We start from the raw sequence: 57,671 nt of genomic DNA, 5'->3' as shown, positions 1-57,671 counted from the left end.
CATAGAAAGCATTCTAATGTACCGCCAACTAGGCAAGCTCCAATCGACGTACATCGAAGGCTTGCTGAAAGTAACACACCAAGATACAGAAAAAGTTTACACGCGTTTCAACCAAACGTTGGCACAAACCGGTAGACTAAGCTCGGTTGATCCAAACCTGCAAAACATACCGATTCGCCTAGAAGAAGGTCGTAAAATCCGACAAGTATTTATTCCATCTGAACCAGGCTGGAAAATGTTTTCCGCGGATTATTCGCAAGTAGAGCTCCGCGTCTTAGCACATATTTCCGAAGATGAGAATTTGCAATATGCTTTTAAACACGACTATGATATTCATACAAAAACGGCAATGGATGTTTTCCATGTGGAGCAAGAAGCGGTAGATTCGCTGATGCGCCGCCAAGCAAAGGCCGTTAATTTTGGTATTGTGTACGGTATTAGTGATTACGGTTTGTCTCAAAACTTAGGAATTACTCGAAAAGACGCGCGCGATTTTATTGATCGTTATTTTGCAAGTTACCCTGGGGTGAAAGATTACATGGAGAATATCGTGCGTTCGGCGAAGGAAAAGGGCTATGTAGAGACGATTTTGCATCGCCGTCGTTATATTCCAGAAATTACAAGCCGGAACTTTAATGTTCGTGGATTTGCTGAGAGGACTGCGATGAATACGCCAATCCAAGGAAGTGCCGCCGACATTATTAAAAAAGCGATGATCCTCATGAACGACCGTCTTATCTCGGAGAAACTAGAAGCACGGTTGTTACTCCAAGTACACGATGAGCTGATTTTTGAGGCGCCTGAGAGCGAGATCGCGAAACTAGAAGAAATTGTTCCAGACGTCATGGAAAACGCCGTAGAGCTCTCTGTTCCGCTTAAAGTAGACAGTTCTTTCGGAGATACATGGTATGACGCTAAATAACATAAGTAAGGGGTTAAAAACATGCCAGAATTACCAGAAGTAGAAAATGTTCGGGCTACTCTCGCCGAACTTGTGGTAGGTAAGGAAATGGATCAAGTAACGGTTGGTGTTCCAAAGATGATTGTGGGGATGCCAGCCGAGCAGTTTATCGGCAACATGATCGGTCAAAAAATCGAAGGCGTTCGCCGTCGTGGCAAATTTCTACTCATCGATACAACGGACGGTACTTTACTGTCACACTTACGGATGGAAGGGAAGTATCGCCTTCATGATGCTACTGATCCAATCGATAAACACACACACGTCACCTTCCATTTTACGGATAACACCGAGCTACGCTATCTCGATGTCCGCAAATTTGGCACGATGGAACTCGTTCTCAAACATCAAGAAGGTCTCACAAAATCCATCCAAAAATTAGGACCAGAACCGCTCTCCGCAAGTTTTAAGAAAGGCGTTTTTGGAGAGAAACTAACAAAATCAGGGCGCGCTGTCAAAACCGTTTTGCTCGACCAAAGTCTTGTAGCGGGAATCGGCAATATTTACGCAGATGAAATTTGTTTCCAAGCAAAAGTGCTACCAGAGAGGCCGGCTAACACGCTTAAACCTGCGGAAATTAAACGATTATACGAGAGCACGAAAGCGATCATGACAGAAGCAGTTGCCCTCGGCGGTTCGACGATTCGGACGTATGTCAATTCACAAGGCAAGATTGGCGGTTATCAAGATAAGTTGCAAGTTTACGGCGAAAAAGGCAACCCGTGTCCTGTCTGTGGTACGCCGATTGTGAAAATCAAGCTAAACGGTCGTGGCACCCATTTTTGCCCGAAATGCCAGAAATAGGGGATGAATATGGCTTATATTATCGGTTTAACAGGAGGCATCGCCAGCGGGAAAACGACGGTTAGCAATATGTTAGCTGATGCCGGATTCCCGATCGTTGACGCGGACATCGCTGCCAGAAAAGTCGTTGCAAAAAACACGGAAGGCGCAAAGCTTATCCAAGCCGCTTTTGGAGAGGCGGTTTTTGGCAAAGATGGAGAGTTAGATCGCCCCAAATTGGGTGAGATTATTTTTCATGATTCGGAAAAAAGGGAGACCTTAAATGCGATTGTGCACCCGCTTGTGAGGCAATGGATGCTTGCAGAACGCGATAGGTTGATTGCTCGTGGTCACGAGGTTATCGTCTTTGATATTCCACTTTTGCTAGAAAGTAAACTGGAAGCGATGGTGGATACGATTGTCGTTGTTTATGTCGATGAACAGACACAGCTTGCGCGCCTGATGCAGCGAAATGATTTGTCAGAAAAAGACGCGAAAGCAAGGATATCCAGTCAAATGCCACTATCCGAAAAAATCAAACATGCCGACATCGTAATCAATAATGTGCATGGCTTGGTTGAAACAAAGCAACAAGTAGATGAGCTGATCCGCACTTTTTCAAAGTAGAAGGTTGTAGGCAAGTCGTGGTATACTGTTAAAAAGCAAGTAAGGAGTGGATGACAATGAAGTGCCCATCGTGTAAAGGTAATAACTCACGTGTCGTAGATTCAAGACCCGCGGATGATGGCAATTCCATTCGCCGACGCAGAGAATGTGAGGCATGCGGATTTCGCTTCACAACGTTCGAAAAAGTAGAAGAAAGCCCACTGATTGTTGTGAAAAAAGACGGTGTAAGAGAAGAGTTCGCTAGAGAGAAAATATTGCGAGGTCTCATTCGTGCTTGCGAGAAGCGCCCAGTTTCCGTCGAGCAACTAGAAGATGTTGTGAACGCTGTCGAACGCGAATTGCGCAGTATCGGTGAGAGTGAGGTATCCTCGCATTTGATCGGTGAGAAACTGATGGATAAACTGGCAACTTTAGACGAAGTAGCCTATGTGCGCTTTGCCTCTGTATATCGCCAGTTTAAAGATATTAGCGTTTTTGTAGATGAACTCAAAGAATTAATGGATAAGACAAAACAAGAGTAAGAAAGGTGAAGTAGCGTGGCAGAATTTTGGATGGAGTTACAGCCGGTCGACAGCTATCGTGTGAAAGCGAATGGCGTTTTGTCAGAGAAAGACCGCAAAATCTTGACTTTTTTATATCAACCACTGATGGGAGCCGAATGTCTAGCGCTTTATGACACGCTTGTGACCGAAGTGGAAGAGAATCGGCTCTGGTCCGAAAGTCACAGCCACACGCAGCTACTCAACCTGCTTGGCATCAGCTTGCCGAACCTTTTTCAAGCGCGTTTAAAATTGGAAGGATTGGGTTTATTGCGCAGTTTCGTGCAAACGGTCGGTGAATCCCGACATTACATATACGAAATGGCAGCACCGCTTTCCCCAGAACAGTTTTTTTCCGATGGCTTACTCAATATTTATCTATATAGCAAGATTGGTAATGCGCAGTATCAGCGTTTGCGTCGCTTCTTTTCTGATACACCGATGTCAGAGGATGGATTCGATGAAGTGACGCGCTCGTTTCAAGATGTTTTTGAGACATTTACAGGAAGTGAATTGCCGGTGACTACCGTCGAAAATGGGGAACCGGTTGGCCGAGCACAGTCACGTGGTTTGACGCTTGATGATAAGGCCTTCGATTTTGCCGTGATGATTCAAAGTTTGTCGCCAACGATGTTATCGCGAAATGCGGTGACCGAAGAAGTTCGCGCCTGCATCTTGAAGCTACATGCGATTTATGCGATTGAAGAGCTCGACATGGTACATTATCTGTATCGTTCTGTGCAAGCGGACGGCACACTCGATTTAGATTACCTACGTAAAATCGTGCGGGACGGCTACCAAATGCAGCACAATCGTTTGCCGGAATTAAAGGCGAAAACGGCGGCACCACCCGAGACGACAACCAAGCAAGAACTGCAAGAAGGTGCCTCTGATACGGAAGCATTGGCGTATTACTTGGAAAATGTGACTCCGTACCAATTAATGGTCGATATTAGCGATGGCGCTGTGCCTGCCGAAACCGACCTCAAAGTTATTGATGAAGTGATGGCGCAACAAAATTTGCCGATTCCAGTCATGAATGTGCTGATCGAATATGTGCTGCTTCGCCTAGATGGTAAAATCTCTAAAAACTATATGATGACCATCGCGGCTCATTGGAAGCGCAAAAAAGTGCAAACCGCAAAAGAAGCTATGGAGATGGCATGGGCGGAACATGAGAAGTACAAGAAACTTCAAGAAGAAGGTACACAGAAAGCGCCGAGCAATTATCGCAATAACAATCGTAAATTTAACCAGACAGGGCGTAAAGAAATTTTGCCTGATTGGTTTGATAAAGAAGAAGTGAAGCCTGTGGAAAAAGCGATGACAACTCGTGAGAAATCAACGCTTGATAAGCAAGTCGAAGAAATGAAAAAACGGTTGAAGGAAGGTAGGTGACAACGATGGATAAAATCGAACGAACGCTCGGCCAGCTTTTTCAAGGTCGTGATTTTGAGAAACAGTATGAAACGCTCAAACAGCAAGTGTTTGCCTACGCGCCGGTGAAGCATTTTCTACAAGAAAATAAGGCGGATTTAACCGAACAAATCATCAACCAAAACTTATCGAAGCTCTACGAATTTATGACGGAACATCAGAAATATGAGCAAAAAGAAGATACATTGATGCCCGGATATGCGCCACGATTAAGTCTTAATGGCGACTATATCACGGTAACGTATTATCCAACAGAAGAGAAAATCCAAGCAGACCGTCAGCGTGCTATCGAAAAACGGATTCGATCTCTCTATATGCCAAAACAAGTAATGGAAGCGACACTGGACGATTTTACGATCGACAATGAATCACGGAGCGCGGCATTTCTTGCTGCAGGTGAATTTCTAAGCACGTATGAAAAAGGCGCGACTGGCATGCAAAAAGGCTTATATATTCACGGTAGCTTTGGAACAGGAAAGTCTTATTTGCTTGGTGCTATGGCCAAGGATTTGGCGTTAAAAGGAATTTCGACAACGCTTGTTTACCTGCCTGAATTTATGCGTGAAATCAAGCAATCTATTGCCGATAATAGCGTGGGTGAAAAGATTCAATTTGCAAAGGAAACCGATATTCTAATGCTCGATGATATTGGGGCAGAATCTATGACCACCTGGACGCGTGACGAAGTGCTCGGTGCTATCTTACAATTCCGGATGCAAGAAGAATTACCGACGTTTTTCTCATCCAACTATAGCATGGAGCATCTGGAAAACCACCTGATGTTTTCCAATAATGGTACCGAAGAGCGAATGAAAGCTCGCCGTATTATGGAGCGGATTCGCTATTTGTCGAAAGAGGTCGAACTGGACGGCAGAAACAGGCGATATTAGATTTTGATATAAAAGCTTGCCATTTTGCGTCATCCGATTTATAATACAGGTAATGATGAAACAAGTATTGATAAGGACAACATTTTACTCGTGTTTAATTTGCAGAGAAGGAGGCATTGCTGAGACCCTCCTAATTAGCCAGTAAAGTGACCCCCTTTGAACTTTCCATTCGAAATAGTGAGTAGTTTGGAACGGATCACACCGTTAACTGTGACAAGAGTAGAATTCTGTTAGAGTTCTTGAATCTTGGGTGGAACCACGTGTTGAAAGACTCGTCCCTTGCATAAGCATGGGATGGGTCTTTTTTTGTTCCTAAAGGTTAGAATGTGCTTGAAAATGTCCGCGTTTCGTCTAAAAATTTGAAGAAGGAGTCGAAAAAAATGAAAATTACATTTCCAGATGGTGCAGTAAAAGAATTTGAGGCAGGCGTCTCAACCGCTGATATCGCAGCATCAATCAGCCCAGGTCTTAAGAAAAAAGCGTTAGCAGGTAAAGTGAACGGAACTTTGGTTGACCTTGTGACACCGATTCACGAGGATTCAAAAATCGAAATTGTGACTCCAGATCATGAAGATGCGCTACAAATTTTGCGACACAGTTCTGCACATTTACTAGCCCAAGCCTTGAAACGCTTATATCCAGATGTAACATTTGGTGTGGGTCCAGCAATTGAATCTGGTTTTTATTACGATATCGATACAGAGGTTGCGATCAGCGAAGAAACGTTCCCAGTCATCGAAAAAGAAATGCAAAAAATTATTCGTGAAAATTTACCAATCACTCGTGAAGAAGTGTCTCGTGAAGAAGCTATCAATCGCTTCAAAGCCATCGGTGACCATTATAAATTAGAGTTGATTGAAGCAATTCCAGCAGACGAAACAGTAACTATCTATACACAAGGTGAATTTTTCGATTTATGTCGTGGTATTCACGTCCCGTCTACTGGTAAAATCCAAGTTTTCCAATTGCTAAGTGTTGCCGGCGCTTACTGGCGTGGCGATAGCAACAACAAAATGCTACAACGTATTTACGGCACAGCCTTTTTCGATAAGAATGGCTTAAAAGAATTTTTACGTATGCAACAAGAGGCGAAGGAGCGTGATCACCGTAAGCTTGGGAAAGAGCTTGAGTTGTTCACAAACAGTCAAGAAGTTGGACAAGGCTTACCACTGTGGCTTCCAAAGGGCGCAACAATTCGCCGCGTTATTGAACGTTACATCGTTGATAAGGAAGAACGGCTTGGTTATAACCATGTGTATACGCCAATCATGGCGAATGTGGAGCTCTATAAAACAAGCGGTCACTGGGATCACTATCATGAAGATATGTTCCCCGTTATGAAAATGGATAATGAAGAACTAGTGCTGCGTCCGATGAACTGCCCGCATCACATGATGATTTATAAAAATGATATCCACAGTTACCGCGAACTGCCTATTCGTATTGCCGAACTTGGCATGATGCATCGTTACGAGATGAGTGGCGCGTTATCAGGCCTACAACGGGTTCGCGGAATGACTCTAAATGATGCTCACGTATTTGTCCGCCCTGACCAAATTCAAGACGAATTTAAGCGTGTTGTCGAGCTTGTGTTGGCGGTATATAAAGATTTTGATATCACGGATTACAGCTTCCGCCTAAGCTATCGCGATCCAGAAAACACAGAGAAGTACTTCGACGATGACGCCATGTGGGAAAAAGCACAAGGTATGTTAAAAGACGCCATGGACGATATGGGCTTGGACTACTATGAAGCAGATGGCGAAGCAGCCTTTTACGGTCCGAAACTAGATGTCATGGTTAAAACGGCGATTGGTAAAGATGAAACATTGTCGACTGTTCAACTAGATTTCCTACTTCCAGAACGCTTTGACTTAACTTACATTGGGGAAGATGGCGAAAAACATCGTCCAGTTGTTATTCACCGCGGTGTCGTTTCTACAATGGAACGCTTTGTTGCTTATTTGATTGAAGAGTACAAAGGAGCATTCCCAACTTGGTTAGCCCCAGTGCAAATGGAAATCATCCCAGTTAGCATTGACGCACATTTAGCGCATAGTAAAGCATTACAAGATAAGCTGATGTACGCAGGTTTCCGTACAGAAGTAGACGAGCGCAATGAAAAATTAGGATATAAAATCCGCGAAGCACAAACTAAAAAAATTCCATATGCACTCGTAATCGGCGACCAAGAAGTCGAAAATAACACAGTCAACGTTCGAAAATATGGGGAAAAAGATTCCGAAACATTACCGCTTGATGTGTTCATCGCTCGCGTACAAGCAGAAGTATCACAAATTTAGTTTAGAAGAAAGGTTCTCCCGTTTTGCGGAAGAGCCTTTTTGCTTAATTACGCCAATTCCGTTATACTTAAAAAAGATCAATTTAGACAAAGGTGGAAATTATGAATATAAATAATGTAGAACTTGTAATAAGCGCTGTTTGGAAAGAACAGTATCCAGAAGGCGGGTTGCCAGAATTCGCGCTTGCTGGCCGTTCGAATGTTGGGAAATCTTCGTTCATCAATACCATGATTCGCCGCAAAAGTATGGCTCGGATCTCTCAAAAACCAGGTAAAACGCAAACATTGAATTTTTATAAAATTGAAGACTCGTTCTTTTTCGTAGATGTTCCAGGTTATGGTTTTGCGAAAGTATCGAAGAAAGAACGTCATAAATGGGGCGAGATGATCGAAACGTACATGACGAGTAGAACGCCATTAAAAGCAGTTATTCAGATTGTAGATCTACGCCACAAGCCAACAGAAGATGATCGCAACATGTATGAATTTTTGAAGTACTATCAAATACCGGTTATTGTCATTGCTACGAAAGCAGATAAAATTCCGCGCAGTAAATGGCACAAAAACATGAAAGTAGTCAAAGAAACCTTAGATTTTGATCCAGAAGATGGTTTTGTGATGTTTTCATCAGAAACAAAGATGGGCAAAGAAGAAGCATGGAAACTAATTGAAGAAGCAATGCAGTAAGTCGTTGCCAATATTCACAAGCGAACAAGTTGGCGCCCATTCTAAAAAGTGATAGAATGAATCTTGAATTTATAAATGTAAAAAGGGGGCTTATTGATGTACATTCTCTCTGTCGGTCTTAACCATACAAGCGCGCCAATCGAAATACGAGAACGGCTAGCTTTCAATCCAGAAGAAGAGGAAATGGCATTGGTTTCCTTGCATCAAGAAAAGAGTATTTTGGAAAACATCATTATCTCGACGTGTAATCGCACTGAAATTTTTGCTGTTGTGGATCAAATCCATACAGGAAGATATTATATGAAGCGTTTCTTAGCCAATTGGTTCCAAATGGATATGCAAATTTTGGAGCCTTATTTGCTGTTTTTTGAAGAAGATGCGGCTGTAAAGCATTTATATCGTGTGACGAGTGGACTAGATTCGTTAATTCTTGGTGAAACACAGATTCTAGGACAAGTAAAAGATGCGTTTACAAGCGCACAAACGATTGGCACAACTGGCACGATTTTGAACCAACTGTTTCGGGAAGCCATCCATTTTGCGAAAAATATCCACCACACGATGAAAATCAACGAAAATGCGGTTTCCATCAGCTATGCTGCGGTAGAGGTCGTGAAAAAAAGATTTTCGGACGTTTCCAGTAAGAAAACAGTTGTCATCGGCGCTGGGAAAATGGGTGTATTAGCTATTCAAAACATGTTGGGAGCTAAAATAGTAGATTTGACACTTTTAAACAGGACCAGCACACGTGCAGAAATGGCGGCGCAACAACTCGGTGTTCAGTGGCGGGAATATGAGAAATTAAATGAGCAGTTAATGCAGGCAGAAATTGTGATCACATCGACATCTGCAACGGCTCCGATTATTACGCAACGACTTGTGTCGGAAATTATGGCTAAACGTAAAGAGCCACTAGTTATTGTAGATATCGCTTTGCCACGAAATGTTGAAGCAACTTGTGCAGAAATTCCCAATGTGACGCTGTTTGACATCGATGACTTAGGGGATGTCATTCAAGAAAATACCCAACAACGCGAAGATATGGTTGCCAAAATCGAGCAACTAATTGAAGTCGCTTGTGTGAATTTTTACGAATGGGAGAAACAGTTAGGCGTCGTTCCGATTATCAAAGATCTGCGGGAGAAGGCCTTGGAACTTCAAGCCGAAACGATGCAGAGCTTAACTAATAAATTACCGAATCTAACGGAGCGTGAGCAAGTCATTGTTGGTAAGCATATGAAGAGCATCATAAATCAATTGCTCAAACAGCCCATATCAGAGCTAAAAGAGATGGCGACAAGTTCGGATGCTACGCACGATATCACGGTGTTTCAAAAAATATTTGATTTAAAAAAGCAGGAAATAGCAACAGAAATAACGAAAGAAAAAGTTGGTGAAAAAGCATGACACGTAAGATTATTGTAGGCTCAAGACGTAGCCAGCTCGCCTTAACACAGACAAAATGGGTGATTGCGAAGCTTCAAGAACAGTTCCCCGAAATCAGCTTTGAAATCGAGGAAATCGTCACAAAAGGAGATCGTATTTTGGATGTAACGCTTAGCAAAGTTGGCGGAAAAGGCTTATTCGTTTCGGAAGTGGAGGATGCACTAATCGAACAGCGAATCGATTTTGCTGTACATAGTATGAAGGATGTCCCATCAGAATTAGCCGATGGATTAATGATTGGCGCAATGCCCAAACGCGAAAATCCGCTCGATTGTCTTATTTTTAAAGACGTTAGTCGTTTGGAAGAACTGGCAGAGGGATCTGTGATTGGGACGAGCAGTTTGAGACGAGCTGCGCAACTGTTGCATAAGAGGCCAGACCTTACTATCAAGCCGATTCGTGGTAACATTGACACGAGGCTTAGGAAGCTACGAGAAGAGGATTTCGATGCGATTGTTCTAGCCGTTGCAGGTTTGAAACGCATGGATTGGCTTGATAAAATAGAACAAAAGTATGTCTTCCTCGAAGAAACGATTTGCCTACCAGCCGTTGGACAAGGGGCATTAGCGATAGAATGCCGAACAAGCGATATCTTTGTACAAGAGATGCTAGTAAATTTACAAGATCCGGAGACAATGCATGCTGTAACGGCAGAGCGCACGCTTTTGAAGGCGTTGGACGGAGGTTGTGAAATCCCAATTGCTGGACATGCGACTGTAAGAGATGGACAATTAGAGCTAAAAGGGCTCGTAAGTTCTGTTGATGGCAAGACGTTTTATCAAATTACCGAACAAGGAAAAGATCCAAAGGCGTTGGGACTAAGCGTTGCGAACCAACTAATAGAACTTGGCGCGAAAGAAATTATTCAAGGATTAAGAGACAATGGCTAAGCATATATTGCTAACCCGTGAATCCGGTAAAAATGAACCATGGATCCATTTTCTAGAAAAGGCTGGATTCTCCGTATCGGCTGTTCCGATGATTGAAACGAGTGTCAGATCTATTGAAATAGATGCGAGCGAATATGATTGGATTATCTTCACGAGTGTGAATACCGTACGTTACTTTTTCGAACAAAAATTAGCGATTGGCGTTCAGACGAAAATAGCGGTCATTGGCGAAAAAACAGCAGCAGCAATTACTGCGCGCGGCTATACTGTTGATTTTGAGCCCACTCTTTTTACGACAGATGTATTTATTGAGGAGTGGTTAGCGCTAAGAATGGAAAAGCAGCGCATTTTTATACCAAAAAGTGATATCGCGCGCAGTGAAATTGCGAACCAATTCATAGTAGCTGGGCACGCGGTTACAGAATGTATCATCTATGAAACGATTTTGCCTGAAAAAGCGGCGGATAAATTGCAAACGGTTGTCGAGAGTACTCCAATCGACATGGCTGTTTTTGCGAGCCCTTCTGCATGGCGTCATTTTTTAAGATGCTATAACGCAGATTTGACAACGCTCAAAATTGTATCAATCGGTCCAGTTACAACGAAAGCAATCAAGGATTCCGGATTTGCTGTCACATATGAGCCGTCGAATTATACGATGCATCAAGCATGCACATTAATAATTGAAAGGGAGTTAGTCTAATGAGTCAAAATTTTGATAGACATCGGCGCTTGCGTAGCAGTGCTTTTATGCGAGATATCGTGCGAGAAACCGTATTGCATACCGATGATTTAATTTATCCTATTTTTGTCAAAGAAGGACAAGAGCCGAAAACTGAAGTTTCCTCCATGCCTGGCGTATTCCAATTTTCACTACATGAATTAGAAGCGGAAGTTAGCGAATTGACGGAACTTGGTATTAAAGCGATTATTTTATTTGGATTACCGGATGATAAAGACGCTGTTGGATCAGGAGCCTACCATCAGCATGGCATAGTACAAGAAGCCACTCGTTTAGTGAAGACAATAGCTCCGGAAATGATTGTGGTTGCTGATACTTGTCTTTGCGAGTTCACAGATCATGGTCATTGTGGTGTTATCAAAAACGAAACTGTCGATAATGACGAGTCGCTTCAGCTTTTGAAAAAAACGGCCATTAGTCAAGCAGAGGCGGGGGCAGATATTATAGCTCCGTCGAATATGATGGACGGCTTTGTGAAAATTATCCGAGAAGGATTGGATGAGGCGGGTTACATAGATATTCCGATCATGTCCTATGCTGTCAAATATGCATCAGCTTTCTATGGACCATTTCGTGACGCGGCTAATAGCGCACCACAATTTGGTGATCGCAAAACATATCAAATGGACCCAGCCAATCGTTTAGAGGCACTCCGTGAAGCCAAGAGTGATGAACGAGAAGGAGCAGACTTTTTAATCGTCAAACCGTCTCTTTCTTATATGGATATCATCCGTGACGTCCGTAATCAAACAAATCTTCCTGTTGTAGCCTATAACGTAAGTGGCGAATACGCAATGGTAAAGGCGGCGAGCGCTAATGGGTGGATTGACGAGGAACGAATCGTGTTGGAAATGTTAACAAGCATGAAACGAGCAGGCGCAAGTCTAATTATCACTTATTTCGCAAAAGATGTAGCGACATATCTAAAAGGAGATGCGTAGATGAGCAAGTATACCAATTCAATCAAAGCATTTAAAGAAGCTGAGAAAGTACTTCCAGGTGGTGTAAATAGTCCTGTCCGAGCCTTCAAATCTGTAGATGCCGATCCAGTATTTATGGAGAGTGGAAAAGGAGCTTACCTCACAGATATTGATGGTAACCAATATATAGACTATGTTTTATCATGGGGGCCATTGATTCTAGGGCACGCCAACGACGGTGTTGTCAAAGCAGTAACAGAAGCAGTAACAAAAGGAACGAGTTTTGGAACACCGACGGAAATTGAGACAGAACTAGCCAAATTGGTTATAGAACGCGTGCCGTCCGTTGAAATGGTTCGTATGGTTTCCTCGGGAACAGAAGCAACAATGAGCGCGATTAGATTAGCAAGAGGCTACACAAAAAGAAATAAAATCGTCAAGTTTGAAGGAAGCTATCATGGACATGGCGATTCTTTATTGATAAAAGCCGGATCAGGTGTTGCTACACTTGGTTTGCCAGATTCACCTGGCGTGACACCAGGACTTGCCGCTGATACGATTGCTGTTCCATACAATGACCTCGAAAGTGTTCAATTTGTTTTCGAGAAATACGGCTCAGAAATCGCCGCTATTATTGTGGAACCGGTAGCTGGTAATATGGGAGTTGTACCTCCAATTGAAGGCTTTTTAGAAGGGTTGCGTGAAATTACGACAAAATACGAAAGTTTGCTTATTTTTGATGAGGTTATGACAGGTTTCCGAGTCGATTTCTATAGTGCTCAAGGACTCTATGTTGTGACACCAGACATCACTTGTCTGGGCAAGGTCATCGGTGGAGGGCTTCCAGTTGGTGCTTACGGCGGAAAAAAAGAAATCATGGAACAAATCGCTCCGGCGGGATCTATTTATCAAGCAGGGACGTTATCTGGAAATCCGGTAGCGATGAATGCTGGATATGCTACATTGAAACAACTGACACCACATCATTACGACGGTTTTAGGGGGTTGATTGATCAATTAGAAGAAGGTCTGTCACTCCTTTCGAAGCAATACGATGTGCCGGTGTCTATCAATAAAGCGGGCTCTATGTTTGGCTTTTACTTCACCGATCAAAAAGTTATCAATTACGATACAGCACAAACATCAAACTTAACTTACTTCGCTAATTATTACCGAGAAATGCTTCAAAATGGTATCTTTTTGCCACCTTCTCAATATGAAGGATTGTTCATCTCGACGGAACACACAGATGTTGAAGTAGCAAAAACACTAGAAGCAGTAGAAGCGTCCATGAAAGCATTACGTTGACGCGATCCGGTTTATTTGATACAATAAATCCATTCAAATATTCGTAAATGCAAGGATGAGGAAGAGTAAAATATTTGTTCTTTTTAAGAGAGGAGACGGTTGGTGTGAGTCTCTAAGAAAAATATTTGAACGTAGCCTCTGAGCAGTATTCCTGAAAAAAGTTGAGTAGGGAATATCGGGAAACTTTCTCTCGTTAAACTAATGAAGTGCCGTCTTTAATGTGCGGTAAAAAGGTGGTACCGCGGAATAGCTCTTTTCGTCCTTTGTATGGATGAGAGGAGTTTTTTTGTGCTTCAAAAAGCTGAAAATAGATCCAATAGGAGGAATAAAGATGACCGAACTGAATATGCCAACAAAATATGACCCGCAAGCTATAGAAAAGAATAGATATGACTGGTGGATTGAACAAGGATTTTTCAAAGCAGATGGAACGAATGAGAAACCAGCGTACTCTGTTGTGATTCCGCCTCCAAACGTAACAGGTAAACTGCACTTAGGGCATGCTTGGGATACAACGTTACAAGATATTTTAACGCGAATGAAAAGGATGCAAGGCTTTGACACGTTATATTTGCCTGGGATGGACCATGCAGGTATCGCAACACAGGCCAAAGTGGAAGCTAAGTTACGCGAAAGTGATATCTCTCGTTACGATCTTGGACGCGAAAAATTCGTAGCTAAAGCGTGGGATTGGAAAGAAGAATATGCTTCTGTCATCAGAGAACAATGGAAAAAGATCGGTTTAGGCTTAGATTATTCAAGAGAAAGGTTCACATTAGATGCTGGCTTATCTGATGCAGTGAAAAAAGTGTTTGTTTCTCTTTATGAAAAAAACTTGATTTATCGTGGCCAGTATATTATTAACTGGGATCCAGTTGCTAAGACTGCTCTGTCAGATATTGAGGTTATTCACCAAGATGTAGAAGGTCAGTTCTATCATTTGAAATACCCGCTAACAGACGGATCCGGCTTCCTTGAAGTAGCTACAACAAGACCAGAAACCATTCCTGGTGATACGGCTGTAGCTGTGCACCCGAAAGATGAGCGTTACCAGTCATTTATAGGAAAAACAATTACTTTACCGATTATTGGTAGAGAAATTCCGATTGTGGCCGATGATTACGTAGAACGTGAATTTGGTTCTGGCGTTGTAAAAATCACACCTGCACATGATCCTAATGATTTTGAAGTAGGTAATCGTCACGATTTGCCACGAGTTATCGTGATGAACGAAGATGCGACGATGAATGAAGCCTCTGGAAAATACAATGGTATGGACCGTTTTGAAGCTAGAAAAGCAATTATTGAAGATTTCAAAGAGTTAGGGCTTTTCATCAAACAAGAACCGCACTTGCACTCTGTCGGGCACTCTGAGCGTACTGGAGCAGTTGTAGAACCATACCTTTCTATGCAATGGTTTGTAAAAATGCAACCATTGGCAGAACAAGCAGTGAAATTACAAGAAAGCCAAGATGAAAAAGTGAATTTCATTCCAGAGCGCTTTGAAAAAACATATTTATCATGGATGGAGAATATTCATGATTGGTGTATATCGCGCCAGTTATGGTGGGGGCACCGAATCCCGGCTTGGTATCATAATGAAACGGGCGAGCTTTACGTTGGAGAAGAAGCGCCAACAGATATCGAAAACTGGAGTCAAGATGAAGATGTTCTTGATACGTGGTTTAGTTCCGCTCTATGGCCTTTTTCGACAATGGGATGGCCTGATGAAGAAAATCTTGATTTTAAGAAATTTTTCCCTACGAGTACGCTTGTAACAGGTTATGATATTATCTTTTTCTGGGTATCTAGGATGATCTTCCAATCAGTAGAATTTACAGATACGAGACCGTTTAAAGATACACTCATACACGGTTTAGTTCGAGATGCAGACGGTAAAAAGATGTCTAAATCACTGGGTAATGGCGTAGATCCGATCGATGTTGTCGAAAAATATGGCGCCGATTCGTTACGCTATACTTTATCAACAGGAACTGCACCAGGACAGGATTTGAAGTTTAGTTTCGAAAAAGTGGAATCTACTTGGAACTTTATCAACAAGATTTGGAATGCATCTCGTTTTGCGTTAATGAATATGGACGGCATGGCACATGAAGAAATCAATTTATCCAATGTCACGGAAGTCAGCGATAAATGGATATTAACCCGCCTCAATGAAACGATAGAGACAGTCACAAATCTAGCTGAGAAGTATGAATTCGGTGAAGTCGGACGGACACTCTACAATTTTATTTGGGATGAATTTTGTGATTGGTATATTGAGATTGCAAAAATCTCGTTATACGGCGATGATATCGTGGCTAAGCAAACAACAAGGTCGGTGTTAGCATACGTGCTGGATAATACAATGAGATTATTACATCCATTTATGCCATTTGTCACAGAAGAAATTTGGCAAAATTTGCCCCATGGTGGAGCGTCGATCACTATTGCGGATTGGCCAAAAGTCAACCTAACGCAGATTGACAAAGATGCTGCAGAATCAATGAAATTATTGGTAGAGGTTATCCGAGCAGTTCGTAATATTCGAGCGGAAGTAAACACGCCATTAAGCAAACAAATAGAATTGCAACTGAAACCGAAAACAGAGGATCATAAAGCGATTTTAGAAGAGAATATTTCCTATATTGAACGGTTCTGTAATCCTGAAACGACAACGATTTCTTTTGATATTGAGCCATCTAAAACAGCGATGACAGCTGTTGTTTCCGGCGCAGAAATATATTTACCATTAGAAGGATTAATCAATATCGAGGAAGAAATCGCTCGTTTAGAAAAAGAATTATCAAAATGGAAAAAAGAAGTATCACGAGTACAAGGCAAGCTATCTAATGAAAAATTCATGGCTAAGGCTCCTGAGAATGTCATTGAAGAAGAGCGCGCAAAAGAAAAAGACTATACGGAGAAAAAATTGCTGGTAGAAGAAAGAATTAACTCTTTGAAAAATAATTAAATGAACAAATTCGGGCCTTCTGTAAACTCGGTTTAGCAGAAGGTCTAATTTTTTAGCATAGGGAGGAAATCATATATGCTTTTTAAAGAATATACGGAAGCGCTAGAATGGATTCATGGCACTTTACGAATGGGTATTAAACCAGGGCTTATGCGAATGGAGTGGATGTTAACAAAGCTTAATCATCCAGAAAAAAAGAATAAATGGGTTCATATCGCTGGAACAAATGGAAAAGGCTCAACATTGACATTTATCCGTAATGTTTTAGAGCAGTCAGGTTATAGCGTGGGAACTTTTACCTCTCCATATATTGAAACATTTAATGAGCGAATTAGCATGAATGGGACCCCAATAAGTGATGATATGATTGTCACGCTTTGTAATCAGATTAAACCATTAGCAGATGAACTCGATCAAACGGATCTTGGCCATCCCTCTGAGTTTGAAATCATTACTGTCATGATGTTTCTTTACTTTGCCGATTACACAGCGATTGATATCGGGCTTGTCGAGGTAGGCTTGGGTGGTAGGTTGGATTCAACCAATGTTATCGTACCACTAGTCTCTGTTGTTACAACAATAGGTATGGATCATATGGAGTTTTTAGGGGATACCCTACAGAGCATTGCACTAGAAAAGGCTGGTATTTTTAAACAACGCGTCCCAATAGTTAGTGGTGTGTTACAGCCGGAAATCCGAAGTCTATATAAAAAAAGAGCGACGGAATTTCACGCGGATATATATCAACTGGATACTGATTTCCATGTACAAAAAGAAGAGGATAATAGGTTTACTTACTGTACGCAAATCGATGAGCTTGCCGGTATAGAAGTTGGGTTGTTAGGAGATCACCAGCTAAATAATGCAGCTGTAGCTATACAAACATTAGAGTTACTTAAAGAACAGCGGTTTACAATTACCAATAAACACATAAAAAAAGGCATTGGAAAAGCCAGTTGGCCGGGACGCATGGAAAAAGTGAAGGAATCGCCTATAGTTTATCTAGATGGCGCGCATAACCTAGAAGGAATTATTGCTTTGGTGCATTCCAGTAAAATGTTTGAAGGAAGAGCCATCAAAGTCCTATTTACAGCGATGAAGGATAAGGAGTTTACAGCGATGATTGGGCTACTAAAAGAAATCGAAAACTCAAAGATATATATAACTACATTCGATTATCCAAGAGCTTTATCAAGAGATGAAGTAGAACGAATTGCAAAGTCTAATAATGTTGTCCCGGTTGAGTATTGGGAGAGTGAATTAAACAGCTGGTTAAATAACTCTGAAGAAATAATACTCATTACTGGTTCTCTATACTTTATTTCAGAAATAAGAAAATATATGTTACACGTTTGACGTATATATGGTTTGGAAGGGCTCTTTTAAAGAGCCTTTTCTTATTCTAGCTTGATTTCAATTAGTTGTAAAATACTAATAAAAAGTTTTTAAACGCTTTCTTTTGGAAGGAATCATCATTTTCCCTTAGATAAAACCCTTTTTTCAGGGGATTGATTCTACTGGAAAACGTTTTATGCTAATGTGACAGTTATTTTGTCCCATGATATATTGAGAGCCAAGAGATTGGAGGTATATCATGGTTTATTTAATTTTATCAACGTACAGTTTAATTTTGGCGTCATTCTTACATGTTGTGGGTTCTAGTTATCCTGTTAGAAGGCCATTTTTGCTCAGAAAATCATCAGAATGCGATCATTGTGGAAAAAAGCTACGAGCAATAGATATGATCCCAGTTATGTCTTTCGTTATGCTTAAGGGGCGCTCTAATTGTTGTAATGAACGGATGAGCAGGACGTATTTTATTGTGGAGTTATTATCACCAATATTTATTTGCACTCTATATTCAGTGTATGGATTTAATTACTCCTTTTACGTACACGTATTTATTTTTTCGTTGCTTATAATTTTGTATGTCAGTGATATATTCTATCTTCACATACCAAATCTCATATTGTTGGTTTATTTCCTCGGTTTTGCGGGCTTTTATGGCTTAACAAATCGGGATATGCTTTCAGGCCAATTATATCAATTATTTATGGGGTGTATTATCTTTCTAGGGACATACTTTCTTGTTAGGCGAGGATTTGGGTTTGGTGATATAAAATTATTAATACTTCTGTGCTTTCTGCTCAGCCTTAAAGAAGCATTATTTATTTTTGTGATAGCTGTATTTTCTGGAGTAACCTTAATAGGGGCGGCCTATATGTTTCAGAAGGGACTAAAGGCGAAGAAAATACCTTTTGTTCCATTTATACTGGTAGGCTTTATGTGTAGCCCTTTTATAAGTGATTATTTCTGGAAGTTTATCTTCCATCGTTGAAAAAGAGGAGGTAGGATCATGTTCATAAGAGAAATGTCGCATACTGAAAAACCACGTGAAAGACTTCAGAAAAAGGGGGTCTCTAGTTTGTCCAATGCAGAATTACTCGCTATTATTCTTGAAACAGGTAGTAAAACAGAATCAGTTGTTGATCTTGCTAATAAAGTGATTTCAAAGTTTGTAGACATATCTGAAATGCGAGAGGCATCATTACAGGAGTTAATGCAGATAAAAGGCATTGGGCTTGCGAAAGCAGCTAAAGTACTTGCTGCAATCGAGATAAGTAAACGTATTGGACAACAAAAAACGTTAGAATTCCCTGTCATCAGAGGACCTCAAGATGGGGCAGATTTGGTTATGCAAGAGATGAGCTTATTATCACAAGAGCACTTCCACTGCATATTTTTGAGTACGAGAAATAAATTAGTTCATCGTGAAACAATTTTTATTGGAAGTTTGAACAGTAGTGTTGTGCATCCAAGGGAGATTTTTAAACAGGCAATGAAACATTCGGCTGCGAGCGTCATGTGTTTTCATAACCATCCATCTGGGGATGCAAGCCCGTCTCATCAAGATATTACGGTTACAAAACGATTGAAAAAAGCCGGCGATTTACTAGGTATTCCTTTGATTGACCATATTATCATTGGCCATAATTCATTTACAAGTTTAAAACAGGAGGGATATTTCTAAAGAAAAGATAAATATTTTATGTATCTCATCAAAAATTAATGTCTGTTCTTCTTAGTTATGTTATAATAAGATGGTTGTTTATGTGTATCTGTTTTTACATAAAACACTGAGGGATATCAGCCTACCTGATTATTATAAAAAATCTTTGGGCTGGGAATTTAATAACTATATAGAGTTAATAGAGAGACAGCAATCATGAACAAAGTGATAATTAAGAAAAGAAAAGGAGATTAATAAATGTTTGGATTTGGTAATAAAGATATTGGAATTGATTTGGGAACAGCAAACACTTTAGTATACATGAAAGGTAAGAGTATTGTTTTAAGAGAGCCTTCTGTTGTTGCGATGAAGAAAGATACACAAGAAATCGTTGCAGTCGGTAGTGAAGCGAAGAACATGATCGGTAGAACTCCAGGAAATATCGTTGCTATACGTCCTATGAAAGATGGTGTTATCGCAGATTATGATACAACTGCTGCGATGATGAAATATTATATCCAAAAGGCGAGCAAAGGGGCAAGTGCTAGTAAGCCACGTGTTATGATTTGCGTACCTTCAGGAATAACTGGTGTTGAAAAACGCGCCGTGACAGATGCTACACGTCAAGCTGGGGCTAAAGAAGCATATACAATCGAAGAACCATTTGCAGCAGCAATCGGTGCGGGCCTTCCAGTTTGGGATCCTACCGGGAGTATGGTAGTAGACATTGGCGGTGGAACGACAGAAGTTGCTGTTATCTCATTAGGTGGTATCGTAACAAGTCGCTCTGAACGTACTGCTGGAGACGACATGGATGATGCGATTATCAATTTTATTCGCAAGAAATACAATTTGTTAATCGGAGATCGTACTGCTGAAACAATTAAAATGGAAATCGGCTCTGCTGATCCGGTCAATCTTGGCTTGGCTCCATTTAGTATTCGTGGTCGTGATTTGGTTACAGGGTTACCAAAAACGATTGAAATTTCTCCAGAAGAAATAAGTGAAGCATTGGCAGATACTGTAGCGTCCATTATTGATGCAGTAAAGAGTACTTTAGAAAATACGCCTCCAGAATTATCAGCAGATATTATGGATAAAGGAATTGTTTTAACTGGCGGTGGAGCTCTTCTTCGTAATTTGGATTCTGTTATTGCAGAAGAAACAAAGATGCCAGTAATTATTGCAGAAAATCCGCTTGATTGTGTTGCGATAGGAACAGGTAAATCACTGGAGAACATGGATTTGTATAAAAAGAAAAAAATGAACTGATGTAATTTACCTGTTTTTGGTGGAATCAGGACCTATAACACAGTTGTAAAGAAGAGGATTGACGAGATGAGGTGTTCATTATGCCGCAGTTTTTCTTAAATAAACGTTTAATTATCTTGTTGGTATCCATTATTGTTTTAGTCGCATTGGTTGGATATTCACTGAGTGGAAAGAGTAAAGCATCTTGGCCAGAGCAATTTGTAAAAGATGTTGCAGGTTTTGGAGAGAACATAGTCTCTAAGCCAGTTGGTTTTATTGCAGGATTTTTTGATGGGGCAAAAGACTTGAGAAACACATACACTGAGAACGAACATCTGAAAAAACGTTTAGAAGAATTGGCACAGCTTGAAAGTAAAGTGGCAGATTTAAGCAAAGAAAACGCAGAGTTGAAAAAATCATTGGATATTGAAGCAGATTTAAGTGATTACGACCCGATCAATGCGACGGTTATTTCAAGGAATCCAGATAATTGGAATACACAAATTCAAATTGATAAAGGCTCTGTGGACGGTGTGAAACCCAATATGGCTGTCCGCACACCAGAGGGAATGATAGGTAAAGTCACGAAAACTGGTGCGAAATCTTCCACAGTGAAATTACTTAGCTCAACGGATGATAGGAATCGAATTTCGGCTATCGTACAAGGTAAAGCGGCCGCATATGGCATTATCAATGGCTATGATTCAGAACAGAGATTATTGGAGATGAAACAATTACCTGTGGATCAAAAGTTCACTAAAGGCGAAAAAGTTGTCACATCTGGTCTTGGTGGTATTTTTCCATCGGATATCTTTATTGGAACGATTGAGAAAGTCGAAACCGATAAGATGGGGTTGTCGCAAACGGCTCTTGTTAAGCCAGGAGCGGATTTATACGATTTGAGTCATGTAATCGTATTGAAACGTACATTGGAAGGTGATGACTCGGAAGGAACTGGATCCTGATGAATATGAGAAAAGTAGTTGCGCTACCACTTATTGCAATCGCAGTTTTCATTTTGGAAGGTATTTCGAGTCTTTTGTTTAGTCAAGCTTTCTTTGGTGAACAACGATTTTTTATTCCTCATTTTCTTATCGTTATGCTAGTGTTAATGGCCACTTTTTATAATAGAAATATTACATTAATCTACGCTTTCGTTTTAGGAATGGTTTTTGATATATACTATACTGGTATTTTAGGTATTTATTTTGCCATTTTCCCACTCGTAGTGTATTTGACGGATAAGTTTATGAAGGTATTACAGAACAACATTGCTTTGGTAGGTTTGGTAGTAGTCTTTAATGTAATTCTCACAGAGAGCTTAGTATATGGTTTCTATGTGCTAATTGGAGTGACTGACATGACATTGTCTTCTTTTGTGGATCAAAGACTATGGACTACGATTTTGCTAAATCTTGCTTTCTTTTTAATTGCATTCTTTCCCTTTAGAAGTTTTCTCTTGAAATTAAAGCAGAGCGATGGAAAATAGAATGAGGGTTGATATCAGTCTGTTTGCTTACAAAGCGCTTTACAGACTGATATAGTTTTATTATGATAGAAGAGTATCTTTTGTATTCTAAACTAAACGAGCTGTGAGGTGAAGGTCGATTGAAAAAATATGTTCAAATAAAAGGGACAAAAGATGGCATTAGCATCTTTTTGAGTGATACAGCGAGTCTTGTCGAGTTGGAAGAAGGATTACTACAGCACCTTAAGGAACAGCAGAAGATAGTATCTCAGTATCAAAAGTTAGCTGTTCAAGTACATATAGGGAATCGTCTTTTTACAGAAGCTGAAGAACATAGTATTAAATCTATTATTCAAGAAAATAGTGTGATGGAAGTCAGTGGTTTTACGAGTAATGTAATGAGCAAGCAAGACGCGAAGAAGTGGAAAGAAGAGGAGCAGATTTTTTCACTTGCCACGATAGTTCGCTCGGGTCAAATTATCAATGTTCCAGGTGATTTATTACTTGTTGGGGATGTTAATCCTGGGGGAGCCATTCGAGCTACAGGAAACATCTTTATCTTAGGTAATGTTAAAGGAATTATCCATGCTGGCTTTGAAGGGGATTTAAAGGCAGTTGTGACTGGGAAATTTCAGTACCCATCGCAAATTCGTATTGCTGATCAGATCCATGGTTTTGATGATGAGAGTAGCAAGGAGCGGATAGAGGAAAATATATTGACTGCATATATAGATGACAAAAGTGAGCTCAAAATTGATAGCTTACATATACTAAGAAAAATTAGACCGGAAATTTCTAATTTTCAAGGAGGACAATAAACATGGGTGAGGCTATAGTTATAACTTCAGGAAAAGGTGGCGTTGGTAAGACGACTACAACTGCCAACCTTGGTACAGCGCTTGCATTGCAAGGCAAGAAAGTGTGCTTAGTCGATATGGATATCGGACTTCGAAACTTGGATGTAGTATTGGGTTTAGAAAATCGGATTATTTATGATCTTGTAGATGTGGTGGAAGGTCGTTGTAAATTGCATCAAGCAGTCATTAAGGACAAGCGTTTTGAGGACTTATTGTTCTTGCTACCGGCAGCTCAGACGACGGATAAAAGTGCTGTTACAGGGGAACAAATGAAAGAATTGATCAGTCAAATGAAGCCGGACTATGATTTTATTCTGATTGATTGTCCTGCTGGGATTGAGCAAGGATACAAGAATGCTGTTGCTGGAGCTGATCGAGCATTAGTTGTTACGACACCAGAAATATCCGCCGTTCGTGATGCGGACCGAATTATTGGGTTGCTTGAACAGGAGGATATAGAAGCGCCGAAATTGATTATTAATCGAATCAGGACGCAAATGATGCGTAACGGAGATGTGATGGATATCGATGAGATAACAACACACTTGTCTATCGAACTGATCGGAATAATTATTGACGACGATGAAGTAATCCGTTCTTCCAATAGCGGGGAACCAGTTTCGATGCAAGCAAACAATAAAGCGAGCATTGGATATAGAAATATCGCTCGGAGACTCTTGGGAGAATCTATTCCATTGATGTCTATTGATGAGCAGAAACAAGGTTTTTTCAGTCGTTTGAAGCATCTATTTGGTGGGAATTGATAAAGTGTGAGACACAGAAAATAAAAGTTGGATTTATTAATGGAGACGTTGATGTCTCTGTTAGTAACCAGCTTTTTTGCTACAGGAGGAATTTTCATGGATGAATGGAAGTTAGAGGACACATACCGAATTTTGGAGCCCTATAAGGATAAAAATCCATTGCCAACGGAGAAACAAAACCAGCAAGCATATATAGATATTGCCCATCATGTATTTAGTGGGGTTCATGGGTTGACAAAGGATGAGGTTAGATCGGTTGTTGCGACAGCTAACTACATGTATCTGATGCAAAAAGATAAGCAAGCCTTTATTGGAAAAATTGCGGACGCATATAATATTAAAACAGGCGAGATCTTGGCATGGGAGAAAGCAATTAATGAGTATCTAGAGGAACCGGCGATAGATATGAGGAAAGCGCCATTCAAACAAGAGGAAGCATTTTCTTATTTGGAAATGGTAATGTCTAGATATGATTCAGAGGTTCAAATCGCAGCGGAACAGTTATTACGTCGTTTTTTGGATGTATATCCCATTACAATTAAACGGAATGTGAACTACAAATCGATTGTCGGTGCTGTAGAATATGCTACTATTGTCAATGGGTACCCTGAGTTAAAAGATTTTGATCAGCAACAGTTAGCAGATAAATATGGGGTATCGAGGACGTCTATCGCTGTTTGGTATAGGAATGTAAAAAAGTATTGTGTCCAGGAGGCATGGCATTGAGAATTATAATTAACGCTATAGGAAAAGAGAAGCGCATTGCTTTTATGGAAGAAAAGGCACTTGTCGGCATAGATATTATTAGGCCAACGGATGAGCCGCAAGTATCTGATATATATGTAGGAACGATTACAAAGATTAACCGTAAGATTAACGCTGCCTTCGTGAATATAGGTCATAAAGAGAATGCTTTTATTCATTTGCAAGATATTCCAGAAATGTATCAATTGCATGAAGGATTAAAGCTAGTTGTTCAGGTGAAAAGAGAGGGGAATGCAACGAAAGCACCGCTACTTACTGGCATTATTGAGGTTTCGCAAGGTTCTGTTGTATATAGTTATGGCAAATCATTTTTGGCAATTTCTAAAAAGATACGGGAAATGGACAAAGAGCGTCTACAACAGCTTGTTTCTCCGTTATTGTTGGAGAATGAGGGGATTATATTAAGGTCTATTGCTGCTACTGTGAATTCTGATACAATCGAGGGAGATATCATTCAAGCGCGTCAAGAAATGGCGTCTATTTTAGCTCGGACAAAGGGCTCTAATCGTAAAATTAAAGCTGCCAGCGTAAGTGTTGCCGCTATACTAGCGAACCACTCGCTCGTTAACAAAAACACAGAGATCCTTTGTGATGATGCAACGCTTTGCCAAGACTTAAAGCAACAATTTTCCGAGGTTACTCTTTTTCGAGAAAAGGGAGGCATTTTTTCTGCATTCAATTTGGAAGTCGCGATCAATCGTTTACTTAGGCCGACTGTGTTTTTGAAGAATGGCGCGTCGATTGTTATTGAAAAAACAGAAGCAATGTGGGTTATCGATGTGAACTCGGGTAACTTTAAATCAACGAAAGAAACGACAGAGACAGCTTTTACTATTAATTCAGCTGTACTCGAGGAAATTGGGCGTCAGTTGAGATTGCGTAATATGAGTGGTTTCATTTTAATTGATTTTATTAGCGGGATGAGTAGTGAACAGTTAAAGATGTTACGTGAGCGAATGCAACGTTTAGCGGAAATGGATGAGACAACGGTCCGAGTAGAGGCGCTTTCTGAGAATGGGTTGATGCAGTTGACGCGACGCAAAAAACATAAGTCGCTTATTGAGGAAATGCAGTGTGCTTGCCCAACGTGTGAAGGCAGTGGCTATGTTTCTTCTGTGAAGACGCTTATTTATCAGATGGAGCGGGAACTTAGAGGCGTTTTTGCGAGTGACCCATCTTATGTGGCTGTTACGGTAACAATGGACGTGATGGATGCCTTTTTGGATGAAATTGCGTTTGATGAGGATATCGATTGGATGATTGCGGATGAGGTACGACCTTTTTATCGAATATCGCAAGTGGAGCATTGACAATAGTTGTTGACACGGGCTTTCTTTGTATGGTATCATTCTAATGTTATGTTTGTAGCGCACCATGCTACAACCGCTCAGAATAGGGTTAAGTATTGTTTCTAACAATCCCCTCATGATGGCGAGTCTAAGTATATGAGGAGGTGCAAGTATGTACGCAATTATTGAAACAGGTGGAAAACAAGTTAAAGTTGAAGCGGGCCAAGAGATCTATGTTGAGAAATTAGCAGGTGAAGTTGGTGACGTGGTAACATTTGACAAAGTCGTTTTTGTTGGTGGTGACGCTGTTAAAGTTGGTGCTCCATTCGTGGAAGGTGCAACTGTTACAGCTAAAGTTGAAAAACAAGGTCGCGCTAAGAAATTGACTGTTTTCAAATATAAGCCTAAAAAGAACTATCACAAAAAACAAGGTCATCGTCAACCTTATACAAAATTAACGATTGATGCAATCAACGCTTAATTTGTAAAGGGGATGATACTTATGATTCATGTAGATTTTATTCGGCATGAGGAACGAATCGTTGCTTTTGAGATGGATGGACACGCGGATTTCGCTGAACAAGGCGCTGATTTAGTGTGTGCAGGGGCTACGTCAATTGCTTTTGGCATGGTAAATGCTATAAGTGAAAGAATGGGAGTCGAGCCTGTGATGGAAGAAGATGATGGTTATCTTTATTATTCTGTTCCTGAAGAATTAGGAGGTAGTGAGGATGTTCAAATATTGCTGGAAGGCATGGAGCATCAATTGATATCTTTAGCGTATAGCTATCCTGATTATATTACGATTAACTCCAAAAAGTAGGAGGTGGAATTTTCATGTTAAAATTTGATATTCAACATTTTGCCCATAAAAAAGGCGGTGGTTCTACATCCAATGGACGTGACTCTGAGTCGAAACGCTTAGGTGCTAAACGCGCTGATGGCCAATTTGTGACTGGTGGGTCTATCCTTTACCGTCAACGTGGGACAAAAATTTATCCTGGAACTAACGTTGGACGCGGCGGCGACGATACTCTTTTCGCTAAAGCAGACGGCATTGTACGTTTTGAACGTATGGGTCGCGACAAGAAAAAAGTTAGTGTTTATCCAGTAGCACAAGAAGCATAATAGTGAGAAGAGACCTTTTCGGGGGTCTCTTTTTTTGCGCTAAAATAGTCTTTACACTAAACCGTACTTTTACTGTATAACCATGTTTATCCTCTCTGGATGTTAGGGTATAGTCATTAGACAAGTGCAATAAAACACAAGCGAACTGATGGGGCGAATGGGTTGACAGCGTTTTCTTGATATGGTTTAATAGCTTTAAGTTAATAAATTTGTCAGGAGAAGAGATGACAATCAAAACGTCAATAAGTCTGCTATTATGCAGGTCTTAGTTTTGATTGTCATTCTTTTTTTGAAATAAATGGAGAAAGGTTTACGGGCGTTTGTAACAAGGGGCGTGTTATGTTGCGGGTGTTTAGACCAAAAATCAAAAGGAGTTGGAATAAATGGACACAAGTATTGGCACACAGTTTCTAGGGGAGTTATTGGGAACAATGATTCTAATATTATTTGGTGGTGGCGTTGTTGCAGGCGTTTCACTAAAAGGCTCAAAGGCTGAGGCTGGCGGATGGATTGTCATTACAATCGCTTGGGGCTTGGCGGTAACAATGGGTGTGTATGTGTCTGGTTATATGAGTTTGGCTCACTTAAATCCGGCGGTTACTATTGGAATGGCTTTAGCAGGGAAGTTTCCATGGGCGGATGTTTTCCCATACATATCCGCGCAGTTTATTGGAGCATTTATTGGGGCAACATTAGTATGGCTACATTACTACCCGCATTGGGCAAAAACGGAGGATAAACCTACAAAATTAGGCGTTTTCTCCACAGCGCCAGCGATTCGCCATTATACATCTAACTTTTTCGGGGAAGCGTTGGGAACTTTTATTCTGATTTTCGGACTTCTGTCAATTGGGGCTAATAGCTTTTCGGATGGTTTGAATCCGCTAGTTGTTGGTGGATTGATCGTTGTTATCGGGATGTCACTTGGTGGAACAACAGGATATGCAATTAATCCAGCGCGTGACCTTGGACCGCGAATTGCGCACTTTGTGTGGCCGATTGCTGGAAAAGGTGGATCGGATTGGTCATATTCGTGGGTTCCGGTTTTAGGGCCGATTGTAGGTGGGGCACTTGGTGGGCTAGGCTATAATGCACTTATCAACGATGACTTCGGAATTTGGCTATGGGTATTTGTAGCTCTATTCCTTTTAATTTTAATTTTCACCATGCAACTCGACAAAAAACAAAAAGCGTGACAAAATGTAAGAGAATACCATACTCATTTAGGGGGATTTACCAATGGAAAAAAAATATATTTTAGCATTAGATCAAGGTACAACGAGTTCAAGAGCGATGATCGTAGACGAAACGGGCGAAATTATTGGGGTGGAACAGAAGGAATTCGAACAAATTTTTCCGAAGCCAGGTTGGGTGGAGCATAATGCGAACGAAATCTGGGCGTCCATTTTAGCGGTGATTGCGGGTGTGCTTTTGAAGACGAATATTTCGTCAAAGGATATTGCGGGGATTGGGATTACGAATCAGCGCGAGACAACAGTGGTCTGGGAGAAGGAGTCGGGAAATCCCATTTATAATGCTATCGTGTGGCAATCTCGTCAAACGGCGGACATTTGTAACCAGTTGAAAAAGGACGGTTATAATGACATTGTTCGCGATAAAACGGGTCTGCTAATCGACGCGTATTTTGCAGGAACGAAGGCGCGTTGGATTTTGGATCATGTGGATGGTGCGCAGGAGCGTGCGGAAAATGGGGAATTATTATTCGGAACCATCGATACGTGGCTTGTTTGGAAATTGACGGGTGGCAAGGCGCATGTAACAGATTACTCGAATGCATCGCGGACGCTACTCTATAACATTTATGATTTACAGTGGGATGATGAGTTACTTGAAATGTTAAACATTCCGAAAGTGATGCTTCCAGAAGTCCGTCAATCTTCCGAGGTGTACGGCACAACGGTACCATATCATTTCTTCGGTGAGGAAGTTCCTGTTGCAGGTATTGCTGGGGATCAACAGGCCGCGTTATTCGGACAAGGTTGCTTTGAAAAAGGTGAGGCTAAAAATACGTACGGCACTGGTTGCTTCTTATTGATGAATACGGGTGACAAAGCGGTCAAATCAGATACTGGCTTGCTGACAACACTTGCTTGGGGTATCGATGGGAAAGTTGAGTATGCGCTAGAAGGTAGTATTTTCGTGGCAGGCTCTGCGATTCAATGGTTACGCGATGGCATGCGGATGTTGCGCCATTCCGGCGATTCAGAAAATTACGCGTCTCGGATTGAATCATCAGATGGTGTTTATGTTGTCCCAGCGTTTGTGGGATTAGGTGCGCCGTACTGGGATTCTGACGTGCGTGGTGCAGTATTTGGCTTAACGCGCGGAACGGAGAAAGAGCAGTTCATTCGTGCGACACTCGAGTCCCTAGCTTACCAAACGAAAGACGTGTTGAATGCGATGGAAAAAGACTCTGGCATTGAGTTGAAATTGCTCCATGTAGATGGTGGCGCATGTGCCAATGACTTCCTGATGCAATTCCAAGCGGATATTTTGAATGTACCTGTTGAGCGTCCTGAAAATCGGGAAACAACCGTACTCGGAGCAGCCTTCTTAGCGGGACTTGCAGTTGGTGTTTGGAAAGATAGAAAAGAAATCAAAAGGCACTGGAAACTAGATAAGAAGTTTGAAGTAGAGATGAAAGAAGAAGAACGCGCTGCATTATACGGTGGTTGGAAAAAAGCCGTGAAAGCGGCACAGGCATTCAAGTGAGAATGCAGTTTCATGATTGAGGTTCTAAAAAAGCAAAATATCCATCACAAAGTTGGATTCAGAAGGGCCTAACACGATGCCATATAAATAGAAAGAGCCTAAACCATTTACACAAGGTTTAGGCTCTTTCTATACATGATAAATTCCCAAACCATAAAATATTTTCGAAAAAGGATGACTATGCAAGTAAAGTTAGTTATAATGAACAGATGATATAAAAATGGACGGGAGAATGATTATGTTTATAGATCAAGTCAAGATATATGTAAGAGCCGGTGACGGTGGGGATGGAATGGTTGCATTTCGTCGAGAAAAATTTGTTCCAAATGGTGGGCCAGCAGGCGGTGACGGTGGTAATGGCGGTGACGTTGTTTTTGAAGTAGACGAAGGATTGCGTACGCTTGTTGATTTCCGTTACCAGCGTCGTTTTAAAGCAGAGCGCGGGGAACATGGCATGAGTAAAAGTATGCATGGACGTGGCGCGGATGATTTAGTGATCAAAGTACCTCAAGGCACAGTGGTGTCGGACATTGATACAGGCGAGGTAATCGCGGATTTAGTGGCACATGGTCAGCGTGCGTTAATCGCTAAAGCTGGTCGTGGTGGACGTGGAAATAAACGTTTTGCAACACCTGCTAATCCTGCTCCTGAATTATCCGAAAATGGGGAGCCAGGGCAAGAGCGCACGATTCAATTGGAGTTGAAAGTACTTGCAGATGTAGGATTAGTAGGATTCCCAAGCGTGGGTAAATCCACATTACTTTCTGTCGTTTCTGCTGCTCGTCCAAAAATTGCGGCGTATCATTTTACAACCATTGTCCCTAACTTAGGAATGGTAGATACAGGTGACGGTCGGAGCTTTGTTATGGCGGATTTACCTGGCTTGATCGAGGGTGCTAGCCAAGGCGTTGGACTAGGTCATCAATTCTTACGTCACATTGAGCGGACGCGTGTTATTGTGCATGTGATTGACATGTCTGCTTCCGAAGGTCGCGTTCCATACGATGATTATTTAGCGATTAATAGCGAACTGGAACAGTATAATCTGCGTTTGATGGAACGTCCGCAAATCATTGTTGCCAACAAGATGGATATGCCGGACGCAGAAGAACAGTTGGCTATTTTTAAAGAGAAATTACAAGAGGATATTCCTGTGTTCCCGATCTCGGCGGTTACGAAAACAGGGCTAAATGCTTTGTTACTAACGATTGCGGATAAATTGGAAACAACGGCGGAATTCCCACTAGATGAATTGCTTGAAAAAGAAGAAGAGGATACAGTATTGTATAAATACCAAGCAGAAGCGCCTGATTTTGAAATTACGCGTGATTCGGATGGTACGTATGTATTAAGTGGTGAGAAGTTAGAACGACTATTTGCGATGACTAATTTTGAACGGGATGCTTCGATTCAACGTTTCTCTCGTCAATTGCGTGCAATGGGTGTCGATGATGCCTTGCGTAAACGTGGAGCAGAGGATGGAGATATCGTTCGCCTATTCGACTTCGAGTTTGAGTTCATCGATTAATAAAGGGGTGGCATTTGTATGAAAGTTGGTTATTTGGGGCCGGTTGCGACATTCACACACACGGCGGCGATTAGCGCGTTTCCAAAAGAGGAGACGGTCGCTTATACGACGATTCCTGATTGCATTATGGCGATTGAAAAGGGAGACGTAGATGTGGCGGTTGTACCCATTGAGAATACGCTTGAAGGAACGGTCAATATTACGTTAGATTATTTATTTCATATTTCTAGCGTGCCGATTGTGGCAGAAATTGTCGTGCCGATTGCGCAACATGTCATGGTCCACCCGAATAACAAAGATACGTGGCAATCTGTACAAAAAGTGATCTCACATCCACAGGCTATTGCCCAATGTCATACTTTCTTGCAGACGGAGCTCTATGGTGTCGAGCGCGAGACGACCCCTTCTACGGCGTATGCAGCGGAATGGGTAAGCAAGCATCCAGAGGAACTTGTAGCAGCTATCGCGCCTTACATGGCGGCTGAGGAGTACGAGCTTGCGATTGTGAAAGAAAATGCCCAAGATATCGAGCTGAATCAGACGAGATTCGTCGTTTTGAGTCGGAATCCGGTTCAGATTGCGTTGCCAGATCGCGAGGAGGAAAAAACATCAGTTAGCGTCATTTTGCCGAATAATATGCCAGGGGCGCTTCATAAAGTGTTAGCCACATTTGCTTGGCGCAACATCGACATGAGCAAAATTGAGTCCAGACCGCTGAAAACATCGCTCGGCGAGTACTTTTTCTTGATTGACTTACTTTCTGATGGCGAAGCACAATTGGTTCAAAATGCGCTAGAAGAAATCGCTCTTTTAGGTGGTACCACACGAGAACTAGGTACGTACCATGTATATCGCCTTCCTGTAAAAGTAAAATAAGAATATGTAGAATCACGTCAAAAACCGCGAAATGGTGTTGGCGTGTTTTTTTCTATCGTTTTCATTGAAGTTTCACGCTAACTAGGCTAGACTTTTAGGTAATAATTGGTTGAAAAGGAGTGGGAAACAGAGATGGCAGGACATTAGAAATGGAAAAACATTCAAGGTCGTAAAAATGCACAAGATTCGAAGCGGGCAAAAGTTTTTCAAAAGCTCGCGAAGGAGATTTTTGTGGCGGCGAAGGCTGGTGGGGATGTAAATACGAATGCGTCGTTACGGTTGGTAGTCGATAAAGCCAAGGCTGTGAATATGCCAAATGATAATATTAAACGTGCGATTGATAAGGCATCTGGAAATGCAAACGCGGAACATTATGATGAATTTACATATGAGGGCTATGGACCTGGTGGCATCGCGGTTTTGGTACATACGTTGACGGATAATCGGAATCGGACGTCGACGAATGTGCGTGTTGCATTCAACAAGAACGGTGGCAGTCTTGGTGAGACGGGAAGTGTCGCTTATATGTTTGATCGGAGAGGCTACATTGTGATTATGCGTGAAGGCCTGGAAGTGGATGAAGATACATTCATGCTAGAGGCGATTGAGGCTGGAGCAGAGGATGTGGAAATAAGTGACGAGGCCTTTGAGGTATATACGGAGGCCAGCGCATTTACGGAGGTCAAGGATGCGCTCCAAGCGGCTGGCTATACGTTTGTGACGGCAGAACTATCGATGATTCCGCAGGTCTCGAGTGAAGTTGATGAGGGCAAAAAAGAGCAGTTTGAGCGCATGTTGGATGCTTTGGAAGATGATGACGATGTGCAGGAAGTGTACACGAACGCGGCTGGTTATTAATGCGGACTTTACAGGGCATAGATATTAGTGTAATCTTGAGGCAAAGGTATGTCAATTTCGATAATAAAGGAGAACTTAATGAGTAGAACAGCAGAATTTGTGTTAGGATTAATTGGCGGGATTACTGGAATCATTGCGTCGGCAACAACGATTTTAGTCGGTTTGGCGATTACAGCTGCATCAGCGGTTACGTTAGAAAATATAGACGGTTTCTTCGGGATCGGAGCGCTAGCTATAGGTGTGTTAGTATTCCTCATGTCAGCGTTTGCGATTGTCGCGGCATGTTTGATTAAAACGAATCCGAAAGTTTGGGGAATTATTTTAATCATTATCGGTGGTGTCGGCTTTGTTCTGATCCAGCTTTTATGGATCGTACCAGGAGCATTGCTACTTATCTCAGGCATCATGTGTGTATCTCGTAAACCGTCATACGAAGATTTTTAAAACAATGACTTGCTTACTTATGTAGGCAAGTTTTTTTGTGTCAAAATTGTAAGGTTTAGTCATCTAAATCGCAGGAATCGGGGCTTGTTTTTTGATACTATGGGCTTATAAATAAGATGAATGGAGCGGATAAGAATGAAAAAATTAATCATAACGGGTGCAGTTTTAGGGATATTATTGCTAGGTTTGAGTAGCTATTTTGTGTACCAATTACAGGGCGTGGTGGCTAGCGCGAATGTGGTGCAATTGGAATTGGTGAAGTCGACGACGCAAAAATAGTGAATTTTATTGCTTTCTTTTCGAAGCGCTTCTGTGTAAAATAAGAGCAGGAATGATGGAGGGAAAGGATGATTGGATTGAAACCAAGAAAAGTAATGATTATCGGTGCTGGAAATGTTGGTTCGGCGGCAGCGCATGCCTTTGTAAACCAGAATATTTGTGAGGAATTAGTGCTCGTTGACTTGCATACAGAACGGGTGGAAGGGCATCGCAAAGATTTGGCGGATGCGGCGGCTTTTACGCACGGCATGATGAAAATTAGTGTGCGCGAGGCGAAGGAATGTCAGGATATTGATATTGCAGTCATCACGGTGACGGCTGGTGCTTTGAAAGAAGGACAAACACGACTTGATGAGCTAAAAAGTACGTCGCGGATTATTGCGAATATCGTTCCGGAAATGATGGCAAATGGCTTTGAAGGGATTTTTCTAGTTGCAGCGAATCCTGTAGATATTATTACGTATCAAGTTTGGCAGCTCTCAGGATTGCCGAGACACCGAGTGCTTGGGACTGGAGTATGGCTAGATACCACGAGGTTGCGTCGGTTGTTGTCAGAGCAGTTGGATGTGGCGCCGCAGAGTATTGATGCGTTTGTTCTCGGGGAACATGGCGATTCGCAATTCCCGGTGTGGTCGCATTCTTCGGTGTATGGCAAGTCGATCAATGCTTATAGTAAGGAAAAGTTTGGGACGGAGTTTGATCTAAAAGCGATCGGTGAGCGAGCACGAGACACGGGTTTTGAAATTTACCATCAAAAAGGATGCACAGAATATGGTATTGCTGGCACGATTGTAGAAATTTGTCGTAATATTTTCAGTGGCAGCCATCGTGCTTTGGCTGTTTCTTGTGTGTTGGATGGGGAATATGACAAACACGGTATTGCGATCGGAGTTCCTGCTGTTTTGGCCCAAGATGGCATTAAGGAAATTATTGAATTACAATTAAATGAAATGGAACAAGCGCAATTTGATGCCTCGGCAACGGTGATTGCGAATAATATTAAATACCTCGGATAGTTTTTCGAAACAGGTCAGTGTCTTTTAAATGAGATACTGGCTTTTTGTTTTACTTTTGATAGTACAAATGTTCTTTTTTATGCTATCATGGAAGGAGTGAATTTTATTTGATGGAGGGCATTTTCTTTGTATGAATATATTAAGGGTATTGTAACGGATATTTCTCCGGAGTATATCGTGATCGAAACAGGTCACATCGGTTATCAAATTATTACTGGAAATCCTTTTTCTTTCTCGAGTTTGGAAGGCAAGGAGACGAAAGTTTATGTATATCAACATGTGCGTGAGGATAATATTTCCTTATTTGGGTTTCAGACTTCAGAGGAGCGCTATTTGTTCAAGAAATTGCTCGGTGTGTCGGGAATTGGACCAAAGAGTGCGCTTGCAATCATTGCTGCGGGCGATCCGGTACCGCTTATTTCGGCGATTGAGGCCGAGGATGATGTCTATTTGACGAAGTTTCCAAGCGTTGGGAAGAAGACGGCACGCCAGATTATTTTGGATCTGAAAGGGAAGCTGGCGGATGTTGCGGCGGATCAGATTACGGTGCAAAAGGCGACGAAGGACATATCGGATGGCTTACCGCCTGCACTGGAGGAAGCGGTGTTGGCGCTTGAGGCTTTAGGCTACAGTACGCGGGAACTGAAAAAAGTATTGCCGAAATTGGAAAAAGAAGTGTTGACGAGCAACGATTATATTAAGTTGGCATTACAGCTCATGACGAAGTAAGGAAGGGGAATGTGATATGGAAGACCGCATCGTTTCTGGTGAAAATGTGAATCAAGAGGAAGTTTCCTTCGAGAAAAGTCTCCGCCCACAGACCTTGGCGCAATATATTGGGCAAGAAAAAGTGAAGCATAACTTAGCGGTTTTTATTGAAGCGGCGAAACAGCGGGAAGAAGCGCTGGATCATGTGCTGTTGTATGGGCCACCTGGGCTTGGGAAAACAACGCTTGCGATGGTCATTGCGAATGAGATGGGGACAACGATGCGTACGACGAGTGGTCCGGCGATTGAGCGTCCTGGGGATTTGGCGACGATACTTACGACGCTTGAGCCGGGGGATGTGCTATTTATTGACGAGATTCACCGATTGAATCGCTCGATTGAGGAGATTTTATATCCGGCGATGGAAGATTATTGCTTGGATATTGTGATTGGGACGGGTCCTACGGCGAGGTCGGTGCGCTTGGATTTGCCTCCGTTTACGTTGATTGGAGCGACGACGCGGGCTGGTCAGTTATCGGCTCCTTTACGAGACCGGTTTGGCGTGATTGATCATTTGGAATTTTATTCGGAGGAGCAGTTGACGGAGATTGTGACGCGGACGGCGGATATTTTGGATACGGCAGTGGAGAAATATGGTGCAGTTGAGATTGCGAGACGGTCTCGTGGGACACCTCGGATTGCCAACCGATTGCTAAAACGAGTGCGTGACTTTGCGCAGGTTCGTAGTGATGGGTTAGTGACGGAAGGTTTGGCGCGTGAGGCGCTGACGCTTTTGCAAGTGGATCCGCGTGGTTTGGATACGATTGATCAGCGATTGCTGACGACGATTATTGCCTCATTTCGTGGTGGACCGGTTGGCTTGGATACGATTGCAGCGAGTATCGGTGAGGAACGCGAAACGATTGAAGATATGCAGGAACCGTATTTGTTACAAATTGGCTTTTTGCAGCGGACGCCGCGCGGAAGACTCGTGACGGATGCAGCATATGAGCATTTAGGATTAACGAAAAGTGAATGAAAAGGTGTGTCGGGATGAGAGTAGAGGATTTTGATTTTGAATTACCAGAGGAATTAATTGCGCAGACGCCATTGCTTGATCGGACGTCGAGTCGGTTGATGCTATTGAATAAGGAGACGGGCGCGATCGAGGATAAGCATTTTCCAGCGATTTTGGAGCACCTGAACGCTGGCGATGCACTTGTTTTGAACGATACGCGAGTGTTGCCGGCGCGGCTTCATGGAGAAAAAGCAGAAACAGGCGCGCATATGGAGGTTTTGTTGCTGAAACAAACGGAAGGCGATGCTTGGGAAACGCTTGTGAAACCAGCGAAGCGCATTCGAAAAGGGATGCGTATTCAGTTTGGCGACGGCGAGCTTTCGGCGGTTTGCTTAGAAGAGCTGGAACACGGCGGTCGAATTTTGCAATTTGAATATAGTGGTATTTTTTATGAAATTTTGGAGCGGTTAGGCGAAATGCCTCTACCTCCATATATTAAGGAGCAGCTGGCGGATCAGGATCGCTACCAGACTGTTTTTGCTCGTGAAAATGGCTCAGCGGCAGCGCCAACAGCTGGTTTGCACTTTACGCAAGATTTGCTGGAACAGGTGCGCCAAAAAGGTGTGAAAGTGGTGTTTTTGACCTTGCATGTAGGATTGGGAACGTTTCGGCCGGTAGATGTGGAAGATACGGCTAATCATAAGATGCATTCCGAATTTTATCGTTTAACGGCAGATGCTGCAGAGGTTTTGACAGATGTGAAAGCAAGCGGTGGTAAAATCATTGCGGTTGGTACGACGTCGATTCGAACATTGGAAACGATTGCCACGAAGTTTGACGGAAAACTGCGGGAAGATAGTGGTTGGACGGATATTTTTATTTCGCCAGGCTATGAGTTTAAGGCCGTTGATGCGCTAATTACGAATTTTCATTTGCCGAAATCGACGCTAATTATGCTTGTGAGTGCTCTTTCTGATCGTGCGAAAATTATGACGGCGTATGAGCATGCGGTTGCGCAAGAATATCGATTCTTTAGTTTCGGCGACGCGATGTTTATTTATGCTTAATTTATTTTTTTACTAGAAAAGACTTGTTTTTCAGTGCTTTTTTAGATATGCTATGATGTGGATATAACAAATAGAAAGAGGTAGAAAATGGCTGCGATTACCTATGAACTAATAAAAACAGATAAACAAACAGGTGCACGTTTGGGCAAGATACATACGCCGCACGGTTCGTTTGATACACCTATGTTTATGCCAGTTGGAACGCTTGCAACAGTTAAAACGATGTCTCCTGAAGAGTTAAAAGCGATGGGTTCTGGTATCATTTTGAGCAATACGTATCACTTGTGGTTGCGACCTGGTGAAGATTTGATTGAAGAAGCTGGTGGTCTTCATAAATTTATGAACTGGGATCAGGCGATTTTGACGGATTCTGGCGGTTATCAAGTGTTTAGCTTGAGCGATATGCGCGATATTAAGGAAGAGGGCGTCCATTTCCGCAATCATTTGAACGGGGACAAACTGTTCCTTTCACCGGAGAAAGCGATTCAAATTCAAAACTCGCTAGGATCGGATATTATGATGTCGTTTGATGAATGCCCACCGTATCCAGCAACGCATGATTATATGAAAAAATCAATTGAGCGAACGTCTCGCTGGGCTGAACGTGGCCTAAAAGCACATGCTCGTCCACATGATCAAGGTCTTTTTGGGATCGTACAAGGTGGTTCGTATAAAGATTTACGTGAGCAGAGTGCCCGTGATCTTGTATCGATGGATTTTCCTGGTTATTCGATTGGTGGTTTATCGGTTGGTGAGCCCAAAGACATTATGAATGAGGTGTTAGAATATACAACACCATTGTTGCCAGCGAACAAGCCGCGTTATTTGATGGGAGTTGGTTCTCCTGATGCACTTATCGATGGCGTCATTCGCGGTATTGACATGTTTGACTGTGTCCTTCCGACGCGTATTGCGCGAAACGGGACGTGTATGACAAGTCAAGGTAGGCTCGTTGTTCGAAACGCTAAGTTTGCACGTGATTTCCGACCAATCGATGAAGCTTGTGATTGTTATACATGCAAAAATTATTCGCGCGCCTACATTCGTCATTTGATTCGTTGTGATGAAACATTTGGAATTAGGCTTACCACTTATCATAATCTACATTTTCTGTTAAACTTAATGGAGCAAGTTCGCGAAAGCATCATGAATGACCGCCTTGCTGATTTCCGGGAAGAATTTTTTGAGCAGTATGGCCTTAATGGTCCGAATGCGAAAAATTTCTAATATAGAATAAAAATGAAAGGAGCTGAATAAAAACATGGCAATGTTAATACCTTTATTATTAATGATCGTATTGTTCTACTTCTTGCTTATCCGCCCACAACAAAAACGTCAAAAAGAAGTAAATTCGATGCAAAGCAGTTTGGCTAAAGGCGATAAAATCATTACTATCGGAGGATTGCACGGTACAGTTGTAGCAATTGAAGATGGCAATGTTGTACTTGATTGTGCTGGAAGTGAACTAACTTTTGATCGCAATGCAGTTCGTACTGTTTTAGCGAAGGCAGACGCAGTTGAGGAAGAAGTAGTTGAAGCGGAAGTGGAAGAAGTAACTGAAACGGAAGTAGATACAGAGAAAAAATAAGCTTTTCTTTTCTTGAAAAACAAGCCATGGATTAAATTCCTTGTATTGGCTTGTTTTTTCTTATAAATATACGGGTATACAGAAATATCGCTAGGCAAAAAAAATGGATTTTAGAGGAAAGAGTGACTACTTTGTGGGGGCACTCGGAATAAAGATTTCGTTTTTTTGAAGATTATGCTTCCCATTTACTGCATAATTAGATAAAATGAATCTATGTTGTTTGAAAAAGAAGGTGTGAGAATGAGGATGGGATCCGACAAAGAATGGTATAGCCAATTAGAAACGGCAATTTTAATTAGAGTAGAAGATTTTAAACTTATGGGGTATCGTGAAATTAAAGCGGAACATATTTGGTCTTTTTTGGTTGAAGTTGTTTGGAAGGGTCAAGAGAATCCGCGTTTGCATCAACGCATTCACGACATTTTACAAATGAAAATAGCATCATTAATGGACTTTATAACAATCGGACCGTCAGAGGACGAAGCGAATGTTGATACTTTATCGCTTCAACTGGATGGTCAAGAGTAGCATTCTACATAGCGTAATGGCATCTTTAAAGGTGTCTGTTGTTAGTAGATGAGGGAGGAATTAGAAAGAAATGATAAAGAAGAGTAAGATAATTACATTTTTCCTGATCGTCGCAATTATTTTTGGAACAGTCATTCTCACTGCAAAACCCGTCCTAGATAAAATTAATCTTGGGCTTGATTTGCAAGGTGGGTTTGAGGTACTTTACCAAGTAGAACCGGCGGATGGAAAAAGCAAAGTAACCAATGAAACGCTGAAAGAAACAGTGGCAACATTGGATCAACGTATTAATACTTTAGGGGTTACAGAGCCTGTTATTACTATCGAGGGTGGAAACCGTATTCGTGTCCAACTCGCGGGTGTAACTGATCAAACAGAAGCACGAAAAATTCTATCCACGCAAGCAGTCTTATCGTTCCGTGATGCTAACGATAAACTGATGATGGATGGTAGTGATCTTGTACCAGGTAGCGCCAAAGCTGTTACGAACGACAAAAATCAAGCAATCGTTACGTTGGAAATGAAAAGCAAAGATAAATTTGCGAACGTAACAAAAACTATTGCTGCAAAAGCGCCAGACAATCAATTGGTTATTTGGTTGGACTGGAAAGAAGGTCTGAAATACAAAACAGAACGTGTGAAAGAAAAACCAGCTTTCCTTTCTGCACCAAACGTAGATCGAGAATTGGATACGAAGAAAGTAGAAATCTCGGGTAGTTTTACAATGGATTCTGCGAAAGAGCTAGCAAACTTGCTAAACTCTGGTGCGCTTCCTGTTAAATTGACCGAAGTTTATTCCACATCTGTTGGCGCACAATTTGGGCAAGATGCATTGTCTGAAACCGTTGTTGCTGGACTAGTGGGTGTTATTGCAATCTTCATCTTCATGATGGCGGTATACCGTTTGCCAGGTATTATTGCTTCCATCACTTTAGTTGCCTATACGTATATCGTATTGCTCATTTTAGGTTTGTTAAATGCAACCCTTACACTACCAGGTATTGCCGGATTAATTCTCGGTATTGGTATGGCGGTAGATGCCAACGTTATTACCTACGAGCGAATAAGGGAAGAACTCAAGGTTGGTAAATCCACGAAAACAGCCTTCGATACAGGTGGGAAAGAATCCTTCAGAGCTATCTTTGATGGAAACATTTCGACGCTGATCGTTGCTGGAGTTCTTTTCTACTTCGGGTCAAGCTCGATTAAAGGTTTCGCGACCGTGTTAATTATTAGTATTTTAGTGAGTTTCCTAACAGCTGTTTGGGGCTCAAGAGCACTTATGGGGCTTCTTGTAAGCAGTAATGCGCTGAACAACAAGCCAGGACTGTTTGCTGTGCGTCGTAAGGATATCCATGACTTACATGAAGGCAAGCAAACATTCGATTTGAAGACGCATTTTGATAAATATGATTTTGTAAAACATCATCGTGCGTTCTTAACGACTTTTGCGGTCATTGTTGTGATCGGGATTGTGATTTTATCGGTGTTCAAGTTGAATCTCGGTATTGATTTTGCGAGCGGGACGCGTGCGGAAGTAACATCCACACAAGCATTGACCGAAACGCAGATCAATAAGGATTTGAAGGAAATCGATATGCCATCTGATGATGTCAATTTCCAAAACAATAATAAAACGGCCGTTATTAGTTATAAGGGTGCTTTAACGCAGGACGAAATTGCGAAGTTTAAAACGCATTTCAAGAAAGCGTACGGAACAGACCCGAATATTAGTACGGTAACGCCGACAGTTGGGCAGGAACTCGCGAAAGATGGTCTATGGGCACTAGCAATTGCTTCGCTCTTAATCGTTGTTTATATCGCGTTCCGATTCGAACTATCGATGGGGGTTGCAACAATTCTTTCGTTACTGTTTGATGCGTTTATTATCTTTATCTTCTTTAGTATCTTCCAGCTTGAGGTTGATTTAACATTTATTGCGGCGGTGCTGACCGTCATCGGTTACTCGATCAATGATACAATCGTTACGGCGGATAGGATCAGGGACGTTTCCTACAAAATGGGACGTTTCAAAAAACCAGAGGATATCTCATTTGCGGTTAATCATGGTTTACGCCAAACATTCATCCGTTCGATCAATACGATTTTGACGGTGTTATTCACGGTTATCGCTTTAATCATCTTCGGTAATGAGTCGATTCTGAACTTCTCGATTGCGCTATTAGTTGGATTAGTTTCTAGTGTATTCTCTTCCATCTTCATGGCTATGCAATTGTGGTATGTATTCAAGAAACGCGAATTGAAGAAAAAAGGCGTTATTCAAACACAGAAGAAGAAAAAACGTTCAAGAACAGACCAACCAGTCGTATAATCTGTGATAAGCGGATTTTCGGCAAGACTTAGCTAAAATATGTCTAATGCCGAATGTTACCTTATCTGACTAGTATTTTTCAGGTAAGGCAAGCATTCGGCGTTTTTTATGGTGATAAAGGAGAAAGATAGGCAGATGATTTGGCAGATTGTAGTGATAGCAATTGGTATTGGGATTTTCGTACTCGGCTTGTTTTATTCCAAAAGATGGCATGAGAATTGGTCAGATGGTGGCGGTCCTGATTTTGACGGTTGGGATTCATTCTTTATATCCATTATCTTGGGGGCTATTGTCATCGTATTAGGAATTTTGCCGTGGTATGTGGTGAAGTCGTTGCTTCTTGTTGGTGGCTTAGCGCTTGTTTATGCGGCGATTTGGGTGTTTTCATTTTAGGAGGAAGTAAAGTGAATTGGATCAAATATTTTAAAAAGTAGAAAAATCGCTCGTCCTCAGATGATTGGAAAGAAATGAGGAGATTTTGATGGATAGAGAGATTTTATGTCGTGTATTGAAAAAGGCAATGAAGGCGCGAACGATGGTTTATATTTATAACGACGCAACGAAAAAGGATAGCTGGTATGTTGGCTTTGTCCAGTTAGTGACGAAAGATTATCTTGTTTTGGAGACGGTGACGAGATTGGCGCGAGCGGATGGGCATCTGATTATCCGCTTGGATTTGGTTTTCCGTGCAGATACTGGTGGTCTTTCTGGGACGAGGATGGAGCGGCTGTATGCGCTACATCACGAGCAGCACGAGAGGTTTGATGTGAGTACGTTTGGGAATCTGTTTGAGAATGGATTGCAAATGGCGCTCGCGCACAAAGCCCCTATTTCGGTGGATTTGGACCAGGATGACGAACGGGAAACGCTGAATGGGTATGTTCGCCAAATTGCGAAGGATCATATCGTGATGGAAGACTTTGATGATAACGCCAATTCCTATGGTGAGATTCATTTTGAACGTGTGTCGATTGTGGACGTCCAGTGGGGAACGCGTGATTTGAAAAATTTAGATTTATTGTATAGACAAGAATCATGGGATTAAACGCGTGCTTTTGCGGGTATTTGATAAATGGAAGAAGGAGGTTTTTGCAATGAAAGTACAATGGCAAGTTATTGTTGGGATTATTTTAGCTATTATTATTGCGATTTTTGCAATTGTGAATGTTGATTCGGTACAGGTGAACTTCTTGTTCGCGAAGGTGGAGTGGCCGCTTATTCTCGTTATTTTAGGATCGGTTCTAGTGGGGGGCTTGATTTTCTTCTGTATGAATATTGTTCGCGTCAATTCGATGAAAAAGCAAATCAAGACGCTCGAGTCTGCCAAAAAGGAATTGGAACGTTCGCTTGCTGCTGAGAAGTCACGCAAAGTGAAGGTTTCAGAAGTGGAAGTTGCGGATAGCGAGCCTAAGCCAACCGTTTAAAACCGAATAGAGAAAGATCACTGCTTTGTTGGTGGTCTTTTTTTATGGCGTGTACATTTTTGGTGTTTTTCGGTATAATGGGTAAGGTTGAGGGGTGGTATATTCATGATTCATTCTAAATATAAATGGCAGATTGAAACAAGCGACGCTACGGCGATGCAACAAGTAGCAGAGGAATTAAAATGCACGATACCGATGGCGGAATTGTTTGCGCGTCGTAAGGTCACGACTGCGGGGCAATTGGATAAATTTTTAAATCCGGATAAATATGCGGCATATGATCCATTTTTGCTAGCGGAAATGGGGCTTGCGGTCGATCGAATTAAGCAGGCAATTGAGGCGGAGGAGCACATTCTTATTTATGGGGATTATGATGCGGATGGTGTGACGAGTGTAGCGGTGCTGCTAAAGACATTACGGAAGCTCGGCGCGAATGCTGATTTTTATATTCCGAACCGATTTACGGAAGGCTATGGGCCGAATGTGGCGGCGTTTACGGAGGCGAAGGAAAGTGGCGTGGACCTGTTGATTACGGTGGATAACGGAATTGCGGCGCTTGAGGTGATGGAGCACGCGAAAACGATTGGGTTGGATGTGATTGTGACGGATCACCACGAGGCGAAGGATACGATGCCTGAGGCGGTCGCTGTGATTCATCCGCGGCATCCGGAGTCCAATTACCCATTTCCTGATTTAGCGGGTGTAGGAGTGGCTTACAAGCTTGCTCACGCGCTTCTAGGCGAGGAACCGGCGGAATTGCTCGATTTAGTAGCGATTGGGACGGTGGCAGATCTTGTGTCACTAACGGACGAGAATCGACTATTCGTGCAAAAAGGACTGCGCGTTTTGCGTGAAAATGCGAATATCGGTGTGGCGGCTTTGGCGAAATTGGCGAGCACGAAATTGCCTGAGGCGAACGAAGAAACGATTGGTTTCATGATTGCGCCACGATTGAATGCGGTTGGACGTCTTGGCCCTGCGGATCCGGCAGCGGACTTGTTGCTCACAGAAGACCCGGAAGAGGCGGCTTTCTTAGCAGAAGAGATTGATGAGGCGAATAAGGAACGGCAAACGATTGTTGCGCAAATTTCGGAAGAGGCGATTGCGATGATTGAGGCGGAGTATCTCGGTGACGGGAATGAAGTGTTGGTGATCGGGAAAGCGGGTTGGAATCCTGGTGTTGTTGGAATCGTGGCATCACGGTTAGTGGATCGCTATGCGCGGCCTGTGATTGTGCTTGGCATCGATGAGGTGACGGGAATGGCGAAAGGTTCCGGACGTAGCATCGAGGCATTTCACCTGTATCAGGCGCTGGACGCGAATCAGACGTTGCTGAAAGCGTTTGGTGGACATCCGATGGCTGCTGGTATGACGCTTGATATGGCGGATATTGGTGCGTTGCGTGAGAACTTAGCACAACTGGCGCGGGAAACGTTGACGGCGGATGATTTTGTTTCTATTTTACGAGTGGAAGAAGTAATTCCAGTTGAAACGGTGAGCCTTGAGTTTATTGCTCAGCTGAACAAGTTGGCGCCGTTCGGGACGGATAATCCGAAGCCAGTTTTTGCATTAGAAGGCGTGAAATTGAGCGGTACGAAGCGAATTGGTGCGGATAAGACGCATTTGAAGACTGCAATCACAGCAGATTCAGGAGCTGCAATTGACGCGGTTGGTTTCGGGACTGGCGAACTTGTTGAAAAAATTTCTCCGATGGCAAAAGTGGATGTGGTTGGCGAGCTATCGATCAATGAGTGGAATAATATGCGCAAGCCGCAACTTCGGATTGTAGATTTGAAAATAGGGCATTGGCAGTTGTTTGATGTGCGAAGTCGTGCAGAATGGGAAAAACTATTGCAAGCAGGTAGTACAGCGGATAAAGTTTTTGTCTGCTTCCAAACGGCAACGCGAGAAAAGTTACTAGCGGCGAATGCCAATCTTGTTTGTGCGCAGATTGATACCACAACAGATGTTGTAGATGCTGCTACCAAAGATTTAATTTTTGCGGATATGCCAGATGATGTGGCGTTGCTTGAAGCGATTGTTGCGAACACGGAAGCGGACCGGATTTATCTTCACATTGCGGCTGAAAACGGCAATGCGATCGCTTCGATGCCGAGTCGACAACATTTTGCACAACTCTATGCGGTGCTTAAAAAACACCAACCATTTTCACTCGCACAAAACATGTCGCGCCTTTGTAAACAGTTTAATTGGACGAATGATCAGATCGAGTTTATGTCACGCGTGTTTTTTGATCTAAATTTTGCTACAATGGAGGATGGCGTGATTAGTTTGAATGAAGTTGGGGAAAAGCGTAATCTAGAGGAGTCGAGTGTCTATAAAGCTCGAGAATATCGGATTGCGATGGAGCAGAAATTACTCTACTCTAACTACAACGAATTGTACGATTGGATTGAAAAGTTGATGAATTCGAAGGGGAATTCAATTTTGGAGGAAATAGTAAAATGAACTTAAACGACTTGAGAAATTATGTAGCGATTGTCAATGATTGGCCGAAAGAGGGTATTGTTTTTAAAGACATTACGCCGCTTATGAGTCATGGGGAAGCTTACAAATTCGCAACGGATCAAATTGTAGCATACGCAAAAAAATTAAGCGTTGATGTTATCGTTGGGCCAGAAGCGCGTGGCTTTATTATCGGATGTCCCGTTGCTTATTCACTTGGCATTGGTTTTGCGCCTGTTCGTAAACCGAATAAATTGCCGCGTGAAACGGTAGATATGGAATACGATTTGGAGTATGGCACCAATAAATTATCGATGCACAAAGATGCGATTAAGCCAGGGCAACGCGTCTTGATTACGGATGACTTGCTAGCGACTGGAGGCACGATCGAAGCGACGATTAAGCTTGTTGAAGAATTGGGCGGTGTTGTTGCAGGCTGCGCGTTCTTGATCGAGTTGACAGAGCTTGAAGGTCACAAGAAACTAGAAGGCTATGACCGTCTTATTTTGATGGACTTCTAAAAATGTGTATTTTTCTAATAAGGCCAGTAAAATTGCTTTGTTAGCCACATAAAACATGTTATAATATCAGATAAGAATTATTTTAAAGAGCACTCATTCGTGGGTGCTTTTACATACTTTATAAAGCTTGGGATGAAAAGGGTGTGGGGACTATGGCTAAAGAACAAAATTTAACAGCGGAACAAGTAATTGAAATGGCTTCTCATTATATGAATGAGGAGCATCTTGCGCTTGTCAAAAAGGCTTGTGACTACGCACGTGAGGCGCACAAAGATCAATTCCGCAAATCGGGAGAACCTTATATTATTCACCCAATTCAAGTGGCTGGGATACTGGTGGATCTAGAAATGGACCCGGCGACCGTTGCTTCTGGTTTTTTGCATGATGTTGTCGAGGATACGCCGATTACATTACAAGACTTGGAAGAAGCGTTTAGTCCAGAGATTGCTATGATCGTCGATGGTGTTACGAAACTTGGGAAAATCAAATATAAATCGCATGAAGAGCAGCAAGCCGAGAATCACCGCAAAATGTTTATTGCGATGGCACAAGATATTCGGGTTATGCTGGTGAAATTGGCGGATAGGCTGCATAATATGCGGACATTGAAGCATTTACCGGTGGAAAAACAACGCCGGATTGCGAATGAGACGTTAGAAATTTTTGCACCGATTGCGCATCGTTTGGGGATTTCACGTGTGAAGTGGGAACTGGAAGATACAGCGCTTCGTTATTTAAATCCGCAGCAATACTACCGAATCGTGCATTTGATGAAACAGAAACGGGAAGAGCGCGAGCGTTATTTGCGCGACGTGATCGACGGTGTGAATGAGAATCTAGATGAGCTGCATATTAAGGCGGATATTTCTGGTCGACCAAAGCATATTTATTCGATTTACCGCAAGATGTCAGAGCAACATAAGCAATTCAATGAAATTTACGATTTGTTGGCGGTCCGGATTTTAGTGGATAGTATCAAGGATTGTTACGCTGTTTTAGGTATTATCCATACGCGATGGAAGCCGATGCCAGGCCGTTTTAAAGATTATATTGCGATGCCGAAATCCAATATGTACCAATCGCTTCATACGACGGTAATCGGGCCTCAAGGTGAGCCACTCGAAGTGCAAATTCGAACACTGGAGATGCACCAAATCGCAGAATATGGGGTTGCGGCACACTGGGCTTACAAAGAGGGGAAAGTTATCAATTCGAAGACTTCCTTTGATAATAAAATGAGCTGGTTCCGCGAAATTATTGAATATCAGAATGAATCAGAGAATGCAGAAGAATTCATGGAATCACTGAAACTCGATTTGTTTACGGATGTTGTGTACGTTTTTACACCAAAAGGCGATGTTTTCGAACTACCAAATGGTTCTGTACCGCTTGATTTTGCGTACCGAATCCACACAGAAATCGGAAATAAGACAATAGGCGCTAAAATTAACGGCAAAATTGTCACGCTTGATTATAAATTAAAAACAGGCGATATCATTGAAATTTTGACATCGAAGCATTCGTATGGACCGAGTCGTGATTGGTTGAAACTTGTGCAGACGTCACAAGCGAAAAACAAGATTCGTCAGTTCTTTAAACGTCAAGCGAAAGAAGAGAATGTTGAAAAAGGTCGCGATATGGTCGAGAAGGAATTGCGCCATCTTGATTTTGAGCCGAAGAAAGTGATGACGACCGAGAACATTAATAAGCTAGCCGAACGCTTGAATTTTAGTCATGAAGATGATTTGTTTGCGGCGGTTGGGTACAATGGCATTACAGCGCTCCAAGTAGCGAACCGGTTGACGGAGAAAGAGCGTCGCGAGCGAGAACTGGAGGAGCAAACCGAGAAATTATTGAATAAAGTCGAAGCAAAGGCGAAAAATCCTACTGATAGTAATAACGAGCGTTTGAAAATCAAGCATAATGCTGGCGTCGTTGTTCAAGGTGTTGGCAACTTATTGATTCGCTTATCACGATGTTGTAATCCAGTGCCTGGCGACGAAATAGTTGGTTATATTACGAAAGGCCGCGGGATTTCGATTCATCGAAAGGATTGTCCGAATGTCAATGGTCCTGATACGGAGCGTTTAATTGATGTGGAGTGGGAAGACACCGATATGACGGCTAAAACCGACTATAACGTGGATATCGAGGTATTTGGCTATAATCGCAATGGCATGCTAAATGATATCTTACAAGTCGTGAACAGTCTGACAAGTAATATTAACGGTGTCAATGCAAAGGTAGATAATAATAAAATGGCAACACTCGTTCTAACACTTCAGATTCACAATATTAATCATTTGCAGCGGGTCGTTGATAAAATTAAGCAGGTTCCTGATGTGTATACAGTGAGACGCTTAATGAATTGATAGTGACTGGAGGAATGCGTCATGAGAGTTGTGGCACAGCGTTGTTATGAAGCGAGCGTAACGATTGATGATGAAAATGTGGGTGAGATCGCGGGCGGGCTTTGCTTGCTTGTTGGTTTCACACATGGCGATACAGAGGAAGATGTGGCATATATTGTTCATAAACTCGTGGGATTGCGTATTTTTGAAGATGAAGCGGATAAGATGAATCTGTCTATTAAAGATTTTGGTGGTGCGATTCTTAGCGTTTCGCAATTTACACTATATGCTGATGTGAAGAAAGGGAGGCGCCCGAGTTTTACGAATTCCGCGCCACCTGACGTAGCATCGGATTTATATGATTTGTTTAACAAAATGCTCGCAGCACATGGATTGGTCGTGGAGACGGGAGTTTTTGGGGCATCGATGGATGTTTGTATTGTAAACCATGGTCCCGTAACGATTATTCTAGATTCACAGGAGTTACTTGGGAAATGAAGAAATGCGCTATCAAGATTTTTTTAGAATCTTGATAGCGCATTTTTTTGTGTCTTCGAAAAGTTGGACAAGCCCGTGAGGCACTTTGTTTAGTTTTTAAAATAATTACTTAAGCCTTCGTAGATCGAGTTGGCAACTTCTTCATGAAAACCATCGGAGTTCATTTTTTGCTCATCAATGGTTGAGCTGAGATAGCCAAGTTCGAGTAGCACGGACGGCTGGGTGTTCTCGCGTAACACATAGAAGTCACCAGAACGGGTGCCGCGGTTTTTGCTGGATAGGTTACTCGCAAGACTTTCGTTTATGCTTTCTGCTAAGCTTTGATCCTTATTTTTGTAATAATATGTTGTCTGACCATTAACGCTTGAATCGCTAGCATCTTCCACAGAATCAAAATGAATGGAGACGAAGGCATCCGCGTTATACTTTTCGGCTTTTTTCGCACGATCTTTGAGGGAGATATATTCATCTCTACTCCGCGTCAAAATAACTTTCGCACCGCTTTGTTCTAAGCGAGCTGCTACGGCTTTGGCAGTTTTTAATGTTGCTTTCTTTTCAATAGTACCATTTTTTCCTTTGGCGCCAGGATCGTTTCCTCCGTGACCAGGATCAATAACGATGGTAGCTTCGGCGAGTGAAGTTGTTTTCGACTTTGCGGCCTTCTTTGTTTTGGAATTAGAAACGTCGACAACCCAGTTAGCCACATAGCCTTGTTGACCGGAAGATGTAGTGATTTGGTACCAATCCCCTTGAACGCCATCAATATTGTAGACTGTTCCAGAATCAGCTTTCTCAACGGTGCTATTATTTCGGCTTGGACCAGAGCGAATATTGGTACCATTAGACCTGATAGTAAGTGTTTGTAAGCTGTTTTTGGATTCTTTTGTTGCCGATTCTTGCATCTTGATGTAGGACGAATTAATCCATGCGGTCTGACCTTGGTACTGGATTTGAGTCCAGCCGTTGGATTGACTTGTCACAGTGATTTGATCGCCACCTTTAAGGCTTCCGAGAATTTTAGCATTGGTTGATGGCTTGCTACGAACGTTCAAGCTACCATCACTGGTCACGGTGGCTAAACTATTACTAGAAGCACTGACATCGATATTTTTCACGAGCCAGCTGGCCACATAACCGCTCTGACCGTCGCTTAACCGAACTTTATACCATTTATTTTCTTCATCGATTACATTGAGGATTTCATCTTTTCTGACTTGTGATGTGACGTCGAATGCGAGTCCTGGTCCGCTTCTGACGTTTAGAACTTCGGCTTTTACTTGCACCGTGTTAGCGTTCGCCATCGCAATTGTAGATAATACGCCAGCTGCGATGAGTAAGAATGATAGCACGGTTATAAACAGGAACTTATTTTTCATCAATGGACACCACCTATACCCCTATAAAAATAACTACTTATAGAAAGATTATCATAAAACATGTTATTATGAAACACTAAACCTATCTTTTCGCGATTTATTTTAAAAACATTATTGACTTTCTAGGCAAATTCTAGTAGTCTTAAGGGTAATTAATAGATGACCGATGACGGAGAAAAGTATGGCAAGCATTTGCTGGTAAGAGAGATAGGTTCTTAGGCTGGAAAACCTATTGCAGTTAAACTGTCAAAAAGACACTCCCGAGGCTTCTTACTGAACAAGCGCACTTAGTGCTAAGTAAGTAAGAACGTTAACAGGCGTTAACTGTTTTTGAGTGGAGGAGCTATATGGTTTCTCAATTTAGGGTGGTACCACGGGTTAACTCTCGTCCCTTGTTTTATTTAGTTAAGACGAGGGATGGGGGTTATTTGTTGTTGCTGAGGCTCTTACGAAGCGTCTCTAGCTGAGTTAGAGCCTCAGTATGCATGCGAGCGTAGCGAGCATGTAATCCACCAGTGGCTCTCACGATGGAACAAACGCCGAACAATTGCACAGTGAAGAACCAAATATTTTCACGAAATATTCTTGCCTAACGGGAAGCTTGGAGGAAAGTAACCCCATCACTCATTTTTAAAAACAGTTAAACCATCAAAGTCAACGGCACTATCGTAATTTTTAGGAGGGATTTGAAGTATGCAAATGAAATTGCCAAGAGGAACGCGCGATATTTTACCTGGAGAAGTAGAGAAGTGGCATTATGTAGAGCGCGTTTTCCAATCGATTTGTGAGAGGTTCCAATATGAAGAAATCAGGACGCCGATTTTTGAGCATACCGAGCTATTTCAACGCGGTGTGGGCGATACGACAGATATAGTATCTAAAGAGATGTACACGTTCGAGGATAAAAAAAATAGAAGCTTAACATTGCGCCCAGAAGGTACGGCATCGGTTGTACGGGCATTCGTCGAACATAAATTATTCGGACAAGTGAATCAGCCTGTCAAACTTTACTATTCAGGGCCAATGTTCCGTTACGAACGACCACAGGGCGCGAGACAACGCCAATTTACGCAAATGGGGCTTGAAGCACTAGGCAGTAATGATCCAGCGATTGATGCGGAGGTTATCTCGCTTGCGATGACGTTTTACAAGGAGCTTGGTCTCCAAAACATTGAATTGGTCATCAATAGCTTGGGCGATAAGGAAAGTCGTTTGAAGCATAAAGATGCTCTAGTCGCGCATTTCGAGCCACAGATTGACGAATTTTGCGCAGATTGCCAAGTGCGTTTGCATAAAAATCCGTTGCGTATTCTGGATTGTAAAGTGGACCATGCGCATCCGCTTATTGCAACGGCACCATCGATTTTAGAATTTCTAAATGAGGAATCGACGGCGTATTTTGCGAAAGTGAAGGCGTATTTGGATGCTTTAGGCATTGCTTATACAGTCGATCCGACGCTTGTTCGTGGTTTGGATTACTACAATCATACGACATTCGAGATTATGAGTACGGCAGAAGGGTTTGGCGCGAAATCTACACTTTGTGGTGGCGGTCGCTATCACGGATTGGTACAGGAATTTGATGGCCCAGAAACACCAGGTGTTGGCTTTGGGCTTGGCGTCGAGCGCTTGTTTGCTGCCCTTGATGTGGAAAACATTGAGCTTCCTGTGACACGCCAATTAGATTGCTATGTGGTAACGGCGACGGAAAGTGCCGAAATCAAAGCTGTAACAATCGTGAACGAGTTACGCCTAGCCGGTTTTAGCGCAGAAAAAGATTACATGGGTCGCAAGATGAAAGGGCAATTAAGAGACGCCGATCGTAAAAACGCACAATTTACCATGATTTTAGGAGATTCAGAGCTAGAAAATGGTGTTTGTCAACTGAAAAATATGCAGACAGGGGTACAGATGGAGATTCGTCTGGAGGCTGTTACGGCTGGTTTAGAGACTGCATATAAGCAATTAAAGGGGGAAAAACAATGAAGAAAAGATCATTATATTGCGGAGATGTAACCGAAAGACATATTGGTGAAAAAGTAACCTTGCACGGTTGGGTACAAAAGCGTCGAGACTTAGGCGGTCTCATTTTTATTGATTTACGCGATCGGGAAGGGATTGTCCAAGTCGTTTTTAATCCGGATTTTTCTGCTGATGCACTAGCGATTGCGGAGTCTGTTCGTAACGAATTTGTTGTAACAGTTGTTGGTACAGTCGCAGCGCGCAGTGAAGGAGCGGTCAACGATAAATTGAAAACTGGTCGCATCGAAGTTTTGGCAGAGGAGATCGAGGTGTTGAACGCTTCGAAAACACCGCCGTTTTATATTGAAGATGGTGTCAATGTTTCCGATGAACTACGATTGAAGTACCGTTATTTAGACCTACGTCGCCCAGAGATGAACGAGATTTTCCAAATGCGTCATACAGCGACAAAAACATTCCGTCAAAAATTAGATCAAATGGGCTTTTTTGATATTGAAACGCCGTATTTGACGAAGAGTACGCCAGAAGGTGCGCGTGATTATTTGGTGCCGAGTCGTGTGTATCCTGGTAATTTCTATGCATTACCTCAATCACCACAAATTTTGAAGCAGTTGTTGATGTCTGCTGGTTTTGATAAATATTACCAAGTGGTGCGTTGTTTCCGTGATGAGGATTTGCGTGGCGATCGTCAGCCGGAGTTTACACAGATCGATTTAGAGACAAGTTTCCTGACAAAAGAGGAAATTCAAGCGATTACCGAAGAAATGTTGGTTGCGGTTGTAGAAGCGACGAAGGGAATCAAAATCGAGAAACCGTTCCCGCACATGACGTACGCAGAAGCGATGGATCGTTTTGGTAGCGATAAGCCGGATGTACGTTTCGGTTTAGAATTGAAAAACATGGCAGAAGCAGTGGCAAATGTTGATTTCAAAGTATTCACGAATGCGATTGAAAATGGTGGCGAAGTAAAAGCCATCAATGCGAAAGGCGCAGCGGCGAGCTATTCACGTAAAGATATCGATGCACTAGGTGAGTTTGTCGGCAGATACGGCGCGAAAGGCCTTGCTTGGATGAAAGTGGAAGAGGACGGCTTCAAAGGGCCGATTGCGAAATTCTTCACGCCAGAAAATCAAGCGGCAGTAGCAGGCGTTTTAGATGCAGAGGTTGGCGATTTGCTACTATTTGTGGCTGATAAAGCAGAAGTAGTAGCAGCATCGCTAGGCGCTCTCCGTTCGAAACTTGGTCAAGAGCTTGATTTAATCGATCAAAATGAATTAGCGTTCTTATGGGTCACGGATTGGCCGTTATTTGAGTATGATGAAGAAGCAAAACGCTTCGTGTCTGCGCACCATCCGTTCACGATGCCACAAGACGCAACCTTGCTTGAAACCGCACCAGAAAAAGCGATGGCAGAAGCCTACGATATCGTGCTAAACGGCTATGAAATCGGCGGCGGTTCACTCCGTATTTATAAAAAAGACATGCAACAACAAATGTTCCGCGCGCTAGGCTTCACGGATGAAGAAGCAACAGAACAATTTGGCTTCTTGCTTGAGGCGTTAGAATATGGAACACCGCCACATGGTGGAATTGCGCTAGGGTTAGACCGCATTATCATGATTCTTGCTGGTCGGAATAATTTGCGTGATACGATTGCTTTCCCTAAAACAGGAAGTGCAGCTGATCCGCTAACAAATGCTCCAAGTGAAGTAAGTGCAGCCCAATTGGCTGAGTTAGAGCTTGCGATCGAAGCGAAGAAAGCAGAATAAGGATTACGGAATTAAATTTGACAATCGGGTTAGCTTTGAAATGTATGTAAAACAAAAAAACGCAGGCAACGCAATGCAGCGCTTTGCCTACGGTTCTAGAGATGTTGTCCAATCAAAATCGGATAACATCTCTTTTAATTTGCCGGGAAAGTGTCGATCATCGTGACCTCGACATCATTCGCTAAGATACCGGTATTGGCATCGTTGGACCAAAACGGGCCTTCTAGCGTTTTCTTTTCTTTGTCACTCACTTTATGTTTATCATAAAACTTGGCTTCTACAGTATAGCGATTGCCCACTTTGATGGAATCCCATTGTGATTCGTCAAGGCTAAGCTTAATCTTTTTGCTACCTGCTCCTTCAATGTTTCCTGAAATGGAATTATCGTCATTCTTCTGAGTGACTAGAAAATTAAAAGAAACATCTATCGGGGAAGCGGAGTTTTGCAGAAAATAGTAACCTCCTGCTAAAAAAACAATCGCGATAATTGTAAAAAAGGGGATCTTTCGCATCTTTGTCTATCTCTCCTTCATATATAAAAACATCCATTTTAGCTACTTCTTTATTATAAGCGCTGTTTTTCGTTTCGGGAAGGGGAAAACGCGATTTCTCATTGTATTTTTAGAATTAGTTCCTATTTCTTTATCCGCATCTCATTTTGAAGGCTATTTTTCCTTGGGATGGTCTTGTAGGGCATCGACACCACGTTCGCCGGTGCTTATTTTAATGACTTCAGCAACGGGATAAATGAAGACTTTACCGTCGCCAGGCTCGCCGGTTCGTAGAGTATTTTTGACAACTTCTAGCACGGCTTCGACTGGCACGGTGCTGACAACAATTTCGATTTTCATGCGTTCGTGGATATTATTTTCTTTCTTTTTGCCGCGATACAGTTCGATTAAACCTTTTTCGAGACCAGTACCGAGGGCTTTCGTGACGGTTAGGCCGCTAACGCCGATTTCTGCAAGCGCTTTTTGGAATTCGTAAAAACGATTTGGACGTGTAATGATTTCGATTTTTGTTAAGTTTGACAATAGAACCACCCCTTACTCATGATAGGCTTTTTCGCCGTGAAGCGTTAAGTCAAGCCCTTTGTATTCTTGATCTTCATCCACTCTGATAGGTATGAATATTTTGATAACATAGATAATGATGATGGTAGCAATCGCAACGAACACGACTGTGGAACCGATAGCGATGAGTTGTTTGCCAAGTAGGCTAGCGTTTCCGTAAAAAAGACCGTCCGCGCCAAGTTTGTTAATTTTGGTAGTAGCGAAAAGGCCTGTGGCAATGCCGCCCCAAATTCCGCCGATACCGTGCAAACCGAAAGCGTCGAGGGCATCATCGTACTTCAATTTCCCTTTCAACCAGAATACAGCCCAGAAACAAATCGCGCCGCCGAGGAATCCAATCAATAAAGCACTGCCTACTGTCACAAAACCGGCAGCAGGTGTAATGGAGACAAGACCCGCAATTGCGCCAGAAATCGTGCCGAGCATCGTCGGTTTTTTATTAATCATCCATTCGACAGCGACCCAACCGACGATTCCGGCTGCAGCGGCTGAATTGGTGTTGACGAACGCGGCCATTGCGACATTATCGATTGTCAGCGCGCTACCAACATTGAATCCATACCAACCGAACCAGACTAATATACCACCAATTAAAGCGAGTGGCAAATTATGTGGGGAGGAATTCTCCGCTTCCTTACGCCGCCCGAGCACGATCGCGAGCACAAGCCCTGTAATACCAGAACTAATATGCACGACATTCCCGCCGGCAAAATCAAGCGCGCCGAGTTCGCGCAACCAACCACCGTCGCCCCAAACCCAATGAGCAACAGGAGAATAAACAAGCAAGGACCATAAAATAATAAAAATTAAGTATGCCGCAAAATTCATCCGTTCCGCAAAAGCGCCAGAAATAATAGCCACTGTTAAAATAGCGAATGTCATTTGGAACATCATGAATAAAATATGTGGAATCGCATCGGAGTATGTCGCGTTGGCATCAAACCCGACGCTGTGCAAAAAAGTCCAATCAAAGCTTCCGATAAAAGCATTTCCTGGTGCAAAAGCAAGGGAATAACCAACAACAACCCATAGAATAGAGATAATCGCCATCGAGCTAAAGCTGTACATTGCGGTACTAAGCACGTTTTTACGGCTAACCATCCCTCCATAAAATAAAGCAATCCCTGGTGTCATCAGCCAAACTAACAAGGTACAAAAAAACATAAATACTGCTTCCATGTGACACTCTCCTTTTTGTTAGATAATCTAACATTTGTTTTTTGTTTATGTGATAATAATACTGCAAATTGAGAATAAAGCAAGCTATTTTAGCTATAAAATCAAATTTTGTTAGATAATATTACATGAAGCGCTTTCTTTATATCCTTTTGCGATTGTTTGAAGTTTTAATTACAATATTCTTTTTATTAGAAGTTAATTTTTTGTGAGAAAATAAGGCGAGGACTCACATCGAAATGTGGATCCTCGCCTTATTTTATTCTTTTGTTTTAGATGTAGAACATGTAGCCATCGAGCAATGGATCATCGCCGTGGCTCGCCAAGTCTTCCAATGTAGTGCTGTCTAGCACTTCTTTGACGGCATTACGAATCCGGAGCCAAAGTTCGCGCTGGGCAGCTTCTTCCTCTTCGATGCTTTCGACAAGCACAATAGGGCCTTCCAACGTGCGGATGATGTCGCCAGCTGTGATTTTTGCGGGTTCGTCACCTAGGATATAGCCGCCGTGTGCGCCGCGGATACTCTTAACAATTCCGGCGTTGCGCAGTGGGCCGATGAGTTGTTCTAAGTAATGTTCGGATAAGCCTTTTTTCTCAGCGATGGAACGTAACGAAATGGGACCTTGTCCGAAACAACGCGTTAATTCAAGTACGATAGTTAAGCCATACCGGCCTTTTGTTGTGATTTTCATAATAACCTCCAAATAATGTTGCGATTTTCTGATTGGGTAAGAAGAAAGCGTTCTATTAATCGCTATACTTGAATCATTATAAAGCATATGTTGGAAAGAAGCGAGCAAAACTTGAGGTGTTTGATTTTTGCTGTAGGAACGAATGTTCTTGTGGTATAATAGGAGAATGAAATGAATGACGAGTAAAGGGGTGGAGGAATATGGCGATTCAGCCACTTGCTTACCGTATGCGGCCGAAGTCACTGGATGATATTGTGGGTCAGACGCATCTAGTGAGCAAGGATAAAGTGATTTATCGGATGGTAAAGGCAAAACAATTGTCTTCCATG

The 57,671-nt window shown here is 42.2% G+C and carries 57 protein-coding genes and 4 other annotated features (2 of these 61 cut by a window edge); of the genes, 52 read left to right on the top strand and 5 right to left on the bottom strand.

Annotated elements, in window-relative coordinates:
- The 49 genes from polA to dtd form a co-directional block, all read left to right on the top strand.
- Window positions 1–922: the end of a DNA polymerase I gene (polA, locus tag HCJ54_RS07395; protein ID WP_187137180.1), read on the top strand. Its footprint begins 1,706 nt before the window's first position; the window shows 922 of its 2,628 coding nt (coding positions 1,707–2,628); its start codon lies off the left edge, out of view; it ends in the stop codon at window positions 920–922.
- A gap of 21 nt (window positions 923–943) precedes the next feature.
- The gene (gene mutM, locus HCJ54_RS07390; protein ID WP_187137179.1) at window positions 944–1,765 is read left to right on the top strand and encodes a DNA-formamidopyrimidine glycosylase; all 822 of its coding nucleotides are present in this window, start codon (window positions 944–946) and stop codon (window positions 1,763–1,765) included.
- Window positions 1,766–1,774: 9 nt separating this feature from the next.
- Window positions 1,775–2,371 carry a dephospho-CoA kinase gene (coaE, locus tag HCJ54_RS07385; protein WP_187137178.1) on the top strand — a complete coding sequence of 199 codons (597 nt, stop codon included), beginning with the start codon at window positions 1,775–1,777 and terminating at the stop codon, window positions 2,369–2,371.
- A gap of 56 nt (window positions 2,372–2,427) precedes the next feature.
- Window positions 2,428–2,892, top strand: coding sequence for a transcriptional regulator NrdR (nrdR, locus tag HCJ54_RS07380; protein ID WP_036066737.1), 465 nt, complete (start codon window positions 2,428–2,430; stop codon window positions 2,890–2,892).
- Between the two features lie 15 nt (window positions 2,893–2,907).
- Window positions 2,908–4,308, top strand: coding sequence for a DnaD domain protein (locus HCJ54_RS07375; protein WP_187137177.1), 1,401 nt, complete (start codon window positions 2,908–2,910; stop codon window positions 4,306–4,308).
- A 5-nt stretch (window positions 4,309–4,313) separates the two neighbouring features.
- Window positions 4,314–5,237, top strand: coding sequence for a primosomal protein DnaI (gene dnaI, locus HCJ54_RS07370; RefSeq protein ID WP_187137176.1), 924 nt, complete (start codon window positions 4,314–4,316; stop codon window positions 5,235–5,237).
- Between the two features lie 58 nt (window positions 5,238–5,295).
- Window positions 5,296–5,520 (top strand) — a binding site (T-box leader).
- Window positions 5,521–5,617: 97 nt separating this feature from the next.
- Window positions 5,618–7,540, top strand: a complete 1,923-nt coding sequence (gene thrS / locus HCJ54_RS07365) for a threonine--tRNA ligase (RefSeq protein ID WP_187137175.1) — start codon at window positions 5,618–5,620, stop codon at window positions 7,538–7,540.
- 101 nt (window positions 7,541–7,641) lie between these two features.
- Entirely contained in the window at window positions 7,642–8,226 is a 585-nt protein-coding gene (yihA, locus tag HCJ54_RS07360; protein ID WP_036066740.1) for a ribosome biogenesis GTP-binding protein YihA/YsxC, read from the top strand.
- Between the two features lie 96 nt (window positions 8,227–8,322).
- Entirely contained in the window at window positions 8,323–9,633 is a 1,311-nt protein-coding gene (hemA, locus tag HCJ54_RS07355; RefSeq protein ID WP_187137174.1) for a glutamyl-tRNA reductase, read from the top strand.
- Entirely contained in the window at window positions 9,630–10,562 is a 933-nt protein-coding gene (gene hemC / locus HCJ54_RS07350; RefSeq protein WP_187137173.1) for a hydroxymethylbilane synthase, read from the top strand. The genes hemA and hemC overlap by 4 nt, the downstream gene beginning before the upstream one ends.
- On the top strand, window positions 10,555–11,265 hold the full coding sequence (locus tag HCJ54_RS07345) for a uroporphyrinogen-III synthase (protein ID WP_187137172.1): 711 nt from the start codon (window positions 10,555–10,557) through the stop codon (window positions 11,263–11,265). Before hemC ends, HCJ54_RS07345 begins: the two co-directional genes overlap by 8 nt.
- On the top strand, window positions 11,265–12,245 hold the full coding sequence (hemB, locus tag HCJ54_RS07340; RefSeq protein ID WP_187137171.1) for a porphobilinogen synthase: 981 nt from the start codon (window positions 11,265–11,267) through the stop codon (window positions 12,243–12,245). The genes HCJ54_RS07345 and hemB overlap by 1 nt, the downstream gene beginning before the upstream one ends.
- On the top strand, window positions 12,246–13,532 hold the full coding sequence (gene hemL, locus HCJ54_RS07335; protein WP_185409184.1) for a glutamate-1-semialdehyde 2,1-aminomutase: 1,287 nt from the start codon (window positions 12,246–12,248) through the stop codon (window positions 13,530–13,532).
- A gap of 43 nt (window positions 13,533–13,575) precedes the next feature.
- Window positions 13,576–13,799: a binding site (T-box leader), on the top strand.
- Window positions 13,800–13,863: 64 nt separating this feature from the next.
- Complete coding sequence (locus HCJ54_RS07330; protein ID WP_187137170.1) at window positions 13,864–16,506, top strand: valine--tRNA ligase; 2,643 nt, start codon at window positions 13,864–13,866, stop codon at window positions 16,504–16,506.
- A gap of 75 nt (window positions 16,507–16,581) precedes the next feature.
- Window positions 16,582–17,862 (top strand): bifunctional folylpolyglutamate synthase/dihydrofolate synthase, encoded by a 1,281-nt coding sequence (locus HCJ54_RS07325; protein WP_187137169.1) that lies wholly within the window; start codon window positions 16,582–16,584, stop codon window positions 17,860–17,862.
- 238 nt (window positions 17,863–18,100) lie between these two features.
- Window positions 18,101–18,844: a prepilin peptidase gene (locus tag HCJ54_RS15680; RefSeq protein WP_187137168.1), complete on the top strand. Its 744-nt coding sequence runs from the start codon at window positions 18,101–18,103 to the stop codon at window positions 18,842–18,844.
- Window positions 18,845–18,862: 18 nt separating this feature from the next.
- A complete protein-coding gene (gene radC, locus HCJ54_RS07315) occupies window positions 18,863–19,537 on the top strand; it encodes a RadC family protein (RefSeq protein WP_221638706.1) in 675 nt (224 codons plus the stop codon).
- Window positions 19,538–19,774: 237 nt separating this feature from the next.
- Window positions 19,775–20,788, top strand: coding sequence for a rod shape-determining protein (locus HCJ54_RS07310; protein WP_185409180.1), 1,014 nt, complete (start codon window positions 19,775–19,777; stop codon window positions 20,786–20,788).
- Window positions 20,789–20,868: 80 nt separating this feature from the next.
- Window positions 20,869–21,732: a rod shape-determining protein MreC gene (mreC, locus tag HCJ54_RS07305; RefSeq protein ID WP_187137167.1), complete on the top strand. Its 864-nt coding sequence runs from the start codon at window positions 20,869–20,871 to the stop codon at window positions 21,730–21,732.
- Window positions 21,732–22,256, top strand: coding sequence for a rod shape-determining protein MreD (gene mreD, locus HCJ54_RS07300; RefSeq protein WP_187137166.1), 525 nt, complete (start codon window positions 21,732–21,734; stop codon window positions 22,254–22,256). Before mreC ends, mreD begins: the two co-directional genes overlap by 1 nt.
- A gap of 119 nt (window positions 22,257–22,375) precedes the next feature.
- Window positions 22,376–23,053 carry a septum site-determining protein MinC gene (gene minC, locus HCJ54_RS07295; RefSeq protein WP_187137165.1) on the top strand — a complete coding sequence of 226 codons (678 nt, stop codon included), beginning with the start codon at window positions 22,376–22,378 and terminating at the stop codon, window positions 23,051–23,053.
- Between the two features lie 2 nt (window positions 23,054–23,055).
- Entirely contained in the window at window positions 23,056–23,856 is an 801-nt protein-coding gene (gene minD, locus HCJ54_RS07290) for a septum site-determining protein MinD (RefSeq protein WP_036066759.1), read from the top strand.
- 96 nt (window positions 23,857–23,952) lie between these two features.
- Window positions 23,953–24,582: a hypothetical protein gene (locus HCJ54_RS07285; RefSeq protein WP_187137164.1), complete on the top strand. Its 630-nt coding sequence runs from the start codon at window positions 23,953–23,955 to the stop codon at window positions 24,580–24,582.
- Entirely contained in the window at window positions 24,579–25,931 is a 1,353-nt protein-coding gene (locus tag HCJ54_RS07280) for a ribonuclease E/G (RefSeq protein ID WP_187137163.1), read from the top strand. Before HCJ54_RS07285 ends, HCJ54_RS07280 begins: the two co-directional genes overlap by 4 nt.
- Before the next feature lie 61 nt (window positions 25,932–25,992).
- Window positions 25,993–26,070 (top strand) — a sequence feature (ribosomal protein L21 leader region).
- 12 nt (window positions 26,071–26,082) lie between these two features.
- Complete coding sequence (rplU, locus tag HCJ54_RS07275) at window positions 26,083–26,391, top strand: 50S ribosomal protein L21 (RefSeq protein ID WP_036066764.1); 309 nt, start codon at window positions 26,083–26,085, stop codon at window positions 26,389–26,391.
- A 21-nt stretch (window positions 26,392–26,412) separates the two neighbouring features.
- Complete coding sequence (locus tag HCJ54_RS07270) at window positions 26,413–26,733, top strand: ribosomal-processing cysteine protease Prp (protein WP_187137162.1); 321 nt, start codon at window positions 26,413–26,415, stop codon at window positions 26,731–26,733.
- A gap of 14 nt (window positions 26,734–26,747) precedes the next feature.
- On the top strand, window positions 26,748–27,038 hold the full coding sequence (gene rpmA, locus HCJ54_RS07265) for a 50S ribosomal protein L27 (protein ID WP_036066768.1): 291 nt from the start codon (window positions 26,748–26,750) through the stop codon (window positions 27,036–27,038).
- A 383-nt stretch (window positions 27,039–27,421) separates the two neighbouring features.
- Window positions 27,422–28,234, top strand: coding sequence for an MIP/aquaporin family protein (locus HCJ54_RS07260; protein ID WP_185409173.1), 813 nt, complete (start codon window positions 27,422–27,424; stop codon window positions 28,232–28,234).
- 43 nt (window positions 28,235–28,277) lie between these two features.
- The gene (gene glpK, locus HCJ54_RS07255) at window positions 28,278–29,771 is read left to right on the top strand and encodes a glycerol kinase GlpK (RefSeq protein ID WP_187137161.1); all 1,494 of its coding nucleotides are present in this window, start codon (window positions 28,278–28,280) and stop codon (window positions 29,769–29,771) included.
- 238 nt (window positions 29,772–30,009) lie between these two features.
- Window positions 30,010–31,299 (top strand): GTPase ObgE, encoded by a 1,290-nt coding sequence (gene obgE, locus HCJ54_RS07250; protein WP_036066773.1) that lies wholly within the window; start codon window positions 30,010–30,012, stop codon window positions 31,297–31,299.
- An 18-nt stretch (window positions 31,300–31,317) separates the two neighbouring features.
- On the top strand, window positions 31,318–32,175 hold the full coding sequence (gene pheA, locus HCJ54_RS07245; RefSeq protein WP_187137160.1) for a prephenate dehydratase: 858 nt from the start codon (window positions 31,318–31,320) through the stop codon (window positions 32,173–32,175).
- A gap of 159 nt (window positions 32,176–32,334) precedes the next feature.
- Window positions 32,335–33,033, top strand: a complete 699-nt coding sequence (locus tag HCJ54_RS07240) for a YebC/PmpR family DNA-binding transcriptional regulator (protein WP_342354449.1) — start codon at window positions 32,335–32,337, stop codon at window positions 33,031–33,033.
- Window positions 33,034–33,111: 78 nt separating this feature from the next.
- On the top strand, window positions 33,112–33,477 hold the full coding sequence (locus HCJ54_RS07235; RefSeq protein ID WP_187137159.1) for a DUF4064 domain-containing protein: 366 nt from the start codon (window positions 33,112–33,114) through the stop codon (window positions 33,475–33,477).
- A 135-nt stretch (window positions 33,478–33,612) separates the two neighbouring features.
- The gene (locus tag HCJ54_RS07230; RefSeq protein WP_187137158.1) at window positions 33,613–33,756 is read left to right on the top strand and encodes a hypothetical protein; all 144 of its coding nucleotides are present in this window, start codon (window positions 33,613–33,615) and stop codon (window positions 33,754–33,756) included.
- 77 nt (window positions 33,757–33,833) lie between these two features.
- Window positions 33,834–34,772, top strand: coding sequence for an L-lactate dehydrogenase (locus HCJ54_RS07225; RefSeq protein ID WP_187137270.1), 939 nt, complete (start codon window positions 33,834–33,836; stop codon window positions 34,770–34,772).
- A gap of 126 nt (window positions 34,773–34,898) precedes the next feature.
- Window positions 34,899–35,501 (top strand): Holliday junction branch migration protein RuvA, encoded by a 603-nt coding sequence (gene ruvA, locus HCJ54_RS07220; RefSeq protein WP_187137157.1) that lies wholly within the window; start codon window positions 34,899–34,901, stop codon window positions 35,499–35,501.
- A gap of 16 nt (window positions 35,502–35,517) precedes the next feature.
- The gene (ruvB, locus tag HCJ54_RS07215) at window positions 35,518–36,519 is read left to right on the top strand and encodes a Holliday junction branch migration DNA helicase RuvB (RefSeq protein WP_185409168.1); all 1,002 of its coding nucleotides are present in this window, start codon (window positions 35,518–35,520) and stop codon (window positions 36,517–36,519) included.
- 14 nt (window positions 36,520–36,533) lie between these two features.
- On the top strand, window positions 36,534–37,565 hold the full coding sequence (queA, locus tag HCJ54_RS07210) for a tRNA preQ1(34) S-adenosylmethionine ribosyltransferase-isomerase QueA (RefSeq protein ID WP_187137156.1): 1,032 nt from the start codon (window positions 36,534–36,536) through the stop codon (window positions 37,563–37,565).
- Window positions 37,566–37,652: 87 nt separating this feature from the next.
- Entirely contained in the window at window positions 37,653–38,792 is a 1,140-nt protein-coding gene (gene tgt / locus HCJ54_RS07205; protein ID WP_036066779.1) for a tRNA guanosine(34) transglycosylase Tgt, read from the top strand.
- Between the two features lie 34 nt (window positions 38,793–38,826).
- Window positions 38,827–39,153 (top strand): preprotein translocase subunit YajC, encoded by a 327-nt coding sequence (yajC, locus tag HCJ54_RS07200; protein WP_185409166.1) that lies wholly within the window; start codon window positions 38,827–38,829, stop codon window positions 39,151–39,153.
- Window positions 39,154–39,399: 246 nt separating this feature from the next.
- On the top strand, window positions 39,400–39,681 hold the full coding sequence (locus HCJ54_RS07195) for a post-transcriptional regulator (RefSeq protein WP_244966917.1): 282 nt from the start codon (window positions 39,400–39,402) through the stop codon (window positions 39,679–39,681).
- Between the two features lie 70 nt (window positions 39,682–39,751).
- Window positions 39,752–42,013, top strand: coding sequence for a protein translocase subunit SecDF (gene secDF / locus HCJ54_RS07190; RefSeq protein ID WP_187137154.1), 2,262 nt, complete (start codon window positions 39,752–39,754; stop codon window positions 42,011–42,013).
- Between the two features lie 135 nt (window positions 42,014–42,148).
- The gene (locus HCJ54_RS07185) at window positions 42,149–42,406 is read left to right on the top strand and encodes a hypothetical protein (protein WP_187137153.1); all 258 of its coding nucleotides are present in this window, start codon (window positions 42,149–42,151) and stop codon (window positions 42,404–42,406) included.
- Window positions 42,407–42,494: 88 nt separating this feature from the next.
- Window positions 42,495–43,058 (top strand): hypothetical protein, encoded by a 564-nt coding sequence (locus HCJ54_RS07180; protein WP_187137152.1) that lies wholly within the window; start codon window positions 42,495–42,497, stop codon window positions 43,056–43,058.
- A gap of 49 nt (window positions 43,059–43,107) precedes the next feature.
- The gene (locus HCJ54_RS07175) at window positions 43,108–43,437 is read left to right on the top strand and encodes a LapA family protein (protein WP_036066784.1); all 330 of its coding nucleotides are present in this window, start codon (window positions 43,108–43,110) and stop codon (window positions 43,435–43,437) included.
- 105 nt (window positions 43,438–43,542) lie between these two features.
- Window positions 43,543–45,906, top strand: coding sequence for a single-stranded-DNA-specific exonuclease RecJ (recJ, locus tag HCJ54_RS07170; protein WP_187137151.1), 2,364 nt, complete (start codon window positions 43,543–43,545; stop codon window positions 45,904–45,906).
- Window positions 45,903–46,424: an adenine phosphoribosyltransferase gene (locus HCJ54_RS07165; protein ID WP_036066787.1), complete on the top strand. Its 522-nt coding sequence runs from the start codon at window positions 45,903–45,905 to the stop codon at window positions 46,422–46,424. Before recJ ends, HCJ54_RS07165 begins: the two co-directional genes overlap by 4 nt.
- Window positions 46,425–46,576: 152 nt before the next feature.
- Window positions 46,577–48,796, top strand: coding sequence for a RelA/SpoT family protein (locus HCJ54_RS07160; protein WP_187137150.1), 2,220 nt, complete (start codon window positions 46,577–46,579; stop codon window positions 48,794–48,796).
- Window positions 48,797–48,817: 21 nt separating this feature from the next.
- The gene (gene dtd / locus HCJ54_RS07155) at window positions 48,818–49,273 is read left to right on the top strand and encodes a D-aminoacyl-tRNA deacylase (protein ID WP_187137149.1); all 456 of its coding nucleotides are present in this window, start codon (window positions 48,818–48,820) and stop codon (window positions 49,271–49,273) included.
- Window positions 49,274–49,362: 89 nt separating this feature from the next.
- On the opposite strand, the gene HCJ54_RS07150 is transcribed toward dtd, so the two are convergent.
- Entirely contained in the window at window positions 49,363–50,649 is a 1,287-nt protein-coding gene (locus HCJ54_RS07150; RefSeq protein ID WP_187137148.1) for an N-acetylmuramoyl-L-alanine amidase family protein, read from the bottom strand.
- Window positions 50,650–50,806: 157 nt separating this feature from the next.
- Window positions 50,807–51,045 (top strand) — a binding site (T-box leader).
- 297 nt (window positions 51,046–51,342) lie between these two features.
- Between HCJ54_RS07150 and hisS the strand changes: the two genes are divergently transcribed.
- A complete protein-coding gene (hisS, locus tag HCJ54_RS07145; RefSeq protein WP_187137147.1) occupies window positions 51,343–52,635 on the top strand; it encodes a histidine--tRNA ligase in 1,293 nt (430 codons plus the stop codon).
- Entirely contained in the window at window positions 52,632–54,401 is a 1,770-nt protein-coding gene (gene aspS, locus HCJ54_RS07140) for an aspartate--tRNA ligase (protein WP_187137146.1), read from the top strand. Before hisS ends, aspS begins: the two co-directional genes overlap by 4 nt.
- A gap of 134 nt (window positions 54,402–54,535) precedes the next feature.
- Here aspS and HCJ54_RS07135 read toward each other — a convergent pair whose 3' ends face one another.
- The 4 genes from HCJ54_RS07135 to cymR all read right to left on the bottom strand — a co-directional run bounded on the left by HCJ54_RS07135 (window position 54,536) and on the right by cymR (window position 57,342).
- Window positions 54,536–54,913: a hypothetical protein gene (locus tag HCJ54_RS07135; RefSeq protein ID WP_036066795.1), complete on the bottom strand. Its 378-nt coding sequence runs from the start codon at window positions 54,911–54,913 to the stop codon at window positions 54,536–54,538.
- A 153-nt stretch (window positions 54,914–55,066) separates the two neighbouring features.
- A complete protein-coding gene (locus HCJ54_RS07130) occupies window positions 55,067–55,435 on the bottom strand; it encodes a P-II family nitrogen regulator (protein ID WP_036066796.1) in 369 nt (122 codons plus the stop codon).
- A gap of 12 nt (window positions 55,436–55,447) precedes the next feature.
- Window positions 55,448–56,653 carry an ammonium transporter gene (locus tag HCJ54_RS07125; RefSeq protein WP_185409154.1) on the bottom strand — a complete coding sequence of 402 codons (1,206 nt, stop codon included), beginning with the start codon at window positions 56,651–56,653 and terminating at the stop codon, window positions 55,448–55,450.
- 269 nt (window positions 56,654–56,922) lie between these two features.
- Window positions 56,923–57,342 carry a cysteine metabolism transcriptional regulator CymR gene (gene cymR / locus HCJ54_RS07120; protein WP_036066798.1) on the bottom strand — a complete coding sequence of 140 codons (420 nt, stop codon included), beginning with the start codon at window positions 57,340–57,342 and terminating at the stop codon, window positions 56,923–56,925.
- 200 nt (window positions 57,343–57,542) lie between these two features.
- On the opposite strand from cymR, the gene HCJ54_RS07115 reads away from it, so the two are divergent.
- Window positions 57,543–57,671 carry the beginning of a replication-associated recombination protein A gene (locus HCJ54_RS07115; protein ID WP_187137145.1) on the top strand. 1,146 nt of this gene lie beyond the right edge of the window, so only the first 129 of its 1,275 coding nucleotides appear in the window; its start codon is at window positions 57,543–57,545; its stop codon lies off the right edge, out of view.

Origin of the sequence: Listeria grandensis, from assembly GCF_014322885.1 — a bacterium.
In the GTDB taxonomy this organism is placed as follows: domain Bacteria; phylum Bacillota; class Bacilli; order Lactobacillales; family Listeriaceae; genus Listeria_A; species Listeria_A grandensis.
This window is presented reverse-complemented; position numbering and strand designations above follow the sequence as displayed.

Bases quoted from the DNA above. Each gene is read 5' to 3' on its own strand.
- mutM (WP_187137179.1), top strand. From the start codon at position 944: ATGCCAGAATTACCAGAAGTAGAAAATGTTCGGGCTACTCTCGCCGAA.
- coaE (WP_187137178.1), top strand. From the start codon at position 1,775: ATGGCTTATATTATCGGTTTAACAGGAGGCATCGCCAGCGGGAAAACG.
- nrdR (WP_036066737.1), top strand. From the start codon at position 2,428: ATGAAGTGCCCATCGTGTAAAGGTAATAACTCACGTGTCGTAGATTCA.
- dnaI (WP_187137176.1), top strand. From the start codon at position 4,314: ATGGATAAAATCGAACGAACGCTCGGCCAGCTTTTTCAAGGTCGTGAT.
- thrS (WP_187137175.1), top strand. From the start codon at position 5,618: ATGAAAATTACATTTCCAGATGGTGCAGTAAAAGAATTTGAGGCAGGC.
- yihA (WP_036066740.1), top strand. From the start codon at position 7,642: ATGAATATAAATAATGTAGAACTTGTAATAAGCGCTGTTTGGAAAGAA.
- hemA (WP_187137174.1), top strand. From the start codon at position 8,323: ATGTACATTCTCTCTGTCGGTCTTAACCATACAAGCGCGCCAATCGAA.
- hemC (WP_187137173.1), top strand. From the start codon at position 9,630: ATGACACGTAAGATTATTGTAGGCTCAAGACGTAGCCAGCTCGCCTTA.
- HCJ54_RS07345 (WP_187137172.1), top strand. From the start codon at position 10,555: ATGGCTAAGCATATATTGCTAACCCGTGAATCCGGTAAAAATGAACCA.
- hemB (WP_187137171.1), top strand. From the start codon at position 11,265: ATGAGTCAAAATTTTGATAGACATCGGCGCTTGCGTAGCAGTGCTTTT.
- hemL (WP_185409184.1), top strand. From the start codon at position 12,246: ATGAGCAAGTATACCAATTCAATCAAAGCATTTAAAGAAGCTGAGAAA.
- HCJ54_RS07330 (WP_187137170.1), top strand. From the start codon at position 13,864: ATGACCGAACTGAATATGCCAACAAAATATGACCCGCAAGCTATAGAA.
- HCJ54_RS07325 (WP_187137169.1), top strand. From the start codon at position 16,582: ATGCTTTTTAAAGAATATACGGAAGCGCTAGAATGGATTCATGGCACT.
- HCJ54_RS15680 (WP_187137168.1), top strand. From the start codon at position 18,101: ATGGTTTATTTAATTTTATCAACGTACAGTTTAATTTTGGCGTCATTC.
- radC (WP_221638706.1), top strand. From the start codon at position 18,863: ATGTTCATAAGAGAAATGTCGCATACTGAAAAACCACGTGAAAGACTT.
- HCJ54_RS07310 (WP_185409180.1), top strand. From the start codon at position 19,775: ATGTTTGGATTTGGTAATAAAGATATTGGAATTGATTTGGGAACAGCA.
- mreC (WP_187137167.1), top strand. From the start codon at position 20,869: ATGCCGCAGTTTTTCTTAAATAAACGTTTAATTATCTTGTTGGTATCC.
- mreD (WP_187137166.1), top strand. From the start codon at position 21,732: ATGAATATGAGAAAAGTAGTTGCGCTACCACTTATTGCAATCGCAGTT.
- minD (WP_036066759.1), top strand. From the start codon at position 23,056: ATGGGTGAGGCTATAGTTATAACTTCAGGAAAAGGTGGCGTTGGTAAG.
- HCJ54_RS07285 (WP_187137164.1), top strand. From the start codon at position 23,953: ATGGATGAATGGAAGTTAGAGGACACATACCGAATTTTGGAGCCCTAT.
- rplU (WP_036066764.1), top strand. From the start codon at position 26,083: ATGTACGCAATTATTGAAACAGGTGGAAAACAAGTTAAAGTTGAAGCG.
- HCJ54_RS07270 (WP_187137162.1), top strand. From the start codon at position 26,413: ATGATTCATGTAGATTTTATTCGGCATGAGGAACGAATCGTTGCTTTT.
- rpmA (WP_036066768.1), top strand. From the start codon at position 26,748: ATGTTAAAATTTGATATTCAACATTTTGCCCATAAAAAAGGCGGTGGT.
- HCJ54_RS07260 (WP_185409173.1), top strand. From the start codon at position 27,422: ATGGACACAAGTATTGGCACACAGTTTCTAGGGGAGTTATTGGGAACA.
- glpK (WP_187137161.1), top strand. From the start codon at position 28,278: ATGGAAAAAAAATATATTTTAGCATTAGATCAAGGTACAACGAGTTCA.
- obgE (WP_036066773.1), top strand. From the start codon at position 30,010: ATGTTTATAGATCAAGTCAAGATATATGTAAGAGCCGGTGACGGTGGG.
- pheA (WP_187137160.1), top strand. From the start codon at position 31,318: ATGAAAGTTGGTTATTTGGGGCCGGTTGCGACATTCACACACACGGCG.
- HCJ54_RS07235 (WP_187137159.1), top strand. From the start codon at position 33,112: ATGAGTAGAACAGCAGAATTTGTGTTAGGATTAATTGGCGGGATTACT.
- HCJ54_RS07230 (WP_187137158.1), top strand. From the start codon at position 33,613: ATGAAAAAATTAATCATAACGGGTGCAGTTTTAGGGATATTATTGCTA.
- ruvB (WP_185409168.1), top strand. From the start codon at position 35,518: ATGGAAGACCGCATCGTTTCTGGTGAAAATGTGAATCAAGAGGAAGTT.
- queA (WP_187137156.1), top strand. From the start codon at position 36,534: ATGAGAGTAGAGGATTTTGATTTTGAATTACCAGAGGAATTAATTGCG.
- tgt (WP_036066779.1), top strand. From the start codon at position 37,653: ATGGCTGCGATTACCTATGAACTAATAAAAACAGATAAACAAACAGGT.
- yajC (WP_185409166.1), top strand. From the start codon at position 38,827: ATGGCAATGTTAATACCTTTATTATTAATGATCGTATTGTTCTACTTC.
- HCJ54_RS07195 (WP_244966917.1), top strand. From the start codon at position 39,400: ATGGGATCCGACAAAGAATGGTATAGCCAATTAGAAACGGCAATTTTA.
- secDF (WP_187137154.1), top strand. From the start codon at position 39,752: ATGATAAAGAAGAGTAAGATAATTACATTTTTCCTGATCGTCGCAATT.
- HCJ54_RS07185 (WP_187137153.1), top strand. From the start codon at position 42,149: ATGATTTGGCAGATTGTAGTGATAGCAATTGGTATTGGGATTTTCGTA.
- HCJ54_RS07180 (WP_187137152.1), top strand. From the start codon at position 42,495: ATGGATAGAGAGATTTTATGTCGTGTATTGAAAAAGGCAATGAAGGCG.
- HCJ54_RS07175 (WP_036066784.1), top strand. From the start codon at position 43,108: ATGAAAGTACAATGGCAAGTTATTGTTGGGATTATTTTAGCTATTATT.
- recJ (WP_187137151.1), top strand. From the start codon at position 43,543: ATGATTCATTCTAAATATAAATGGCAGATTGAAACAAGCGACGCTACG.
- HCJ54_RS07165 (WP_036066787.1), top strand. From the start codon at position 45,903: ATGAACTTAAACGACTTGAGAAATTATGTAGCGATTGTCAATGATTGG.
- HCJ54_RS07160 (WP_187137150.1), top strand. From the start codon at position 46,577: ATGGCTAAAGAACAAAATTTAACAGCGGAACAAGTAATTGAAATGGCT.
- dtd (WP_187137149.1), top strand. From the start codon at position 48,818: ATGAGAGTTGTGGCACAGCGTTGTTATGAAGCGAGCGTAACGATTGAT.
- HCJ54_RS07150 (WP_187137148.1), bottom strand. From the start codon at position 50,649: ATGAAAAATAAGTTCCTGTTTATAACCGTGCTATCATTCTTACTCATC.
- hisS (WP_187137147.1), top strand. From the start codon at position 51,343: ATGCAAATGAAATTGCCAAGAGGAACGCGCGATATTTTACCTGGAGAA.
- aspS (WP_187137146.1), top strand. From the start codon at position 52,632: ATGAAGAAAAGATCATTATATTGCGGAGATGTAACCGAAAGACATATT.
- HCJ54_RS07135 (WP_036066795.1), bottom strand. From the start codon at position 54,913: ATGCGAAAGATCCCCTTTTTTACAATTATCGCGATTGTTTTTTTAGCA.
- HCJ54_RS07125 (WP_185409154.1), bottom strand. From the start codon at position 56,653: ATGGAAGCAGTATTTATGTTTTTTTGTACCTTGTTAGTTTGGCTGATG.
- cymR (WP_036066798.1), bottom strand. From the start codon at position 57,342: ATGAAAATCACAACAAAAGGCCGGTATGGCTTAACTATCGTACTTGAA.